The organism is Pseudonocardia sp. 73-21 (assembly GCF_001899645.1).
Lineage (GTDB): Bacteria > Actinomycetota > Actinomycetes > Mycobacteriales > Pseudonocardiaceae > Pseudonocardia.
The window spans coordinates 12,520-57,020 of record NZ_MKVV01000006.1 but is presented as its reverse complement, the minus strand read 5'-3'; the positions used below and the strand labels follow the sequence as shown (position 1 = coordinate 57,020).

Annotated in this window: 39 protein-coding genes; 21 read left to right on the top strand and 18 right to left on the bottom strand. The window is 75.5% G+C overall.

Going from position 1 to position 44,501, the window contains the following annotated elements; all coding sequences use genetic code 11:
• The first annotated feature begins 491 nt into the window (after window positions 1-491).
• The 6 genes from htpX to BGP03_RS01070 all read left to right on the top strand — a co-directional run bounded on the left by htpX (window position 492) and on the right by BGP03_RS01070 (window position 5,057).
• Complete coding sequence (htpX, locus tag BGP03_RS01095) at window positions 492-1,388, top strand: zinc metalloprotease HtpX (protein WP_296367012.1); 897 nt, start codon at window positions 492-494, stop codon at window positions 1,386-1,388.
• Between the two features lie 10 nt (window positions 1,389-1,398).
• Window positions 1,399-1,980 carry a hypothetical protein gene (locus BGP03_RS01090; protein ID WP_298799622.1) on the top strand — a complete coding sequence of 194 codons (582 nt, stop codon included), beginning with the start codon at window positions 1,399-1,401 and terminating at the stop codon, window positions 1,978-1,980.
• Window positions 1,981-2,134: 154 nt separating this feature from the next.
• Window positions 2,135-2,992 carry a CBS domain-containing protein gene (locus BGP03_RS01085; RefSeq protein WP_296367008.1) on the top strand — a complete coding sequence of 286 codons (858 nt, stop codon included), beginning with the start codon at window positions 2,135-2,137 and terminating at the stop codon, window positions 2,990-2,992.
• A 135-nt stretch (window positions 2,993-3,127) separates the two neighbouring features.
• On the top strand, window positions 3,128-3,334 hold the full coding sequence (locus BGP03_RS01080; RefSeq protein ID WP_296367004.1) for a hypothetical protein: 207 nt from the start codon (window positions 3,128-3,130) through the stop codon (window positions 3,332-3,334).
• Complete coding sequence (locus BGP03_RS01075) at window positions 3,331-3,654, top strand: NAD(P) transhydrogenase subunit alpha (RefSeq protein WP_296367003.1); 324 nt, start codon at window positions 3,331-3,333, stop codon at window positions 3,652-3,654. Before BGP03_RS01080 ends, BGP03_RS01075 begins: the two co-directional genes overlap by 4 nt.
• Window positions 3,651-5,057, top strand: a complete 1,407-nt coding sequence (locus BGP03_RS01070) for an NAD(P)(+) transhydrogenase (Re/Si-specific) subunit beta (protein ID WP_298799621.1) — start codon at window positions 3,651-3,653, stop codon at window positions 5,055-5,057. The genes BGP03_RS01075 and BGP03_RS01070 overlap by 4 nt, the downstream gene beginning before the upstream one ends.
• Before the next feature lie 25 nt (window positions 5,058-5,082).
• Here BGP03_RS01070 and BGP03_RS01065 read toward each other — a convergent pair whose 3' ends face one another.
• From BGP03_RS01065 to BGP03_RS01050, 4 genes are all read right to left on the bottom strand, one after another.
• A complete protein-coding gene (locus BGP03_RS01065; RefSeq protein ID WP_298799620.1) occupies window positions 5,083-5,460 on the bottom strand; it encodes a DUF779 domain-containing protein in 378 nt (125 codons plus the stop codon).
• A gap of 8 nt (window positions 5,461-5,468) precedes the next feature.
• Entirely contained in the window at window positions 5,469-6,989 is a 1,521-nt protein-coding gene (locus tag BGP03_RS01060) for an aldehyde dehydrogenase family protein (RefSeq protein ID WP_298799619.1), read from the bottom strand.
• Window positions 6,990-7,113: 124 nt separating this feature from the next.
• Window positions 7,114-8,985, bottom strand: coding sequence for a TIM-barrel domain-containing protein (locus BGP03_RS01055; protein WP_298799618.1), 1,872 nt, complete (start codon window positions 8,983-8,985; stop codon window positions 7,114-7,116).
• Window positions 8,986-9,013: 28 nt separating this feature from the next.
• Complete coding sequence (locus BGP03_RS01050) at window positions 9,014-9,682, bottom strand: BON domain-containing protein (RefSeq protein ID WP_298799617.1); 669 nt, start codon at window positions 9,680-9,682, stop codon at window positions 9,014-9,016.
• A 314-nt stretch (window positions 9,683-9,996) separates the two neighbouring features.
• Here BGP03_RS01050 and ftsH point away from each other — a divergent pair, with 314 nt between their 5' ends.
• Genes ftsH through BGP03_RS01035 form a run of 3 tightly spaced genes read left to right on the top strand, consistent with a single transcriptional unit; the run spans window position 9,997 to window position 13,819 of the window.
• Window positions 9,997-11,823, top strand: a complete 1,827-nt coding sequence (gene ftsH / locus BGP03_RS01045; protein ID WP_298799616.1) for an ATP-dependent zinc metalloprotease FtsH — start codon at window positions 9,997-9,999, stop codon at window positions 11,821-11,823.
• On the top strand, window positions 11,820-12,902 hold the full coding sequence (locus BGP03_RS01040) for a YbhN family protein (protein WP_298799615.1): 1,083 nt from the start codon (window positions 11,820-11,822) through the stop codon (window positions 12,900-12,902). The genes ftsH and BGP03_RS01040 overlap by 4 nt, the downstream gene beginning before the upstream one ends.
• A 5-nt stretch (window positions 12,903-12,907) precedes the next feature.
• Window positions 12,908-13,819 (top strand): hypothetical protein, encoded by a 912-nt coding sequence (locus BGP03_RS01035; RefSeq protein WP_298799614.1) that lies wholly within the window; start codon window positions 12,908-12,910, stop codon window positions 13,817-13,819.
• Here the strand turns inward: BGP03_RS01035 and BGP03_RS01030 are convergent, their stop codons facing one another.
• Window positions 13,820-14,344: a MarR family transcriptional regulator gene (locus tag BGP03_RS01030; protein ID WP_298799613.1), complete on the bottom strand. Its 525-nt coding sequence runs from the start codon at window positions 14,342-14,344 to the stop codon at window positions 13,820-13,822.
• A 132-nt stretch (window positions 14,345-14,476) separates the two neighbouring features.
• On the opposite strand from BGP03_RS01030, the gene BGP03_RS01025 reads away from it, so the two are divergent.
• From BGP03_RS01025 to BGP03_RS01015, 3 genes are all read left to right on the top strand, one after another.
• Complete coding sequence (locus tag BGP03_RS01025; RefSeq protein ID WP_298799612.1) at window positions 14,477-14,878, top strand: pyridoxamine 5'-phosphate oxidase family protein; 402 nt, start codon at window positions 14,477-14,479, stop codon at window positions 14,876-14,878.
• Between the two features lie 111 nt (window positions 14,879-14,989).
• On the top strand, window positions 14,990-15,529 hold the full coding sequence (locus BGP03_RS01020; RefSeq protein ID WP_296374294.1) for a flavodoxin domain-containing protein: 540 nt from the start codon (window positions 14,990-14,992) through the stop codon (window positions 15,527-15,529).
• A complete protein-coding gene (locus BGP03_RS01015; RefSeq protein WP_298799611.1) occupies window positions 15,526-16,578 on the top strand; it encodes an NAD-dependent epimerase/dehydratase family protein in 1,053 nt (350 codons plus the stop codon). Before BGP03_RS01020 ends, BGP03_RS01015 begins: the two co-directional genes overlap by 4 nt.
• A 7-nt stretch (window positions 16,579-16,585) precedes the next feature.
• On the opposite strand, the gene BGP03_RS01010 is transcribed toward BGP03_RS01015, so the two are convergent.
• Both BGP03_RS01010 and BGP03_RS01005 read right to left on the bottom strand, forming a co-directional pair.
• The gene (locus BGP03_RS01010) at window positions 16,586-18,979 is read right to left on the bottom strand and encodes a lysylphosphatidylglycerol synthase domain-containing protein (protein WP_296374289.1); all 2,394 of its coding nucleotides are present in this window, start codon (window positions 18,977-18,979) and stop codon (window positions 16,586-16,588) included.
• A gap of 249 nt (window positions 18,980-19,228) precedes the next feature.
• Window positions 19,229-20,992 (bottom strand): GAF domain-containing protein, encoded by a 1,764-nt coding sequence (locus tag BGP03_RS01005; RefSeq protein WP_298799610.1) that lies wholly within the window; start codon window positions 20,990-20,992, stop codon window positions 19,229-19,231.
• Between the two features lie 385 nt (window positions 20,993-21,377).
• Between BGP03_RS01005 and BGP03_RS01000 the strand changes: the two genes are divergently transcribed.
• Window positions 21,378-22,316 (top strand): MerR family transcriptional regulator, encoded by a 939-nt coding sequence (locus tag BGP03_RS01000; RefSeq protein ID WP_298799608.1) that lies wholly within the window; start codon window positions 21,378-21,380, stop codon window positions 22,314-22,316.
• On the opposite strand, the gene BGP03_RS00995 is transcribed toward BGP03_RS01000, so the two are convergent.
• Both BGP03_RS00995 and BGP03_RS00990 read right to left on the bottom strand, forming a co-directional pair.
• On the bottom strand, window positions 22,291-22,647 hold the full coding sequence (locus tag BGP03_RS00995) for a spore germination protein GerW family protein (RefSeq protein ID WP_298799607.1): 357 nt from the start codon (window positions 22,645-22,647) through the stop codon (window positions 22,291-22,293). The genes BGP03_RS01000 and BGP03_RS00995 overlap by 26 nt on opposite strands.
• 35 nt (window positions 22,648-22,682) lie before the next feature.
• Window positions 22,683-25,253, bottom strand: coding sequence for a cation-transporting P-type ATPase (locus BGP03_RS00990; RefSeq protein ID WP_298799606.1), 2,571 nt, complete (start codon window positions 25,251-25,253; stop codon window positions 22,683-22,685).
• A 186-nt stretch (window positions 25,254-25,439) separates the two neighbouring features.
• Here BGP03_RS00990 and BGP03_RS00985 point away from each other — a divergent pair, with 186 nt between their 5' ends.
• The 3 genes from BGP03_RS00985 to BGP03_RS00975 all read left to right on the top strand — a co-directional run bounded on the left by BGP03_RS00985 (window position 25,440) and on the right by BGP03_RS00975 (window position 27,813).
• Entirely contained in the window at window positions 25,440-26,093 is a 654-nt protein-coding gene (locus tag BGP03_RS00985; protein ID WP_296374279.1) for a LiaF domain-containing protein, read from the top strand.
• A 135-nt stretch (window positions 26,094-26,228) separates the two neighbouring features.
• Window positions 26,229-26,723: a universal stress protein gene (locus BGP03_RS00980; protein ID WP_296374277.1), complete on the top strand. Its 495-nt coding sequence runs from the start codon at window positions 26,229-26,231 to the stop codon at window positions 26,721-26,723.
• A 43-nt stretch (window positions 26,724-26,766) separates the two neighbouring features.
• Window positions 26,767-27,813 carry an NAD(P)-dependent alcohol dehydrogenase gene (locus BGP03_RS00975; protein ID WP_298799605.1) on the top strand — a complete coding sequence of 349 codons (1,047 nt, stop codon included), beginning with the start codon at window positions 26,767-26,769 and terminating at the stop codon, window positions 27,811-27,813.
• Between the two features lie 198 nt (window positions 27,814-28,011).
• On the opposite strand, the gene BGP03_RS00970 is transcribed toward BGP03_RS00975, so the two are convergent.
• From BGP03_RS00970 to BGP03_RS00940, 7 genes are all read right to left on the bottom strand, one after another.
• Window positions 28,012-28,521 carry a universal stress protein gene (locus BGP03_RS00970; protein WP_296374274.1) on the bottom strand — a complete coding sequence of 170 codons (510 nt, stop codon included), beginning with the start codon at window positions 28,519-28,521 and terminating at the stop codon, window positions 28,012-28,014.
• Window positions 28,522-28,632: 111 nt separating this feature from the next.
• On the bottom strand, window positions 28,633-29,565 hold the full coding sequence (locus BGP03_RS00965; protein WP_298799604.1) for an alpha/beta hydrolase: 933 nt from the start codon (window positions 29,563-29,565) through the stop codon (window positions 28,633-28,635).
• A complete protein-coding gene (locus tag BGP03_RS00960; protein WP_296374270.1) occupies window positions 29,562-30,950 on the bottom strand; it encodes a wax ester/triacylglycerol synthase family O-acyltransferase in 1,389 nt (462 codons plus the stop codon). Before BGP03_RS00960 ends, BGP03_RS00965 begins: the two co-directional genes overlap by 4 nt.
• Before the next feature lie 14 nt (window positions 30,951-30,964).
• A complete protein-coding gene (locus BGP03_RS00955; RefSeq protein ID WP_296374268.1) occupies window positions 30,965-32,479 on the bottom strand; it encodes a long-chain fatty acid--CoA ligase in 1,515 nt (504 codons plus the stop codon).
• Window positions 32,476-33,897, bottom strand: coding sequence for a WS/DGAT domain-containing protein (locus BGP03_RS00950; protein WP_298799603.1), 1,422 nt, complete (start codon window positions 33,895-33,897; stop codon window positions 32,476-32,478). The genes BGP03_RS00955 and BGP03_RS00950 overlap by 4 nt, the downstream gene beginning before the upstream one ends.
• Window positions 33,898-33,913: 16 nt before the next feature.
• Window positions 33,914-34,615, bottom strand: a complete 702-nt coding sequence (locus tag BGP03_RS00945; RefSeq protein ID WP_296374264.1) for a universal stress protein — start codon at window positions 34,613-34,615, stop codon at window positions 33,914-33,916.
• A gap of 15 nt (window positions 34,616-34,630) precedes the next feature.
• Window positions 34,631-35,302: a BON domain-containing protein gene (locus BGP03_RS00940; protein ID WP_298799602.1), complete on the bottom strand. Its 672-nt coding sequence runs from the start codon at window positions 35,300-35,302 to the stop codon at window positions 34,631-34,633.
• A 223-nt stretch (window positions 35,303-35,525) separates the two neighbouring features.
• Between BGP03_RS00940 and BGP03_RS00935 the strand changes: the two genes are divergently transcribed.
• The 5 genes from BGP03_RS00935 to BGP03_RS00915 all read left to right on the top strand — a co-directional run bounded on the left by BGP03_RS00935 (window position 35,526) and on the right by BGP03_RS00915 (window position 43,084).
• Entirely contained in the window at window positions 35,526-37,955 is a 2,430-nt protein-coding gene (locus BGP03_RS00935) for a glycosyl hydrolase family 65 protein (RefSeq protein ID WP_298799601.1), read from the top strand.
• 84 nt (window positions 37,956-38,039) lie between these two features.
• Window positions 38,040-38,480: a hypothetical protein gene (locus BGP03_RS00930; protein ID WP_298799600.1), complete on the top strand. Its 441-nt coding sequence runs from the start codon at window positions 38,040-38,042 to the stop codon at window positions 38,478-38,480.
• Window positions 38,477-39,481: a CPBP family intramembrane glutamic endopeptidase gene (locus tag BGP03_RS00925; protein WP_298799599.1), complete on the top strand. Its 1,005-nt coding sequence runs from the start codon at window positions 38,477-38,479 to the stop codon at window positions 39,479-39,481. The genes BGP03_RS00930 and BGP03_RS00925 overlap by 4 nt, the downstream gene beginning before the upstream one ends.
• A 31-nt stretch (window positions 39,482-39,512) precedes the next feature.
• A complete protein-coding gene (locus BGP03_RS00920) occupies window positions 39,513-40,403 on the top strand; it encodes a universal stress protein (protein ID WP_298799598.1) in 891 nt (296 codons plus the stop codon).
• Between the two features lie 41 nt (window positions 40,404-40,444).
• A complete protein-coding gene (locus tag BGP03_RS00915; RefSeq protein ID WP_298799597.1) occupies window positions 40,445-43,084 on the top strand; it encodes a GNAT family N-acetyltransferase in 2,640 nt (879 codons plus the stop codon).
• A gap of 30 nt (window positions 43,085-43,114) precedes the next feature.
• Here BGP03_RS00915 and BGP03_RS00910 read toward each other — a convergent pair whose 3' ends face one another.
• The gene (locus tag BGP03_RS00910) at window positions 43,115-43,675 is read right to left on the bottom strand and encodes a universal stress protein (protein WP_298799595.1); all 561 of its coding nucleotides are present in this window, start codon (window positions 43,673-43,675) and stop codon (window positions 43,115-43,117) included.
• A partial coding sequence (locus BGP03_RS00905; protein ID WP_299735059.1) for an alpha/beta hydrolase occupies window positions 43,672-44,501 on the bottom strand: 830 nt, incomplete at its 5' end. The genes BGP03_RS00910 and BGP03_RS00905, both read right to left, overlap by 4 nt.

Here is a 44,501-nt window from a genome sequence, read left to right as displayed (position 1 = left end):
ACCCTGACCGTCCCCAAGACTGCATACAGCGCTAATTCAGGAGCCTCCTAGGCCGGCCCGCGCCGATCGCCCCGGGTCGGCGCAGGGCGACCGCGGGGCGGTGGCGCGGCGCGCCCGATGGATGTGGGCCGCAACCCCGTCCACGACGTCCCGCCGGGGGTGTTGATCGTCTGCGGGCTGCTCGGCGGGGTGATCGGAACCGCCGCGTCCGGCGTCCTGGAGTCGGACTCGGCGCAGCGGTGGGGCGGCGTCCCCACGGTGCTGGTCGGGGTGATCGAGGAGTCGGTGAAGGTGTTGGTGCCGAACAACATGGGCACCCGTGCCAACCAGGAACGGATGACCTCACACGTGCCCGCGGTAGCCGCCGTGGGGACCTCTGCCGCGTGGACGACGACGAAAGACCCTGCGTCGCGGCCCCGCACGAGCGAAGCATCGGTCCGGGAGCGCTGCCGCGGACACGCCGCGACAGCGCACCGTCCAGGGTGGAGGCGATGACGGTGGCGACCCGGTTCCGGCCCGACCACGGGCTCACGGCGAGGATGCTGCTCACCGTCGTGCTGCTGGTCGTCGTCTATGCGGCGTTCGTCGTGGCCCTCGTCGTGCTGCTCCGGTCCGTCGTACTGGTGGCGGTCGTCGCCGGCGGGTTCCTGCTCGTGCAGTTCTGGTTCTCCGACCGCATCGCGCTGTACGCGATGCGGGCGACCCTCGTGACCCCCGAGCAGCAGCCGCGGCTGCACGGTGTGGTGGACCGGCTCTGCGCGACGGCGGGGATGGACAAGCCGGCGATCGCCGTCGCCGCCACCGACCTGCCGAACGCGTTCGCGACGGGACGCAGCTCCCGGCGTGCGGTGCTGTGCGTGACCGACGGGCTGCTGCGCCGGCTCGACACCGCGGAGCTCGAGGGTGTGCTCGCGCACGAGCTGTCCCACGTCGCCCACCGCGATGTCGCGGTGATGACGGTCGCGTCGTTCCTCGGCGTGCTGGCCGGGCTGCTGATGCGGCTGGGGTTCTACTCGTCGATGTTCGGTGGCCGCGGGCGCCGGGACAGCCTGGCGCTGGTGGTGCTGGGTGTGCTGGCCGTGTCCGGGGCGGTCTACGCGCTCAGCTTCCTGCTCACCCGGGCGTTGTCGCGCTACCGGGAGCTGGCGGCCGACCGGTCGGCGGCGGTGCTGACCGGGCAGCCGTCGGCGCTCGCGTCCGCGCTGGTGAAGGTGTCCGACGACATCGCCAGGATCCCCACCCGCGACCTGCGCACGGTGCAGCCGTTCAACGCGTTCCTGTTCGCGCCGGCCCTCGGTACCGGGATCGGGCTGGCGGGGCTGCTGTCGACCCACCCTCCGCTGCAGGAGCGGCTCGACCAGCTCGCGGCCCTCGCCGTGCAGATGTAGGCGGTCGGCGATGGGTTTCCTGGACGTGCTGCTGGGCCGGACCACACCACCGCAACCGCGCCTCGACGTCCTGTTCCGCATCCCCGGTGCGGCGCTGACCCTGCACGAGGCCACCGGGTTCGCGCCCACCGGCACCGGCGCGGTGTGCGTCCGGGCCGCCGAGGGTGGTGCGTCCGAGCGGGCCTGGACCGACATCCGCGACCTGCTGCGGCTCGACCCCGGCACCGCCGTGACGTTCGTGCCGGACGAGTTCGGCTGCACCTGGGTGACGTGTCACCGCGACGACGGTTACCTCACCACGCTCACCACCCAGCTGCACGGCGTGAACACGACGCTGGACGAGGCGGGGCTGGGCACGTCGTTGCTGTGCACGGTGACCGGGTTCGTCAGCAACCCGGTGGACGGGCCGGAGCGGCGCCTCGGCCTGGTCCACCTGTTCGCGCGCGGCACCGTCTACCCGTTCGCGCCCGCCGCCGACCGGACCCGGGACACCGCTCTGGAGCTGCAGGTGCGGGCCCTGCTCGACGGCGAGCTCCCGATGGAGCCCGACCTGGAGCGCTGGTTCCCGATCTGGGGCGCACCCGCCCCGTGACGGCGCGGGGGACCGAGGTCCCCGGAACCGGCGCACCGCGGCCCCCCGCAGGACCGCCCTTCGGCCCTGCCGGCCCGGCGGGCCCCCTCGTAGCGTCGGGTCGTGGGCGCGGGACGGTGGGATCCCCCGGCCCCGGATCGAGGGAGGACCGGTCATGGCCGTGCGGGCCCGGGACGTCATGACGCACCTGCTGGTGACGGTGCGACCGGAGGAACCGGTCGCCCGTGCACGACGGCTGCTGGCCGACCACGGGTTCGGTGCGCTGCCGGTCGTCGACCCGGACGGGCGCATCGTCGGCATCGTGGGCGCGGCCGACCTCCTCGACCTCCCCGAGCCGCAGGCCCGCACGGCCACCGTCGGGTCGGTGATGTGCACACCGGTCCTGACCGCCGGACCCGACACCGAGGTGCACGTCCTCGACCACCGGCTGGCCCGGTACGGGGGCCACCGCGTGATGCCGATCGTCGAGCGCGGCCGGCTCGTGGGGGTCGTCACCCGGGGCGACCTGCTGCGTCGGCGCGCGCACGGCGGGGTGATCGAACGTCTGGTGGGGCACCTCAGGGGCACGCACCGGAGGGTGCCGGCGTCGACCGGGCGGGTGCTGCGGGTGGTCGGGAGCCGGCCGGGCCCTGCGACGGGGGCGGACGAGCCGCCGCACACGCTCCTGTGTGCCCGCGACGTGATGAACGGGCACGGCCTGGTGACGGTGACCCCGGAGACACCGGTGGAACGGGCCGTCGAGCTGATGTCGGTCCACCACGTCAGCGAGATGCCCGTGGTCGACGGCCGCGGCGTCGTCGTCGGCGTCGTGGGCGAGACCGACATGCCCCCCGACCGGACCTGGCACGCCACGACGGTCGCCGCGGTGATGACCACCGACGTCGTCACCCTGGGGCCGGACGCGTCCTACGACGAGATGACCCGGGTGCTGGCCCCGGGTGGCCTGCGCTCGGTCCCGATCACCGAGGACGGTGTGCTGCGCGGGGTCGTGAGCCGCCGCGACCTGATCTGACCAGCCCGTACGGCCGCGACGGTCGGGCCCATCGGCTCTGTCGCCGGGCCTGCCGCGCTCCGAGACTTCCCTCGACGCACCCGCCGGTCGGCGGGCCGGCGTCGCGGGGCGACATTCCGACCTGAGGAGACACCGGTGCACATCGAACTGACCGAAGCGCAGGCCACGACCCTGCTGGACATGCTCGACCTCCACCTCGGGAACATGTCGACGGAGATCGCCGCGACCGACAACCCGGGGTACCGCAGGGGCCTGCGGGAGCGCCGCGACCACCTGCGGTTCGTCCGGACGGCGCTGGCCGGTGCCGGCACCGGTGATCGGGCGCCGACCACGTCGTCATGAGCGCGGACGTCCTGACCGGGCTGACGGTGTTCGTGCTGGCCCTCCTGGTCGGCGTCGAGGTGATCGGCAGGGTGCCCGCCACGCTGCACACCCCGCTGATGTCGGGCGCCAACGCCATCCACGGGATCGTGCTGGCCGGAGCCCTGACCGTCACCGCCACGGCGACGACGCCGTGGGGTGAGGTGATCGGGTTCGTCGCCACCGCGTTCGCCGCCATGAACGTGGTGGGCGGCTACCTGGTGACCGACCGGATGCTGGCGATGTTCCGCAGCCACCGCGCTCCCGGGCGGGACGTGCCTGCGGACCGCGCGGCACCATGACCGCGACCGACACCGCCGTCCACCTGGTGCAGCTCGCCGGTGCCGCCTGCTTCGTGATCGGGCTGCACCGGATGCGCTCACCGGCCACCGCGCGCGACGGCAACCTGCTCTCGGCCGGGGCGATGGCGGTGGTGCTGCTGGCCACCGGCGTGGCGCTGGTCGTGGACAACAGGGTCCCGGTGACCAGCTGGGTCGTCGGCCTGGCCGGGATCGCCACGGGCGGGCTCGTCGGGGCCTACGCGGCGCGGACGGTGGCCATGACCGCCATGCCGCAGCTGGTGAGCGTGTTCAACGCCATGGGGGGCGGCGCCGCGGCGCTGGTGGCGGTGCAGGACCTGTCCTCCGGCGGGAGTGCCGGTGGGTTCCCCGCCGCGACGGGCGGTCTGGGCGTTCTCATCGGCGGCGTGACGTTCACCGGGTCGCTGGTGGGCGCGGGCAAGCTGCAGGGCTGGGTGCCGGGACGGCCGCTGGTGTTCCGCGGGGCCCGGCCCGTCTCGGCGCTGCTGGTGCTGGGCGGGATCGCGGGTACCGGGTGGCTGGTCGCGTCACCGGGGTCCGCTGTCGCGCTGGCCGGCGTGGCGGTGGCCGGGCTGGGGTTCGGCGTCCTGCTGGTGCTGCCCATCGGCGGTGCCGACATGCCCGTGGTCATCTCGCTGCTCAACGCGTTCACCGGCACCGCGGTGGCCATGGCCGGGTTCGTCCTCGGTGACACCGCGCTGATCATCGCGGGCGCGCTGGTCGGCAGCTCGGGCGCGATCCTGACCCGGCTGATGGCCGCGGCGACGAACCGGTCGGTGCCGGCGATCGTCGCCGGCGGCTTCGGCACGGGTGACGCCCCGTCCGGGACGGCCGGCGCCCCGGGCGCGGGGCAGGTGCGACGCACCGACGTCGACGACGCGGCCCTGCAGCTCGGCTACGCGCAGAAGGTGGTCATCGTGCCGGGGTACGGGCTGGCCGCGGCGCAGGCCCAGCACGAGCTGAGCGAGCTGGCGACGCTGCTCGGCGAGCGCGGCGTGGACGTCCGCTTCGCGATCCACCCGGTCGCCGGGCGGATGCCGGGCCACATGAACGTGCTGCTCGCCGAGGCCGACGTGCCCTATCCGCAGCTCGAGGACCTCGACGAGGCCAACCCGCGCTTCCCGGCCACCGACGTCGCACTCGTCGTGGGGGCCAACGACGTCACGAACCCGGCCGCCCGCCGGCCCGGCAACGCCGTGTCGGGGATGCCGATCCTGGACGTCGACCGGGCGCGCGCGGTGATCGTCGTCAAGAGGTCGCTGGGACACGGCTACGCCGGCATCGACAACGAGCTCTACACGGCGCCGAACACACAGATGCTCTTCGGCGACGCGAAGGAGACCCTGAGCGCTCTGCTGGCGGCGCTCAAGGCACTGGTGTCCTGAACCCGGATGATGACCGCCGGGCCGGTCACGGCGTCGCGGCCGCGCACCCGGTGGACCGGGTGACGAAATGCCGGTCCTCGGCCCCCGCGGCCAGCGAGAACCCCTCCGGTGGTCCCGCCGCGACGTCGAGCAGGAGGTGGCCGCGGCCCCAGGCGTCGTCGAGCCGTGCGTCGATGTAGAAGGGGCAGCCGTCCAGGTCTCCGAGCAGCACGTCGACGTCCCCGACGAGGAACTCGCCGTCGCGGAAGCACATCGGCGTGCTGCCCGCGCAGCAGCCGCCGGACTGCACGAACATCACCGGCCCCCCGAGCTCGGCGCGCAGGGCCGCGATGGCCCGGCGCGCCGCCGGGGTGGCCGAGATCCGGGTCGTCCCGGGAGTGGACCCGGGCACCGTCTCGGTCATCGTGGTGCTCAGAACAGACCGAGTGGCTTGTCGCTGTAGCTGACCAGGAGGTTCTTGGTCTGGCTGTAGTGGTCGAGCATCATGCGGTGGTTCTCGCGGCCGATGCCGGAGATCTTGTACCCGCCGAACGCCGCTCCCGCCGGGTACTGGTGGTAGCAGTTCGTCCAGACCCGCCCGGCCTTGATCCTGCGTCCCATCCGGTAGGCGCGGGTGCCGTCACGGGTCCAGACCCCGGCGCCCAGGCCGTAGAGGGTGTCGTTGGCGATCGCGAGGGCGTCGTCGTCGTCGGTGAAGGTGGTGACGGCCAGCACCGGCCCGAAGATCTCCTCCTGGAACACGCGCATCCTGTTGTCGCCCTTGAGGACCGTCGGCTGGAAGTAGTAGCCCTCGGCGAACTCGCCGTCGATGTGGGCGCGCTGACCGCCGATGAGGACCTCGGCGCCCTCGGCACGGCCGATCGCGACGTAGGAGGTGATCTTCTCGAGCTGGGCCGCGGAGACCTGGGGTCCGAGCTGGGTCTCGGTGTCGAGCGGGTTGCCCTGGCGGATCGCCGCGATCCGGTCCAGGCAGCGGGCCATGAACTCGTCGTAGATGTCGGCCTGGATCAGCGCCCGCGACGGGCAGGTGCAGACCTCGCCCTTGTTGAACGCGTAGAGCACGAGGCCCTCGACGGCCTTGGCGAGGAAGTCGTCGTCGTGGGCCATGACGTCGGAGAAGAAGATGTTCGGCGACTTGCCGCCGAGCTCGACGGTGGACGGGATCAGGTTCTGCGCGGCGTACTGCATGATGAGCCGGCCGGTCACGGTCTCGCCGGTGAACCCGATCTTGGCGATGCGTGGGCTGGTGGCCAGGGCCTTGCCGATCTCGCCGCCGGGGCCGGTGACCACGTTGACGACGCCCGGCGGGACGACGTCCTCGATGACCTCCATCAGCTTGAGGATCGACCACGGGGTGGGGGAGGCCGGCTTCATCACCGAGCAGTTCCCGGCGGCGAGCGCGGGGGCGAGCTTCCACGCGGCCATCAGCAGCGGGAAGTTGAACGGGATGATCTGCCCGACCACCCCCAGCGGCTCGCGGAAGTGGTAGGCGACGAGGTCCTTGTCGATCTCGGTGGTGCGGCCCTCCTCCGACCGCGCGGCGGCGGCGAAGTAGCGGAAGTGGTCGACGACGAGTGGGATGTCGGCGGCGAGCGTCTCGCGGACGGGCTTGCCGTTCTCCCAGCTCTCGGCGACCGCGAGCATCTCGGCCTTCGCCTCGATGCGGTCGGCGATCGCGAGCAGCACCGCGGCGCGGTCGGCCGCCGACGCCTCGCCCCACGCGTCCTTCGCGGCGTGTGCGGCGTCGAGCGCCAGCTCCACGTCCTCCGGGGAGGAGTACGCGACCTCGGTGATGGGGTTGCCGGTGGCGGGGCTGACGTCGAACCGGTAGTGGCCCCGGGTCGGGGCCTGCCACTTGCCGCCGATGAAGTTCTCGTAGCGGGGCGCGACGGTCACGATGCTGCCGGCGCCACCCGGGGGGACGTACAACATGGGTTCTCCCTGGTCGATGAAGGTCCGGGTGACGTTACGAGCGGGGGCGCACGGTGGTGAGGGCCGAAGGTCCCCCCGCATCCCGGTGCCGGCCCCGGTCCCCGGGGGCCGGCCGCGCGGCCCGTCAACGGAGACCGCCGGGCAGGCCCAGGGACGCCGGCGGCGGGAGGTCGGGTGCGGCCGGCCCGCCGGTCCAGAGCGGGATGTGCCCGACGGGCGCGTCGGCGCGGATCCAGGCGGGCCCGGTGACCGTGGCGCCGGTCCAGTAGTCCCGCCAGGTCCCGGACGGCAGCCACACCGGACGGGAGCGGGTGGACGGTGTGGTGACGGGGGCGACGAGCACGGCGGGGCCGAGCGTGTACTCGTCGCTCACGGACCACGCGGTGCGCTCCGTCGGGTCGTCGAGCCACAGCGGCCGCATGAGCGGGGCCCCGGTGCCGTGGGCCTGGACGGCGAGCTCGTGCAGGTAGGGCTCGAGGGCGCGGTGCAGCAACGCGTAGCCGCGGAAGGTCGCGAGCGTGCGCACGTCGGTCTGGACACCGATGGGGTCGGTCTGGGCACCGAGCATGTCGCGCATGACGGGCGACAGGGCGCCGAGCTGCACCCAGCGCGTCCACAGGTCGCGGTCGCGCTCGCCGGTACCGGACAGGAAGCCACCGATGTCGGGGCCCCAGTAGGGCCACCCGGAGAGCGAGCCGTTGAGCATGCCGGCCAGCACCGAGCCGAGCCCGGTGCGGATGTCCCAGTCGCGGGTCTGGTCGCCGGTGAACCGGCCGGTCTGCGCGCTCTGGGCGCCGGTGTAGCCGGAGCGGGCGAAGAACACGGTGGTGTCGGGCTTGACCGACTGCGCGGCGGCGCGGACGGCGTCGGCGTAGAGCCGCGGGTAGGCGTTGTGGACGAGGGCACCGGGTTCGCCGTCGGCGTAGCGGCCCTCGGCCGGGGCGTCCTCGCCGTAGTCCTGCATGGCGCCGTCGAACCCGACGCCGGTGAGCCCGGCGCGGACCCGGTCCTGCCACCAGGCTGTCGCGGCGGGGTCGGTGAAGTCGACGTAGGCCCGCCGTGTGCCGGCCAGCCAGGGCTGGGTGTAGACCACGCCGTCGGCGGTCGTGACCAGGTAACCGCGGGCGGCGGCGCCGGCGTAGCCGGGAGCGCCGACCACGACGAACGGCGTGAGGTAGCCCAGCACGGCCAGCCCGTCGGCGTGCAGGCCCGCGATCAGCGCCGCCGGGTCGGGATAGGGACCGGGCGGCACGGGGCCGTAGACCTGCCACGGCCACCCGAACCCCGACGCCGGATCGGCGATGTCGTAGGTCCAGACCGCGTCCAGCGGGACCCCGGCGGCCAGGAGCGCGCCGGTGTCGGCGCGCACGCGTGCGGTGCCGCCGACGAGGCACTTCCAGACGCCCAGACCCCACGGCGTGGGGACCGGCGGCAGGCCGATCGACACGGCGTGGTCGCGGACGACCGTGGCCGGGTCCGGGCCGGTGAACACCTCGACGTCCACCTCGCGCGACGCGACGGTGATCGTGACCGCGTCCCGGCCGGACAGGTCCACGGTCGTCGACGCGGCGGTGTCGAGGTGGACGGCGTAGCCGCGTTCGGAGAGCAGGAACGGCATCGGCGAGTACGTGGTGACGACCCCCGGACGGCCCATGCCGTCGGCGGTCCAGTTCGCCAGGACCTGCCCGCGCAGGTCGAACCGGCCGAACCGCTCCCCGAGGCCGAAGTAGCGCTCGCCGGGGCGTGCCGCCAGCCGCAGCACCACGGCCGGGGCTCCCGCCGCGGCGCGGGCCCGCAGTACGGCCCGGTCGGCGTCGACGAGGGCGGGTCGCACGACGGTGCCCGCGGCGGCGGTGAGGACCCCGGGGAGCAGGGGGTCGAGGTCATCCCACGGCCCGGCCGCTGCCGGGGCGGCGACCGCGACGGACGCGAGCAGGAGCAGCGGCAGGAGCATCAGCACCGCGAGCGCGGCGCGGGCCGGGCGACGCCTGGTCACCCGGACCCCGTCCCGGCGCGGCCGGCCGTCAGTTCTCCACGCGGATCAGGTTCTCCACCGAGCTGACGCCGGGGGCGGCCCACGCGGACTGCTCCGCCTGCCGCCGCTCGGCGTGCGACCGGACCCGGCCGGTCAGGGTGATGACGCCGTCCGCGCCGACGGCGACGTCGACGTGGCTGCTGTCGATCTGGGCGCTGCGCACGAAGGCGGACCGGATCGACCTCCGGATGTCCGTCACGGCCGCGGCGGGCCGGATCATGATCCCGTTGTGGACGGCGGTCACGCCCCTGAGGTACTTGACCGCCTGCTCGGCCGCCCGGCGCTGGAACTGCCAGGTGACGGTCCCGGTGAGGGTGATCCGGCGGTCGTGGACCGACGCCGTGACCGCCCCGTTCGGCACGTCGACCGCGCGGCCGAGCGTCTCGCCGGCCTCCCGGGCGATGTCGGTGTCGTTGAGGGTCACCCAGGTGCTGCGCACGGCGATCTCCTCGGCGACCGCCCGCACGCCCCGCACCCGCTTCACCGCCTGCTCGGCGTGGTAGCGCTCCGGGTAGCTGGTGACCTCACCGGAGAGCGTCACCGCGCCGTCGGTGACGGCCACGCCGATGTGGGCGGCGTCCACCTCCGGCGTCCAGTACAGCTCGTCGATGATCGCCTGCTGGAGCTCGGCGTCGGTCGTGGTGTGCATCTGCGTCATGGGCCAAGGGTGTGACGGGTGCGGGGCCACCGGTAGGGGACAACGGCTCGCCCGCCGCGGCCCGTCGGCCCGGTGCCGACCGGACCTGCGATCAGGGGCCGACGGCCCTGGGGGGAGCGCCGCGGCGGCGAGACCATCGGGTCCGACCCAGCCGAACGATCCGAAGGGGCCGTCATGATGGTTCGACGTCCGGCCGACCGGGACCCCGGACACGGCGCCCGCCGGTGAGCAGCTGGCCCGGTCCGGACCCCGGTCCGGGCAGGACGTCCCCGGGGAGCCCGACCCCGCCGCCGCCGCGCTGGCAGCGGTGGATCATGCCGATCTGGCTCCTCGGGCTCGTCGCCCTGTACGCCGTCCCGGCCCTCCTGACGCCGTCGGCGCAGGTGCTCGGCTACAGCGACTTCGTGGCGCAGGTGACGGCGGACAAGGTGGCCACGGCCACGATCAGCGGCACCGGCGCGGTCAGCGGCACGCTCGTGGGCGGAGCCACCTACACCTCGCAGGTGCCCACCGCCCTGGCCGACCCGGGCCTCGCCCCGCTGCTGGCGGCCCACCGCGTCGCGGTCAGCGCGACCAACCCCGGCGCCACGTCGTGGGGTGCCGTCCTGCTGTCGTTCCTGCCCTACGTCCTGATCATCGGGCTCGGCCTGTGGTGGCTGCGTCGCAGCAGCCGGCGGCTCGGTGCGGGCGGCCTCGGCGGGATGATGGGCGTCGGGGCGTCGAAGGCCAAGGTCTACGACGAGTCGAAGCCCGGGGCCCGGTTCGCCGACATCGCCGGTTACGAGGGCTCGAAGACCGAGGTCATGGAGGTCGTCGACTTCCTGCGCAATCCCGAGCGGTACCGCCGGGCGGGGGCGAAGGGGCCCAAGGGCGTCCTCATGATCGGCCCACCGGGCACCGGGAAGACACTGTTCGCCCGGGCGGTGGCCGGCGAGGCGGGTGTGCCGTTCTTCTCGATCAGCGGCTCCGGTTTCGTCGAGATGTTCGTCGGGGTCGGGGCCTCGCGGGTGCGGTCGCTGTTCGAGGACGCCCGCGCGCAGGCGCCGTCGATCATCTTCATCGACGAGATCGACGCGATCGGCGGCCGCCGCGGGTCCGGCGGGGGCTTCGGGTCGAACGACGAGCGCGAGCAGACCCTCAACCAGCTGCTGTCGGAGATGGACGGGTTCGAGGCGGGCAGCGGGGTGGTCGTGATCGCCGCGACCAACCGGGCGGAGTCGCTGGACGCGGCGCTGCTGCGACCGGGCCGGTTCGACCGGACCGTCGAGATCCCGCTGCCCAACCAGGCGGAGCGGGCGGCGATCCTCGCCATCCACGCCCGCGGCAAGGACCTCGGCGCCGACGTCGATCTCGGCGCGGTGGCCCGCGGCACCCCGGGGTTCTCGGGCGCCGACCTGGCCAACCTCGTGAACGAGGCGGCGATCAACGCGGTGCGCGCCGACCGCGACGTCGTGACCGCCGCGGACATCGACGCCGCGCGGGACCGCCTGCTGCTGGGCCGCCGGGACTCCTCGAACGCGTTGCTGCCGGGGGAGAAGCGCGCCGTCGCCGTGCACGAGGCCGGGCACGCGCTGGTCGCCGCGCTGTCCCCGCACGCCGACCCGGTCGCGAAGATCACGATCCTGCCGCGGGGCGCCGCGCTCGGCGTCACCGAGCAGCTGCCGCTGTCGGAACGCCACCTGTACCCGCAGAGCTACCTCACCGACTCCCTCGCCGTGCGCATGGGCGGGCGCGCCGCCGAGGAGGCCGTGCTCGGCGAGGCGTCCACCGGCGCGGCCAACGACCTCGCCTCGGCCACCGAGCTGGCCACGCGGATGGTGCGGGAATGGGGGCTCTCACCGAGGCTCGGGCCCGTCGGGTACGGGCCGGACGGGGCCACGCACGACAACCCGCTCGGGGCCCGGCCCTACGCGGAGCAGACCCAGCGTGCCGTCGACGAGGAGGTGGCCCGGCTGCTGCGCGAGGCGGAGGAGGCGGCGGGCGCGATCCTGCGCGACCACCGCGACGTCCTCGACCGGCTCACCGCCGTCCTGCTGGAGCGCGAGACCATCGACGGTGCCACCCTCGAGGCGATCATCGCGGAGCGGCCGGCCGTGGTCCGGCCGGTCGGCAGCGCACCGCGTGGCGGGCTCCCGGTGTGACGGGCCGCAGGTGGGTGCGCCGCGGGGTCGCGCTCGCCGTGCTGGCCGTGGTGGTCGAGTACGGGGTGCTGCCGCTGGTCGGCGACGTGGACGGGGTGCTGACCGCGGCCCGCGGGGTGGCGCTGTGGTGGTTCGTCCCGGGGGTCGTGCTGGAGGCGGTCTCGATCGCCGCCTACGCCGCCTACACCCGGGCGCTGCTGCCGGTGGCCGTGCGGCCGCGGTTCTCCCGGCTGGTGCGCATCGACCTCGCCACCTGGGGCGCGGGCCACGTCATCCCCGGCGGGCCGGCCGGCACCGCGGCGCTCCGGTTCCGGCTGCTGAGCGCCGACGGCGTCGACGCCGCCGATGCCGCCCTGCTCGCGGGCGTGCAGGGCGTGCTCTCGGCGATGGTGCTGCACGTGATCCTGTGGGGCGCGCTGGTCGCCGCCATCGTCGTGCACGGTCCGGGCGGGCGGCTCGTCGCGCTGTGTGTGGTCCTCGGCGTGGTCGCCGTCGTGGACGTCGTGCTCGTGACGGTGGCGGCGGCCCGCGGGGGTGGGCGCGGCACCCGGCTGCTGCACCGGATCGCCGCGCGGGTCCCGGGCCTTGACGCCGAGCGGGTCGACCGCCGCACCCAGGAGATCGTGCGCCGCCTGCACCACATCACCCGCGACCGCAGGCAGCTCGGGGTGGCCGTCGGGTGGGCCGCCGCCAACTGGCTCCTCGACGCCGCGGCACTGGAGATGTTCCTGCTCGCCCTCGGCCACCCGGTGGGCGTCGCCGGCCTGCTCGTCGCGTACGGGCTGGCGAACACCCTCGGGGTCCTGCCGATCACGCCCGGCGGGATCGGCGTGGTGGAGGGGGTGCTGGTCCCGGCGCTGGTCGCGTTCGGCGGGCCGGCGGCACCCGCGCTGATCGCGGTGCTCGGCTGGCGGGTGGTCAGCTTCTGGCTGCCGATCCCGGCGGGCGGTCTGAGCTACCTCTCGCTGCGGGTCCCGCGCCGGACGACCGGGCCGGACGGCCCGCCGCCGGGGGGCCCTGGGCCCCGTCGCCGCGCCGGCCGGGGCGACCAGGGTCGCGACGTGCGGGCGGGGCGGTGACGGGAATGCCGACGGCGTGGGTCGTCGCGGTGGTCCTCGCGGTGGCCGCGGCCGGATGCTTCGCGGTGGCGGCGGCACTCCAGAACGGCGCCGTCGTCGCCGTGAGCGCCACCGCGGGGTCGGACCGTCTCGGGCGCGGCGAGCTGGGGTTGCTGGTCCGGCGGCCGCGGTGGCTGGTCGGCACGGGGCTCGCGGCCCTCGGGTCCGCGGTCCACGCGTTCGCGCTGGTGCTCGCGCCGCTGAGCCTGGTCCAGCCGCTGGGCGTGCTGGCCGTCCCGGTCGCGGTGCTGCTCGCCGCGGGTGCGGCCCGGCGCCGGCCGCGGCGCGCCGCGATCGTCGGGGTGGCGCTGAGCACGGCAGGGGTGGCGGCGTTCGTGGCCCTGGCGTCGGTGTCCGTGGTGAGCGGGCCCGCCACCGGGCAGGCGCTGGCGTGGGCCGGGTCCGCGGTCGCCGTCCTGGTCGTCGTGCTCGTCGGGGCCGCTCTGGCGGGCACCGGGCGGTGGCGCTGCCTGGCGTTCGCCTCGGCGGGTGCCGCGGCCTTCGGGCTCGTCTCGGTGCTGGTCCGGGCGGTCGGGCAGGCGGTGGTGTCGGGGACGTCGCCGCTGGACCCGATGGTCCTGCTGGGCGTCGCGGGCATCGGTGGGGCACTGGTGGCCGGGGGATGGGCCATCCAGCACGCTCACGCCGCCGGGCCCGCGGAGCTCGTGGTGGCGTGCATGACGGTGGTCGATCCGCTCGTCGCCGTGCTGGTGGGGGCGACCCTGCTCGGTGAGGCCACGCAGGTCTCCGGCCTCGTCGGGACCCTGCTCGTCGCCGCCGCGGCCACGGCCTTCGCGGGCGTGCTGGTGCTGGCCCGCTCGCACCCGGTCGCTGAGTGCCCGTCGCCCGCCGCACCCGCCGGCACGGGCCGCCGGTGATCAGGTGCCGGGGAACAGCGTCCCGGAGGCGCCGTCGAGCGCGGCACCGAGCTCGCCCAGGACCTGCGCCAGCTCGTCCCGGGTGCGGTCGTCGAGGTCGCGGGTCGCGCGGTCGATCATGTCGGCGTACCGGGCCAGCACGGTCCGGGCGTAGCGGCGCCCGTCCTGCGAGAGCCCGACGACGGTCTTGCGGCGGTCGTGCGGATGTGGCGTCCGTCCGGCCAACCCGGCTCGTTCCAGGCGGTCGATCAGCTCGCTGACCGACGGTGTGGTGATCTGGAGCCGGGCGGCGAGCTGGGACGGTGTCTGGGATCCCTCGGCGCCGAGCGTCGCGACGGCCATCATCTCCGTGGCGCCGACACCCAGCGACGTGCGGGCGACGCGCAGCCGCCAGCGCTCGCTGGCCAGCACGACGTGCCGCAGGGCCGCGGCGAGGGCGTGTGGCCGCTGGTCGGCCTCCACCGGGATCTCCACCGGGAGATCGACACGCGGGGTGCGCCGGGCGGCCGGCCTGCGATCGGGCATGACCAGACGCTAGATCACCGGCGTGGCGGGGCCGACCGCCGGGACCGGGGCCCGGTGACGACGTGCCGAATGCCCGCCCGGGGTGACTTCCGGCACCTGCCGCCCGGTCGCGCCCGGCATCAACCTGGTGCTGTGAACAGGGGACAGGTGATGCAGGTGGACCGCGAGAAGTGCCTCGCGTTGCTGGGTTCCGGCGGCATCGGTCGGGTCGTCTACACCGCGGGCGCACTCCCCGCCGCCCAGCCGGTGGCCTACGTCCTCGACGCCGGTGAGGTGCTGTTCGGCACGCCGGTGGCCGGTGAGCTCGCCGAGGCGACCCGGAACGCGGTGGTCGCGTTCGAGATCGACCAGATCGACTGCGGCAGCGGGGCGGGCTGGACGGTGCTGGGCATCGGCGAGACCTACGACGTGACCGACCCCGGCCGCGTCGGTGCGCTGGCCGAGCGCACGCCGGCCGGCTTCAGCGCGATCGGCGGCCGGGTGGTCGCGCTGCCGCTGGCGCGGTTGACGGGACGCTGGATCGAGGTCCGGTAACCCGCTCCCCGGAGGTGCGTTCGCCCGTTCCGGCGGGTCCAACGGCCCTGGCCCGGGGGAGCGGGAGCGGCGAGCCTCGGTCGGTACCGACGAGACGAGATGAGCAGGCCGATGACCGTTCCGAAGCCCACCGGTGCCCGTGGCCACGTCCTCGTGGCGTACGCCTCCAAGATGGGCGGCACGGCCGGCATCGCCGCCACCGTCGCCGAGGAGCTCCGCGCCCGGGGCGTCAGTGCGGACGTGATGTCGGCGGCCGACGTCCACGACGTCGAGGGCTACGGGACCGTGGTGCTCGGCAGCGCGCTCTACATCCGGCGCTGGCGCCCCGACGCCGTGCGTTTCCTCAAGCGGCACGCCCGCGCACTGCGGGACCGCGACGTGTGGTTGTTCCAGTCCGGGCCCTGCGGCCAGGACGCCGTGGACCCCGACCAGCCCGAGCCGGCCAACGTCGCACGCCTGCGGCGCTCGATCGACGCGCGGCCGCCCGTCACCTTCGGCGGGGTCCTCGACCCGGCCACGGCCCGCGGGTTCCTGGCCCGGCGGATGGCGAGCGGCGAGCTCGCGGGCGACTTCCGCGACCCCGAGCGGATCCGCCGGTGGGCGGCCGGGATCGGCGCGGCGGTGAACGCCGTGCATCCGTCCGGGCAGTGACCGGCGTGCGCGCGCGGGCCGCCGGGTTCACCGTCGCGGTCACCGGACCCACGGGCACGCTCGGTGCCGGGCTGATGCCGTTGCTGGAGGCCGACGAGCGGGTGGCGCGCGTCGTCGGCGTCGCGCGGCGGCCGTTCGACCCGGCGTCGCGCGGCTGGACGAAGACCGACTACCGGCAGGGCGACGTCCGGGACCCCGGCGTGCTCGCCACGGCCTTCCGGGGCGTCGACGTGGTCGTCCACCTGGCGTTCTCCGTCGCCGGCACCGCGCCGCGCGCGGACCTGCGCGCGGTCAACGTCGACGGCACGCTGACCGTGTTCCGGGCCGCGCGGTCCGCGGGCGTGGCGCGGTTCGTGTACGCGTCGTCGGTGGCCGCGTACGGCTTCCACGCCGACAACCCCCTCGCCATGACCGAGGACCAGCCGGTCAGGCCGGCGGCGCGGCTGTTCTATGCCCGGCAGAAGGCCGAGCTGGAGGTGCGGCTCCGCGAGGAGAACGGCGGCTGCACCGGGCCGCCCGCGCTCTACCTGCTCCGGCCGTCGATCGTGCTCGGCCCGCACACGGTGGGGGCCAAGACCCTGCCCGGACCGCTCGCCCCGCTGGCCCGCCTCCTCGCGGGCGGCGCCCGGCGGCTGCCCGTGCCCATGGCGGTCCCCGCGCTGCCGATGCAGTTCGTCCACGAGGACGACGTGGGCCGCGCCCTCCTGCTCTGCGTCCTCGGCGCCGGGCCGCCCGGGGCCTACAACATCGCGGGCGAGGGCGTCGTCACGGCCGTCGACGTCGCCCGCGAGCTCGGCGCGCTGGTCCTGCCGCTGCCCCCGGGGCCCGCGTGGGCGGTGGCGCGGGCCGTCGCGGCCCTGCCGTTCCTGCCGCCGTTCGCGGAGTGGGCCGAGGCGCTGGCCCATCCGGCGATCATGGACACCACCCGGGCCCGCACCGAGCTCGGCTGGCGCCCCGCCTTCACCGGGATCGGTGCCCTGCGGGCCGCCCTCGGCATCCGCGAGCCCCACCGGACGGCGCCGTCCCCGGTCCCGCCACCGCCGCGGTAGCGGCCCGTCAGATGACGCCGCGGTGCTGCAGGAACCGGAACGCCGCGATGCCGGGCAGGACAGGGAGCCAGTAGGTCAGCAGCCGGAAGGTCAGCACGGTGGCCACCGACGCCGTCGGCGCCACGCCCAGCGCGCTCAGGCCGCCGATCATGAGCGCCTCGACCGGGCCGAGACCGCCGGGCACGGGCACGAGATGGCCGATGGTCTGGCCGACCATGAACACCGCGAGCACCCCGAACACGGGGACCTGTTCGCCGAACGCCGCCAGGGTGGCCGCCAGCCCCAGGCCCGAGACCAGCATGTGCGCCGACGCCCCGCCGAACAGCTGGGTGGCCCGCACCGGCCGGCGCAGGGTGGCCAGCAGCTCGCGACCCACACGCAGTGCCGGGCGGAGCACCCGGCGCCGTCCGAAGGGCGAGGCGAGCACGGCGACGGCGGCGAGGAGCACTCCGGCGGCCGCCCCCACGACCGGCCAGCCGTGCGGGAGCGTGATGCGGCTGGTGGCCGTGGCGCCCGCACCGAGCAGGCCGACGACGCCCCAGACCGCCCCGGTCACGGTGTTCCCGGCCACGTTCAGCGCCGTCACGCCGAGGGCGTTCGCCCGGCGCAGGCCGCGGCGCTCCAGGAACGCGATGTTGACCCCGAAGAAGCCGACCCCGCCCGGGGTGGTGCGCCCGGTGAACGCCGCCGCGAGCTGTACCCAGGTGGTCGGCCAGAACGGCAGCGCCACCGTGGCCGAGCCCTGGATCGAGACCGCGGACGCCACGATCGCCACCAGCCCGGCCGCGAACGCGACGGCCAGCCAGGCCCAGTTCGCGTCGCGCAGCGACGCCAGCACCGCGCCCATGCTCGACAGCTGGGGCAGCAGCGTGTAGACGGCGGCGCCGAGCGCCAGCAGGCCGACCACGGTGGAGACCCGCACCGGGGACCGCAACGTCGGGATCGGCCGGTCGATCTGCTCGGCGAGGGTCTCCCGCAGGTCGGTGAGCAGGTAGCGCCCGCGGCCGGTCTGCCCGCGGATCCGGCGCGGCAGCGCGAGCGGTTGCAGGTAGACCAGGGCGGGCTCGAGCCGGTCGGGCGGCAGGACCCGGCACGCGGCGGCCACCGCGCGCTCGACCCCGACCAGCGACGCCAGCGACACCAGCGCCTCCGCCACGTCCTGGGCGATGCGGGCCGTCGACGCCCCGATCGTGCCGAACGTGAGGTTGAGCAGCCAGGGCTCGCCGCCGGTGTCGACGAGGACGTTCTTCACGCGCAGGTCGTGGTGGGCGATCCGGGCCTCGCCCAGCGTGGCGACCTGCCGCCAGACGGCGTCGAGCAACCGGTCGTCGACCTCGCCGGCGGACAGCTCGCCGAGCCGCCTGCCGTCGACCTCGCGGCGCACCAGCAGCGGGGTGCCGTGGCGGGTCTGGCAGGTGAGCACGAGCGGCGGGGTCCGCAGCCCGGCCCGTTGCGCGAACAGCGTGACCAGCGCCTCGTGCTCGGTCTCGTGACGGGTCCCCGACAGCGCCGGTTCGTCCTCGACCTCGACCGACGCCAGTATCCGGCGCAGCCGGTACCAGGGTCCGGCCCGGCGGTGCAGCCGCTGCACGACCTCGACGCGCAGCCGCCCGCCGTCCACGGTGGTGGCGCGGAACTCCCGCGGCCCGGTCAACCGGCCCCGGACGGGGACGAGCGTCACCGGGGCGAGCCCGGCCTGCTCCAGCGCCCGTCGGACGGCGGGCCCGGAGGTCGTCCGGCCCGGGGCTCCCCACAGCAGGTGGAACGCCGCGCCCACACCCCAGCCGAGGAACGCCCCGGCGACGGTGTCGAGCGGCAGGCCGGTCCCGAGGTACACGTCCGCCGCCGCGACCAGCACCACCAGGCCCCACGCCGCCGACCGGTAGCCGCGCCGCAGGTACGGCGCCGCGACCGCCGCCAGTGCCGCCGCGACCGCGGCGTGGGCCGACGGGAAGGCGAAGCCCGCGGCCTCGGGCAGCCGGACCCCGGCGATCTCGCGCAGTTCCGCGGGGACCGGGCGGAGACCGACCAGCACGCCCACGGCGAGGGCGAGCCCCCACGCGAGCACCCCGGCCCCGGCGCACAGCAGCCCGAGCCGGAAGCGCTTCAGGTACAGCGCGACCGCGGTGACCACCGCGATGCCGGCCCAGCCGCCGGCCACGGCCAGTGCCTGCCACCCGACGGTCGACGCCGCCGGGATCTGCTGGACCTGCTGGAAGAGCCCCACCTCGACGGGGTCGGCCGTCCACAGCCGCGCGGCGAGCGAGCACAGGGCGACGACCCCGGCGGCGACCAGGAGGACGACCAGGTCACGCGGATGCCGCCCGGTCGGGGCGGTGGGCGGGCGCCGGGGGGCGTCCGTGGTGGTCGTCGAGCCCGTGGCGATCACCGTGCCCGGCACGTCGGGGAGGACATCCCTCCACCCTGCGCTGTCGGTGGCCGCGACGGAAGGGACGAACGACCCCGGACCGGGACCCCGGGTCCCGCGTCGCGGTGTGGCCGGATGCCGGCCGGGCCCGTGGAGGTGGGCCCGGCCGGCGTGGTCGCGGCACCGCGAACCAGCTCCGTTGCTGTGTCGCGGCACCGCTGGTGCACCCGTTCCAGTACGGAAGCCACCCTCCAGGCTCCGTGTCCGGTCCGGGCGGGTGGGTCAGATCGGGACGGTCCAGCGCAGGTGGGTGCCGGTGGGCCGGGCGGCGGTGAGGGTGAGGGTGCCGCCGTGGTGCTCGGCGCGGTGGCGGAGGTTGTCCAGACCACTACGGCGCCCCGTCTCCGGGACACCGATCCCGTCGTCGGTCACCTGGAGGGTGACGGTGGTGGTGTCGGCGTCGATGTCGACCGTGGTGATGGAGGCGTGGGCGTGGCGGGCGACGTTGGTCAGCGACTCGCGCAGCACCGCGACGAGGTCCTCCGTGATCGGGTCGGGGAGCGCGTCGAGCAGGCCGGAGAACCGCAGGGCGGGCGGGGTGGGCAGACAGGCGGTGGTGTCGGTGACGACCTGCATGAGCCGGCCGCGGACGGTGTCGCGGGTCATCGGCGAGGTGTGCAGGCCGAAGATGGTGGTGCGGATCTGGCGGATGGTGTCGTCGAGATCGCGCACGGCGCCGGTGATGCGTGGTCCGGCGCTGTTGGCTGTGCCGAGTGCGCCCACGGCGCTCTGCAGGGACAGCCCGGTGGCGAACAGGCGTTGGATGACGTGGTCGTGCAGGTCCGCGGCGATCCGTTCGCGCTCGTCGGCCATCGCCACCCGGGCCTGCTGGGCGCGGGCGTCGGCGAGCTCGATCGCGACCGAGGCCTGGTTGGCGAAACCCGCCGCCATCGCCAGGTCGTCGGCGGTGAACTCCGGCCGCCCCGCGGTCCGGGCCGCGGTGAGCACGCCGTTGACCCCGCCCGCACCGGTCAGGGGCACGACCATCACCGCGCCCACGTCGAGCGCGGCCGAGACGACCGACTCCGGCCCCTGCGGGTCGCGGGAGTGGGCGACCCGGACCGGCTCGGCGGTGGTGAAGACCTGACCGGACAGCGTGCCCTCGACCGCGACCCGCCCGTCGAGCAGGTCGTCGGCGCCGGTCCCGACGGCCACGACCACCCGCAGGCCCGGGTCGGCACCACCGGCCGGGGCAGGGCCGTCGGCGGGCAGCACGACCGTCACCAGGTCGGCGTCGGCCAGGGCCCGGCTGCGCTCGGCGACGAACCGCAGCGGACCGAGCCGTCCCGCGTCGGTGTCGCCCGCGCCGCCGGGGGGCCCGGTCAACATGCGACGGGTGATCGCCGCGCTGGCCTCAAGCCACTGCTGTCGGGTGCGGGCGACCTCGTAGAGCCGGGCGTGGTCGATCGCCGACCCGGCCGCCGCGGCCAACGCCTTCGCCAGCTCCTCGTCCTCGGCGCTGAACTCCCCGCGGGTGCTCTCGGTGAGGTACAGGTTGCCGAACACCTTCCCGCGGACCCGGATCGGCACGCCCAGGAACGAGCCCATCGGCGGGTGGTCCGGCGGGAACCCCACCGAGCGGTCGTCGCCGCTCATCGCGAACAGCCGGATCGGGGTCGCGTCGTCGATCAACGCCCCCAGCAGCCCCTTGCCCTGGGGCAGGTGCCCGATCCGTTCCACCTGCCCGGCGTCCATGCCGGTGTGGATGAACTCGGCGAGATGCCCGTCGGCGGCGATCACCCCCAGCGCGGCGTAGCGGGCCCCGATCAGCTCCCGCGCCGCCTGCACGACCCGCCGCAGCACCACCGGCAACCCCAGATCCGCGCCGATCAGCTGCGTGGCCTGCAACAACCCCCGCAACCGGCCCTGCGCGCCCATCACCTCCTGCGCCCGGCCCACCAGCTGCCCCAACAACTCGTCGAGCTCCAGACGCGGCTGGTCCGGGAACGTCAACTGCGCCGCGGCGTCGGGCGCCGGGCTGCTCATCACGCCGCTCCGGACCCGGTCGCCAGTACGCGTTCAGCGACACCGGTGCTGCCGACCGCCGGAGCCGCGGCTGGCCCGGGAACGGGTACAGGAGCCGATGACGGTGTGGCGCTCGCCAGGCGGCTCTCGGGCGGCCCCTGGCCGCCGCTGCCAAGGCCTGTACACATTCGAATTCCTTCCCGAGCGCGGAACAACCCCTGGCAAGGGACAGGACACCGCTGGGGTCTGGAGCGGGCCTGCCGAGCAATGCGGCGATACTAAGGTTGCCTAGAGATCATTGTCGAGGTATTGTGCAGAAGTTCCGCCGAACGCGAGAACCGTACGCACGCAACCGGTGCAACCACCACCACAACAACCACGGCACCGGCGACGAGGGACGTGACCGATGACGGTCGAACGAGAGCCGGTCGCCGACGGGGTGGGTCCCGAATCCCGTCCGCTCCCGGGAGCGGACCTGGGCGTCGCGCTGCCGATCTCGGTCGTCGCGGAGCGGATGGGCCTCTCGCAGGCGACCCTGCGGATGTGGCAGCAGCGCTACGGCCTGGCCCCCACCCGCACCACCGCGGGCGGGCACCGCCGCTACAGCCGCGACGACGTCGATCGCCTCGCCGCCGTGCAACGGCTCATCGCCGACGGCGTCTCCACCAGTGACGCCGCCCGCGCGGTGCTCGCCGCCGCCCACCACGACATGCCCCTGCCCGCCGACGCCGACCCCATCGCCCACCGCGTCTGCGCCGCCGCGCTGGACCTCGACGGCCCCACCGTGCGCTGGCTGCTGCGTGACCACCTCGCCCGCACCGACGCGCCCACCATCTGGGAGACCGTCGTGCGGCCCGTCCTCGGCCCGATCGGCGACCGCTGGGACCAGCTCCCGCACGGCATCGCCGTGGGACACCTGCTCTCCCACATCGCCACCTCGGTCCTCGCCGAGGCCACCCCGTCGGTGTCCGCACTCCCCGACCCCGCGCCGGTACTGCTGGCCAGTGTCCCCGACGACCCCCACGACCTCCCCCTGGTCGCCCTCGCCGCCGCGCTCGGCCGGACCGGGATCACCGCCACCGTGCTCGGTGCCGCCACACCCGCCGCCACCCTCGCCCGCGCCGCCGAGCAACGCCGGCCCGCCGTCGTCGTGCTCTACGCCCAGATGAGCGAGCTCGCGGACGCCTCGGTGTTCGACCTGCTTCCCGGCACCACCGGCCGGATCGCCGCCGGACCGGGCTGGGACCGCGCCCACCTCGACACCGCGATCCCACACGTCAACGACCTCACCGCCGCTACCGCCGCCGTCATGACCCGGGTCAGCGCCGGTCGGAACGGCTCCTGAGGTAGCTGCGCAGGGTGAGCAGGGCGACGACCATCACCAGCTGCCCGCCGGCGACGATCCGGTTGACGTCGACCGCGGGGCGCCAGGTGACCCCGTCGTCGCGCAGGACGAACACACCGGCCGGTGCGACCCCGAGCCCGAACCCGCCGCCCGACCCGCTGCCGGCGGTGCCGTCCTCGGCCGCCGGGGACTCGCCGCCCCCGGCCCCGCCACCGCCCGAGACCCGCGCGACGGGGATGACCGTGACGCCGTCCCGCACGACGGGTTCGCCGAACACCCGGCCCGCCGTCATCGTCTCGCGCGTGCGCGCCACCATCTCCGTCACGTCCATGAGGTCCTCCAACGTCGTCGGGTGTGTTTCCCCCGTCAGCGTCGTGCGACCCCGCGGTGGGGGGCAGTGCTGAACGTCCCCGGTGGGTCGGCGGAGGTCCCGCGGTCGGGCACGGCCTTGGCGACCTCGGCGACGACGGCGGGGACCAGGGCCGCGACCAGCACCGCGGCCACGTCGGACGGCGACGGCAGCGTGGTGCCGAGCAGCCCGGCCAGCGGGGGCACGTAGACCGCGGCCAGCAGCGCGAGCACGCTCCCGGCCACCGCCAGGTACAGGAACGGGTTGCCCCGCGGCGACGTCCTCCAGAACGGCCGGTGGTCCGAGCGGGTGCTCAGCGCGATCCCGAGCTGACCCAGGGTCAGCGCGGCGAACAGCGGGGTCTGCCACGGCCGGCCCTGCGCGGCGGTCCAGAGGGCGACACCGAGGCTGCTGCCGGCGACGGCGGCCCCGAACACCCCGACCTCGACCCATCCGCGGCGGGTGAGGATGCCCTCCCGCGGCGACCGCGGTCCCCGGCGGAGGACGTCGGGTTCGGCCTGCTCCGACCCGATCGCGACACCGGGCAGGCCGTGGGTGAGCAGGTTGACCCACAGGATCTGGCCGGGCAGCAGCGGCAGTGGCAGCCCGAGGAACGGGCCGGCCAGCATGATCAGGATCTCGGCCAGTCCGCCGGACAGGCCGTAGCGGACGAAACGGCGCACGTTGTCGAAGACCCGGCGCCCCTCGCCGACGGCGGCCACCACGGTGGCGAGGCTGTCGTCGGTGAGCACGACATCGGCTGCGCTGCGGGCCACCTCGGTCCCGCGCAGGCCCATCGCCACGCCGACGTCGGCGGCGCGCAGCGCGGGGGCGTCGTTCACCCCGTCGCCGGTCATCGCGACGACGTGCCCGGCCGCCTGCCACGCGGCGATGATGTCGAGCTTTCCGGCCGGGTCGGTGCGCGCGTAGACCGGCCGCAGCGGCGCGCCGGGGTCGACCGTCGCGTCGTCGTCGATCACGCCGGTGGCCCGGGCGATCGCCGTCGCCGTGGCCGGGTGGTCACCGGTGATCATGATGGTGCGGATGCCGGCCGCGCGGGCGTCGAGCACCGCGGCACGGGCCTCCGGCCGCGGCGGGTCGGCCATCGCCACCAGCCCGAGCAGGTGCAGGTCCCCGGGCGCTCCCGACGCCACGGCCAGCACGCGGCGGGCCCCTGCGGTCCAGCGGTCCAGCACCTCGGCCGTGTCGGTGGCCCGGGCGACCCGGGCCAGCACCACTTCCGGCGCGCCCTTCACGATCTCCGTCCCACCCGGGGTGCCGCCGTGCCGGGTGACCATCTCGCGGCGCTGCGAGTCGAACGGCACCTCGGACGTGCGCGGCGAGTCCCGCCGCACCTGCGCCACGTCGATGCCGGCGGCGAGCGCGGCCGCGACCAGCGCACCCTCGGTGCCACCCGCTCCGGGCCCGGCGTCGTTGCACAGCACCGCCGCGACCAGCAGCGCCCGCGCCGCCGCGTCCGGCGGCGATGGTTCGCCGGTGAGCGCGATCTCGCCGCCACCCGGGGTCCAGAGCCCGACGCAGGACGTGCTGCCCACCGTCAGGGTCCCGGTCTTGTCCGACGCGAGCACCGTCACCGAACCGAGCGCCTCGACGGCCGGCAGGGACCGCACGATCGCGCCGCGGGCGGCCATCCGGCGCGTCGCACCCGCCAGCGCGAGGGCGACGACGGCGGGCAACGACTCGGGGATGGCGGCCACGGCCAGGCTGATGCCGGCCACGACCATCAGCTCCCACGGCTGACCCCGCAGGAGCCCGAGCAGCACGACGGCCGCGCAGCCGGCCACCGCGACGAGCGACAGCCGCCTTCCCAGCGCGGCGAGCCGGCGCTGCAGCGGGGTGTCCGGGGCGGCGTGCTCGTGCAGCAGCCGGGCGATCCGCCCCAGCTCCGACGCCGTGCCGGTGCGGACGACCACGGCGGTGCCGGTGCCGTGCACCACCAGCGTCCCGGCGTGCAGCATCGTGAGGCGGTCGCCCACCGGGGCCTCGACGGCACACAGCGCGTCGGGATCCCGGGCCGACGGGAGGGACTCGCCGGTGAGCATCGCTTCGTCGACCTGCAGGTCGTGTGCGGTCACCAGCCTCGCGTCGGCGCCGGCCACATCGCCCTCGGCGACGCTCAGGACGTCGCCGGGTACGAGGTCGCGGGTGTCGACCCGGCGCGCCGTGCCCCGGCGCAGCACCGTGCACCGCGGGGCGGCCAGCGACGTCAGTGCCGCCACCGCACCGACCGCGCGCCGCTCCTGCACCACGCCGACCACGGTGTTCACGGCGACGACGAGCAGGATCACGACGCAGTCCGCGAGGTCACCGGTCGCCGCGGTCAGCACGGCGGCGCCGAGGAGCACGAGGATCATCGTCTCGCGGAGCTGGGCCAGCACCGAGTGCAGCAGCGAGCGGGGCGGTTCGCGGGGGACCTCGTTGGGGCCGGTCGAGGCGAGCCGTGCGGCGGCGTCGGCGTCGTCGAGACCGCGGGCGGGGTCGGTGTCGACGGCCGCCGCGACCGCGGCGGACGCCGCCGCCCACGGGTGGGGGAGGACCGCCGCGGCGGCGACCGGGGCGGGAGTCATGGCCCGAGGATGCCGCCCGGTCGGGTCCGGCCGACACGGGCGAAGGTCCTCCGTGCGGGGGCCCGCGGGCCCGGTGCCGGGCACGTCGGCCACCGCGTCACCGGTCCTTCGGCCCTGACCGCCGGTCGCCGGTCGCCTCATCCTCGGATCGCACGGCGGAGGCCGTGCCGAGCAGAGGAGCCGGCGATGGTGGTTCGGGCGTGGATCGGGATCGTGCTGTTGGCGCTGGGGGTGTGCGGGCTCCTGGACGCGGCCGGCGTGGTGGACGCCGGCGTGACGATCGGGCGCTGGTGGCCGCTCGCGGTGATCGGGCTCGGCGTGGCGGCGATGGTCGCGCAACGGCGGTTGTCGGTCGGCCCGTCCGTGGTGACGGTCGTGGGCGTGCTGCTGCTGGCGTCGCGCCAGGGCTGGCTCGTGCCGGCGCTCATCGGGCCGCTGGTGCTGGTCGCCGTCGGGCTGGCGGTGATGGCCGGGGTCTTCCGCACCGGGGTGCGGCGCGGCGACGGTCCCGCGCTCGCTGTGCTCGGCGGGTCGACCACGGTCAACCGGGCCGAGCATCTGCGGCACGCCGACGTGTCGGCGGTGTTCGGCGGGGCCACGCTGGACCTGCGGCAGGCACACATCGACGACCGGGCGACCGTCGACGCGTTCGCGCTGTTCGGGGGCGTCGACGTGCTGGTGCCGAAGGGGTGGCGGGTGTCGTTGAGCGGGCTGCCGATCTTCGGCGGCTACGACGACAAGACCGCCGAGCAGACCGATCTGCCCGAGGACGCGCCCCTGCTGACGGTGAACGCGACCGCCGTGTTCGGCGGGGTCGGCGTCGCCAACGAGCCGCACTGACCCGACGCCACGACCCCGCGGGACCAACGGCCGGGCGGTCGGGCCTTCCGACCGTGGCCCCGCGCCCGAACGCCGACGACGGTGGGGCTGCCCGCGGCCGTCCGGTCGCGGCACCTACGGGGAGAGGAATGCGCCATGGTCGCCGGCGGCACCGTGATGGTCGGAGTGGACGGGTCCGCGGGCTCGGAGGTGGCGCTGCGGTACGCGGTGGAGGAGGCCGCGCGCCGCGGAGCCCGCCTCACCGTGGTGACGGTGGCCCGGTTCCCCGACTACTCCGCGACGCCGATCGGGCTCTCGCCCACGGCGATCGCCGACGTCGTCGACGCGGCCCGGGGCCGGGCCCGGACGCTGGTCGACGAGGCCATGGCCGACAGAGCCGTCCGGGTCGCCGCGGCCGCCCCGGTGGAGGTCACGATCGACGCGCTGGCCGGCGTACCCGTCGAGGTCCTGCTCGGCTGTGCGGCCGGGGCCGACCTCCTGGTGCTCGGCCACCGCGGACTCGGGGCCGTGCGCAGTGCCGTCCTGGGCTCGGTCGGGCTCGGCTGTGTGCTCCACGCCCCGTGCCCGGTGACGATCGTCCCGGCCACCGCGACGGCGCCGCGCGTCGAGCCGGCCGCCACCCGCGGCTGACGCACCCGGCGACATCTCCCCTGTGATCGGGAAAGGAACCCTCATGCGCGCACTGCGTCTGCTGGCCTGGAACTCCCCGCCCGAGCTGGTGGAGGTGCCGGTGCCGGAGGCAGGCCCCGGCCAGGCCGTCATCAGGATCGGCGGGGCCGGGGTGTGCCACTCCGACCTGCACCTGATGCACGACTTCGCGCCCGGGCTGCTGCCCTGGGGCCCTCCGTTCACCCTCGGCCACGAGAACGCCGGCTGGGTGCACGAGCTCGGCCCCGGGACCGGCGGGTTCGAGATCGGCCAGCCCGTCGCCGTCCACGGCCCGTGGGGCTGCGGGCACTGCGAGCGGTGCCTGGTCGGGATCGACCCCTACTGCGAGGACCCGGCCGCGGCTCCGGTGCCCGGCGGCGGGGGCGGCCTCGGCCTCGACGGCGGGATGGCCGAGTTCATGCTGGTCCCCGACGTCCGGCACCTCGTCGCACTGCCCGGCGGCCTGGACCCGGTGCTGGCGGCCCCGCTGACCGACGCGGGCCTGACGCCCTACCACGCGGTGCGCCGGTCGTGGCCGAAGCTGGCCCCGGGCACCACCGCGGTGGTCATCGGCGTCGGCGGGCTCGGGCACGTGGGGGTGCAGATCCTGAAGGCGACCACCGCGGCGCGGGTGATCGCGGTGGACAGCCGGGAACAGGCCCTGCTGCTGGCGAAGGACTGCGGGGCCGACCTGACCGTCGTCGCGGGCCCGGACGCCGCGGCGGAGATCCGGCGCGAGACGGGCGGGCGCGGGGCGGACGTCGTGCTCGACCTCGTCGGCGCGGACGCGACGCTCGCGCTCGGCGCCGCCGCCGTGCGCACCCTGGGCGACCTGACGATCGTCGGGATCGCCGGGGGGACACTGCCCGTGTCGTTCTTCGGCCTCCCCTACGAGGCGAGCGTGCAGACCACCTACTGGGGTTCGCGCACGGAGCTGGTGGAGGTGCTCGACCTCGGGGCGCGTGGGCTCGTGCGCCCGACCACGACCACCTTCCCGCTCGGCCAGGCCGTGCACGCCTACCAGGAGATGGCCGCGGGCCGGCTGGTCGGCCGGGCGGTCATCGTCCCGTGACGGGTCGGGGTCGTCGGATCCTGACCGCCGTCGGCGTCGACCACGACATCAGGACCTACCCCGACGCCGGGCACGGGTTCCTCAACGACCACGACCCCACCGACGGCCCCCACCGGTCGGTACGCCGTCGTGCCGTACCCGCTGTACGTGATCTGACCGGCCGCCACGGTGGTCGTCATGGCCCGGCGGCCCCGCCCCTCACCGTCCGCCCGCCGGGCCGCCGCCGACGCGGGAGCGGACCCGCTCCGGCGCTGACGGCGGCGCGTGCACCACGGTCACCGGGCAGGGGGAGTGCAGGACGCAGCACCGTCCGACCGAGCCGAGCAGCATGCCGGCCAGGTGCCCGTGCCGGTGGGTGCCGACGACCAGCAGGTCGGCCCCGGCGGCGGCGCGCAGCAGCACGTCCGCGGGGTCGCCCGCGCCGACGAACACGGTCAGCCGGGGCCGGGGGCCGGGCAGCTCGGTCAGCAGCGCCGCAGCCTCGGCCGAGGTGCGGTCGTGCAGCAGCTCGCGCAGGACTTGCGGCAACGCCCCCGGGAAGCCCTGCGGCACGCCGCCGAGGACACCCGGCCGGGGGTCCGGGTACGCGGTGACCACCTCGACGACGGCGCCGCGCCGTGCCCCCTCGGCGATCGCGTTCCGCAGCGCGGCGTGCCCGCCGGGCGAGCCGTCCACGCCGACGACGATGCGTCCGCTGATCCCGTCCATGCCCGCTCCTCGCGTCCCGCCCCTGCGGGTGACCCGCCGAGGATCCCGCCCGGCGCCCCCGCCGACGACCGGCCGGAAGTCCCGTGCCGGCGGCCGGTGGTCACACGGTGGTCACCCGGACCGAGCGGTCGCCGGGAGCCAGCCGAGCACGATGCCGGCCAGCCGGTCGGGTACCTGCAGCTGCGGCACGTGCCCGACGCCCGCCAGCTCCGCGTACCTCCACGACGGGTGGCGGCGGGCGGCGTCGCGGGCGGCGGCCACGGGCACCAGCCGGTCCCGTTCGCCGTGCACCAGCAGCACCGGGGTGGTGACCGCCGACATCGCGGACCGGTAGGACCGGGCGAACGTCAGCACCCACGCCAGTGACCGGGACGCCGAGAGGAACGCCCGGTCCATCCCCGCGACGTCGCCCCGCTGTGCGACGAGCGCGACCGACCGCGCGACGAGGTCCGGCGGCATCGCCGCCGGGTCGACACCGCACAGCACCAGCATCGCCCGCACCAGCTCCCGGGGGCCGACGCGCCGGCGCCGGGCGTGCATGAGGCGTTCGCCCACCCCCGGCAGCGCGTAGCCCAGGAAGGCCGCCCCGACCGCGGCGTTCCGTGGCCTCGCCGCTCGCAACGGCAGCGGCAGCGCCGGGTCGAGCAGGACCAGGCCGCGGACGAGCTCCGGCGCCCGGACGGCCAGCAGGATCGCGATCATGCCGCCCATCGAGTTGCCGACCAGCACCGCCGGTCCGTCGACGACACGCTGCAGGAAGCTCTCCAGCACGCGCACGTTGGCCGGCACGGTCGCCGGGCGCTCGCCGGGCTCGCTCAGCCCGAACCCGGGCAGGTCCAGCGCGACCACCCGGCCCGTCGGGGTCAGCAGCGGCGCGAACAGCTCCCAGTTGAGGTGCGAACCTCCGAGCCCGTGCACGAGCACGAACGTCGGCCCGTCGGCGCGGCCGCCGAAGTCGACGTAGTGCACGGGCCCGCCGAGATCGATGCGGCGGTCCCGCCCGTCGCGCAGGCGCCCGCCCTCGGCGTGCTCCGGGGTGCTCACCGGTGGGCCCCCGCGGTGGTCGCGGCCACGAGCTCGGCGAGGCCGTCGGCGATGCCGCGGGCCAGCACGTCGACGTCGGGCGCCGCGTCGCAGTCACCGGTGACGCCGAAGGCGATCCGGTCGAGGTAGCTGAAGATCGAGACCCCGATCCGCGCGGTGGAGGCGATCGGCACGTACGGGATGATCTCCACGACGGGCCTGCCGAGGGCGTAGAGCGGCTTCCGGGGGCCGGGGACGTTGGTCGTGACGGTGACGACGGAGCGCTGCGGCAGCGTCGCCAACCACCGGAACGAGCCCGCGACCAGCGGGAACGGTTCCAGTGCCGCGATCGAGGTCAGGGCGACTCCGGCTTCGGCCTCCCGGTCCTGCTTGAGTTCGTCGAGCCGGGCCCGGACGGCCGCGAGACGTTCCAGCGGGTCGGCGACCTCGACCGGGAGGTCGGCCAGCATGAGCGAGACCCGGTTGTCGCGGATGCTCTCCTGGCCGGGGGCACGCACGTTGACCGGGACGAGGCTGCGCACGGCCCGGACGTCGGGCTCCTCACCGCGCGCGAGCAGCAACGTGCGGAAGCCACTGGTCACGGCGGCGAGCACGACGTCGTTGAACGTGCCCCCGGCTCCGTGGCGCACGGTCCGGACGTCGTCGACGCTGCCGCGGGAGAACGCGTAGACGCGCTGCGCGGACAGCGGTCCCGACAGCGAGGTGGCGCGGGTCGGCACGAGCGCCGTGGACAGGGCGGCGGCGCCCCGCAGCGCGTCGCGGGCGGCGCCGGCGAGGCGCCGGGGATGGCGCAGCGCGGTGGTGAGCGCACGCATCTGCGTCACCGGGTTCATCGCCAGCGTGAGCAGGGCCGACGCCGTCAGCGCCACGGTCGTGGGCTCCGGCGCCGGGTGCCAGGCGTCTGGCGGGGACGGCCGCGGTTCGGGGGAGTCGTCGAGGACGACGTGGTAGAGGTCGGTGCCCGACACCCCGTCGACCATGCAGTGGTGCACCTTCGAGATGAGCGCCCACCGGCCGCCGGCCAGCCCCTCCACCACCCAGTACTCCCACAGGGGGTGACCGCGGTCCAGCCGCGCCGACATGACGCGGCCGACCAGGGCCGCCAGCTCGGTGTCGCCGCCCGGCGTGGGCAGCGCGGTGCGCCGCACATGGTGGCCCAGGTCGAAGTGCGGGTCGTCGACCCAGACGGGCGGGCCGAGGTCGAGCGGGACCATCCGCACTTTCTGCCGGTAGCGCGGCACCAGCGGCAGCCGCCCGGTCAGCATCTCCGTGAACTCCTCCTGTGCCGGTGCGGGGCCGCCGAACACGGCCACCGAGGAGATGGCCAGCGAGACCCCCTCCTCGGAGTCCTCGGCCTGCAGGAACGCGGCGTCCAGCGGGGTCATGCGGTCCACGGTGCTCACAGCTCCCGCTTCACGATCTTGCCGGCGGCGTTGATCGGCAGCGCGTCGCGGAACTCCACCGACCGCGGGTACTTGTAGGAGGCGATGCGCTCCTTGACGTGCTCGATCAGCTCGGCCTCGGTGGCGTGGCGGCCCGGCCGCAGCGCGACGTAGGCCTTCACCTCCTGGCCGAGCCGCGCGTCCGGGACCCCGACGACGGCGGCCTGCGCGACGGCCGGGTGGCCGTAGAGCACGTCCTCCACCTCGCGGGGGTAGACGTTGTAGCCGCCGCGGATGATGAGGTCCTTCGTGCGGCCGACGACGAAGAAGTAGCCGTCCTCGTCGACGTAGCCCAGGTCGCCGGTGTGGAACCAGCCGTCGGTGAACGCCTCGGCGGTGGCCGCGGGGTCGCCGTGGTAGCGGCGCATCACGTTCACCCCGCGCACCACCAGCTCGCCCACGTGCTCGCGGCCTGCGGGCAGCACGCGCCCCTCGGCGTCCCACACCTGCACCTCGACGCCCCAGATGGGCCGGCCCACGCTGTAGACGCGCCGGTCGGCCTCGCTGACGTTGAACGTGGTGGTCGACGCGGTCTCCGACAGGCCGTAGCCCTCGAGGATGACGATGCCGAAGCGCTCCTCGAACTCGTCGATCACCTCCGACGGGATCGGCGCCCCTCCCGAGATGCCCACCCGCAGCGACGACACGTCGTAGTCGCCCAGGGTCGGGTGGTTGAGCAGCGCGATGTACATCGTGGGCACGCCCTCGAAGATCGTGACGCGGTCGCGCTGGATCGCCGCCAGCGCCGCGTCCGGGTCGAACCGGGGAACCAGCGACATCGTGGCGGCGAAACGCACGCACAGGTTCAGGATGCTCGACAGCGCGAAGACGTGGAACAGCGGCAGCACGACCAGCACGATGTCGCTGTCGCGGACGTCGAACAGCCGCCCGGGGGTGTCGGCGTTCATGAACAGCTGGAAGTGGGTGAGCTCGGCGCCCTTGGGCCGTCCCGTCGTCCCCGAGGTGTAGATGATCACCGCCGTGTCCCCGGGGTCGGTCTGGTGCAGCGGGGCCGGGCCGGCCAGCGATGCCAGCAGCGACTCGAACGGGCGGCCGAACCCGGGCTGGGGGATGCCGGGCGTGGTGAGCACGACGATGTCGGTGAGCCCGGCGTCGGCCGCCCCCTTGGCCGCCTCCTCGGCGACCCCCGCCCACGTGATGAGCAGCCGCGCGCCGGAGTCGCGCAGGATGTAGCCGACCTCGCCCGCCTTGAGCAGCACGTTCATCGGCACCGCGACGGCACCGGCCTTGAGGATGCCGAAGTAGGCGATCACGAACTGCGGCACGTTGGGCAGCTGGAGGGCGACCGCGTCGCCGGGCGCGACGCCCCGGGCGAGCAGGCCCGCGGCGAACCGGTCCGACAGCGCGTCGAGCTCCGCGTAGGTGAGCCGGGCACCCTCGACGAGCACGGCGGGCTTGTCGGCGTGGGTCCGCGCGGACTCGCGCAGGATCGTGGCCAGGTTGAAGGTCATGACGGGGTCCTCTCCAGGGTGGCACGGGTGGCGGCGGCCACCTCGGCGTCGAAGGCGGCGACGAGCCGTTCGGGGTCGGGCACCACGGCCCGGTCGGTGCCGAAGCCGACCGAGACCCGTCCCGCGTAGCTGAAGATGCAGACCGTGACCGCCTGCTGTCCGCTGGTGGGGGCCCAGCCGACCATCCCTTCGACCCGGGCCCCGGCCAGCGCCATCGGGCCGCGCGGTCCGGGGACGTTGGTGAGCACGCCCACCGCCTTGGCGGCGAGGTAGTCGCTGACCGCGCTCGCCAGCGGGGCCGGGCTCATCGCGATGCCCACCTGGGTGAGCCAGACCAGTTGCGCCTCCCACGAGTCACGGATCAGCACCATCCGGCGGTGCACCTCGGCGAGCCGCTCGCGGAAGTCCGTGACGCCGTGCGGCAGCACCGCCAGCACGAGCGCGAAGTGGTTGCCCAGCTCGGGCGGCAGCGCGCGGTCCAGCGGCTCGAGGTTGACCGGCACCATCCAGGCGAGGTCGGGCGTCGGCCCCTCCTGCCCGCGTTCGACGAGGTAGCGGGCGACCGCGCCCGCCACCAGCGTCAGGCACACGTCGTTGACCGTCGTGCCGGTGGCGTGCGCGATGCCGGTGAGCAGGTCCAGCGCCACGGGTTCGCCCCAGGCCGCGGCCTTCGCCCCGTCGGGCTCGCCCGACAGCGCCGTCTCCGGGTTGGACCAGCCCAGTATCTTCACGACGCTCCCCGCGCTGTGCACGAGCGCTGTCGCGATGTCCTCCGCGACGTCCGCGAGATGGGCCGGGCGCACGGCCTCGGGCAGCAGCGCCGTCGCGGTCCCGGCGAGGTCCAGGGCGATCCCGGCCCCGAGCCTCCGCGCGAGACCCGCGGCCCGCGCGGTCAGGTGCTCGCCGTCGTGGCGCGCGGTCCCCGTCCCGGCCGGGACGCGGTCCGCCCCGTCGACCGGGTCGAGGATGCCCAGAGCGACCTGCGTCAGCCGGATCCCGTCGGCCATGGCGTGGTGGTAGCGCTGGACGACGGCGCTGCCGCCGCCGTAGCCCTGCAGCAGGTGCACCGACCACAGCGGGTGCCGAGGGTCGAACGGCTCGCTGCGCAGGGCGGCGACGTAGTCCTGCAGCGCGGCCTGGTCACCCGGCGCGGGCATCGGGCGCACGTGCAGGTGGCGGTCCAGGTGGAAGCACCGGTCGTCCACCCACACCGCGGAGCGCCGCATCCTCCCGAACGTCATCGCGCGCCGACGGAAGACCGGAAAACGGTCGACGAGCCGCTCCTGCACCAGAGCCCGCAGGCAAACCGGGTCGACGGGCTCCGCGGTCCACAACACGGCGGTGATCGTCAGCAGGTTCTCGGGCCGGTCGAGGACCAACCAGAGGTTGTCCTGGACCGGCATCGGCTGGTGGTCCACGGTGTCTCCATCGGGGTCATGGCGGGGAAGGGACGACGGCGACCGGGCACGGCAGGTCGCGCAGTGCGGCGAGGGCGGTGGAGCGGTGCGGGGCGCCGGCCGGTTGCCCCACGACCAGCAGCGGCGCCCCGACGGCGAACGCCGGCAACGCCTCGGCGCCGCTCTCGTGCACGACCAGGACGACCGTGTCGACGCCGGCGTGGGCCCGCACCGGACCGGCCAGGCGGTCGGCGACCTCGCGACGGCAGCGCTCGTCCGCCTCGTCCCAGCGGGCGAGGGCGGCCGGGAGCGGGCGGCCGAGGTCGACCGTCGGGTCGTCCCAGGTCCGGACGACGTGCAGCGCCACGCCGCGGGCCTCCGCCTCCCGGATCGCGAAGCCGATCACCTCCGGCCCCGTCCTGGGCCCGAGGGCGAGCACCACCGGCCGGCCGGGGACGGCCGTCGCGTCGGGAGGGACGGCCACCGTCGGGCAGCGGGCCGTCGTGACGAGGTCCTCGAGGCCGGGCGCCGTCGCGTCGACGACGACGACCGCCGTGTCGGCCGGCTCGGCCCGAGCCGCGCTCACCCGGGGCAGCACCAGCAGCGGCGCGTCCCGGCGGAGAGCCTCCGCCGCCGCCCACGCGACCACCGCCGTGCCCGGCCGGCCCGGCTCGGTGCCGACGAGCACCGGCCGGTGGTCGGTGGGTGTGCGAGCGTGGACCGCCTCCGTCGTCGTCACGGGGATCGACACCGCTCAGGAGCCGAGCACGAGCTCGTTGACGACGGTGACCACGCCGGGCGCGGCCCATGCGGCGCGCTCGGCCTGGCGGCGCTCCGCCCACGACTGCACGGTGCCCCGCAGCGTGATCACGCCGCCCGGGGCAGAGGTGACGGTGATGCGGTTGCTGTCGAGCTGGGCGTTGCGGACGAGGGCGGAGTTGATGAGCCGGTGCACGTTCTCCGCCTCGGCCTCCGGCTTGAGCGTGACCTTGTTGCGGACGGCGACGACGCCGCGCAGGTACTGGACGGCGCGTTCGGCCGCCACGCGCTGGAACTGCCATGTGACCTCGCCCGCGACGGTGACGACGCCGTCGCGCACCACGGCGGTGACCTCGGGCGGCACGTCGACGGCGCGGTCGAGCGCCTCGCCGGCCTCCCGGGCGACGTCGGAGTCGTCGGGCGCGGCCCCGGGCAGCCGCACCTCGATCTCGTCGGCCACCGCGATGACGCCCTGCACGCGCAACGCGGCCTTCTCGGCCCGGAGGCGTTCGGCGTAGGACGCCGCCTTGCCGGTGAGGGTCACGGCGCCGTGCTCGACGGCGACGCCGATTTCCGCGGCGTCGAGGCCGGGGGTCCACTCGAGCTCGGCGACCACGGAGCTGCGGACGTCGACGTCGTGGCGGGTGCTGCTTTGTGTGGGGGTCATGGCTCCACGGTGGCCGCGGTCCTGCGGTCGCAGCAGGGCCAAGGGTCCCGTCCTGCGGTGACGGTCGTCAGCCGACGACCCGGACGAGCTCGAGGGTCTGCTCGACGCCGGGGACGTGCGCGCCGCGGCCGATCGCCCCGATCCGGTGAGCGGCCCTTGGTCCTTCCGGTAGGGGGCACTCGACCCGTGTGCGGGCGGTGCGTCGTGACCGACGATCGTCACCGTGGGCGAACCGGACGACGACGCATGGGTGCTCGCCTTCGACGGCTGGGACGCGGGTGACGAGGGGCGCCGCGAGGCGTTGTGCACGCTCGGGAACGGCCGGTTCGCGACCCGCGGGGCCCACCCGGAGGCCCGCGCGGACGGGGTCCACTACCCGGGTACCTACGCCGCGGGGATCTACAACCGGCTGCGCGACGAGCTCGCCGGCCAGGCCGTGGAGACCGAGAGCGCGGTGAACCTGCCCAACTGGCTCGACCTGCGGTTCGCCGTCGGGGACGCCGACTGGGTCGGCCTCACCGAGGACGAGGACGAGGACGAGGCCGACGTCGAGGTCGAGCACCAGCGGGTGGAGCTGGACCTGCGCCGCGGCGTGCTGAGCCGCTGGCTGACCGTGCGGGACGCCGCGGGCCGCCGGACCTCGGTGCACCAGCGCCGCTTCGTCGACATGGCCCGGCCGTACCTGGCCGCGCTGCACACCGTCGTCACCGCCGAGAACTGGGGCGGGCGGCTGCGGGTGTCGTCGGGGATCGACGGCGCGGTCACCAACGCCGGCGTGGCCCGCTACCGGTCGATGGCCGGGGGGCACCTCGACGTGACCGAGGCCCGCGGGACGGCCGGCGACACGGTCCTGCTGGTGGCGCGCACGAACGGCTCCGGGGTGGAGGTGGCCGTCGCCGCGCGCACCCGGGTGGACGGCGCCACGGCCGGCGTCGGCGGCGGGCCCGGCCGGATCGCCCACGAGTTCTCCTGCGAGCTGGCCGCCGGCGGGTCCGTCGTGGTGGAGAAGGTCGTCGCGCTCGTCACCTCGCGGGACGTCGCGATCGCCCGACCGGCCGTCGCGGCGCTGGAGCAGCTGGCGTCGGCCCCGGGTTTCGACGAGCTGCGCGCCGCCCACGAGAAGGCCTGGACGCAGCTGTGGCGCCGGTTCCGCTTGGAGCTCACCGACGGCGTCGGCACGCTGCCCGCGCCGGAGGCGATGCTGGTGCTGCGCACGAGCGCGTTCCATCTGCTGCAGACGGTGTCGCCGCACAACGTGGACCTCGACGCGGGCGTGCCCGCCCGCGGCCTGCACGGCGAGGCCTACCGAGGCCACGTCTTCTGGGACGAGCTGTTCGTCCTCCCGGTGCTGACGCTGCGGCTGCCGGTCCTGGCGCGGTCCCTGCTGCGCTACCGCACCCGCCGGCTCGACGCCGCATGCCGGGCCGCCCGCGCCGCCGGGCACACCGGGGCCATGTTCCCGTGGCAGTCGGGCAGCGACGGGCGCGAGGAGAGCCAGCGGGTGCACCTCAACCCGCGGTCGGGCCGCTGGCTCGCCGACACCAGCTGCCTGCAGCGACACGTGGGGCTGGCCGTGGCGTACGAGATCTGGCAGTACCACCAGGCCACCGGGGACCGCGAGTTCCTCGCCGACCACGGGGCGGAGACGCTGCTGCAGATCGCCCGGTTCTTCGCGGGCCTCGCGAGCCGCGGCGCCGACGGCCGCCACCACATCCGCGGCGTGATGGGGCCTGACGAGTTCAGCACCCGGCTGCCCGGCCGCACCGACCCGGGCCTCGACGACAACGCCTACACCAACGTGCTGACCGTCTGGGTGCTGCAGCGCGCCGCCGACGCCCTCGACGCGCTGCCCGCCACCCGCCGCGCGGAGCTGCAGGAGAACCTCGGGCTGGGCGCCGACGAGCTGGCCCGGTGGGACGAGGTGAGCCGCACGATGTACGTGCCGTTCCACCCCGACGGCGTCATCAGCCAGTTCGAGGGCTACGCGGACCTGCTCGAGCTCGACTGGGAGGGCTACCGGCTCCGCTACGGCGACATCGGGCGCCTCGACCGGATCCTCGAGGCCGAGGGCCGCTCGGTGGACGACTACAAGGTCACCAAGCAGGCCGACGTGCTGATGCTGTTCTACCTGTTCTCCGCCGACGAGCTGCGGGCCCTGCTGGAACGCCTCGGCTACGCGCTGCCGCCCGCGGCCATCCCGCGCACCATCGAGTACTACGTCGCGCGCACCGCCCACGGCTCGACGCTCAGCGCGCTCGTCCACGCGTGGGTGCTGGCGCGGGCCAACCGGGAGAACGCGCTGGAGCACGTCGAGCGGACCCTGCTCGGCGACGTCGGCGACCTCCAGGGGGGCACCACGGCGGAGGGGGTGCACATCGGGTCGATGGCGGGGAGCGTCGACCTGATGCAGCGCTGCTTCGCGGGCCTGGAGACCCGCGAGAACATCCTCTGGCTCAACCCGCACTGGCCGCGGCGGTTCGGCCGGCTCACCGTCGCCGTGCAGTACCGGGGGCAGCCGCTGACGATCGAGGTGGCGGACCGCGAGGTCACGGTGTGCGCCGCACCGGGGCCGGGCCGGGCGGTCCGGGTGGGCTGCGGTGTCGACGTCCGTGACCTGGAGCCCGGGCAGACGGCTTGGTTCCGGGCCGGCTGACCGCCCGGCGCGGGCACTTCGGCCCTCCCGTCACCACCGGTGCCCCGGCACGCTTCTCCGACCGACCAGCGGAGGGAGTGCGTGATGGCGACGGCGACCGAGGTGTCTCGTCGGGCCGGGCGGCGGTACTGGCCCGTGATCGTCCTGGAGGTGCTGGTGGCGCTCGCCGCGCTCTACGGCGGCGTCGGGCTGATGTGGGGCAACGCGATCGGGATGCTCGACGAGTGGCTGGTGGGCACCCCGTTCACCTCGTGGGTGCTCCCCGGTGCGCTGCTGCTGCTCGTCGTCGCGGCGCCGATGACGACCGCCGCGGCCCTGGAGCTGCGGCGCTCGGTGTGGGCGGGCGTGGCGTCGGTGGTCGCGGGCGCGGCCCAGGTGGCCTGGATCGGCGCGCAGCTGGCGATCATGCAGCGCTACAACGTGCAGCAGCCGATCATGCTGGCCTGCGGTCTGGCCGTGCTGCTGCTGGCCGTCACCGTGCACCGGGGCCGGTCGCTCTGGCCGGCGGCGGGAGGCGGGCGATGAACCGTGCGGGGGCGCCCGAGGCGCCACCTGCGGCGCCGCCGCAGCGGGTCGACGTCGTCGCGGTCGCGGTCTACCTGCTCGTCGCGTTCGGGGCGGCGTGGCTGGTGACGCTCCCGCTCTGGACGAGCGGGCGCGGCCTGCAGACACCGGGCGCGGTGTTCCTGATGGCGGCCATGATGGCCGCGCCCACCCTCGGGGTGCTGGTGGTGGTCGGTGTCCTGCGCCGCCGCCCGGGCACCGCCCACGCCACGGGCCTGCGCTCACCGGGTGGGATCCGGTCGTGGTGGCGCTGGGGACTGCTGGCCTGGCTGGGACCGCTGGTGCTGGCGGCGGCCTCGGTGGCGCTGGCCGCGGCGGTCGGCGTCTACCAGCCGGACCTGGAGCATTTCTCGGGGCTGGCGGAGACCCTGCGGAACCAGGGGGCGGGGGCCCTGCCGGTGTCGTTGGGGGTCCTCGCGGCACTCCAGCTGGCCCAGGTGCTGGTCATCGGCTGGGTCAACGTGATCCCCGCGCTGGGCGAGGAGTGGGGGTGGCGGGGATGGCTGCTGCCCCAGCTGCTCCCGCTCGGCCGGTGGCCGGCAGTCCTGGCCGTCGGCGTGGTGTGGGGGCTGTGGCACGCGCCCGTGCTGCTGCTGGGCTACAACTACCCGCTGCACAGCGGCCCGGTGCGGGTGCTGCTCATGGTCGGGATGTGCGTGGTGCTCGGCAGCCTCCTGGGCTGGCTGCGCCTCCGGTCGGGCAGCGTGTGGCCGGCCGCGATCGGGCACGGCTTCGTCAACGCCGTCGCCGGTCTCCCGATCCTGTTCTCCACGGCAGGCGTGCCGGTCGACAACGCCACGACCGGGTTGCTGGGCTGGACCGGCTGGGTGGTCATGGCGCTGGGCCTGGCCGTCGCCGGGCTGGTCGTCGGCTGGAGAGCTGACCGCGGGCGGGGGACGAACGGCCCGGGCGGGCCGGGTCCTGCGCCGCTGCCGGCGGGCCCCGCCCGGCAGGCATCGTGAGGATGCCGAGACCCGAGGAGAGACGACCGAGATGAGCGCACACCCGATGAACACCCACCGCACGGTCGTCGTCGGCGTCGACGGCTCCGAGGACTCCCTGCGGGCCGTCCGCTGGGGCGCCGACGAGGCCGCCCGGCGGTCCGTCCCGCTGCGCCTGGTCCACGCGTTCGACCGGACCGCGGAGCACGTCGTCGGGCTGCCGGCGCTGGGCGAGCAGGACCGCGACATCCTGCTGGAGCAGGCCCGCCGGCTGCTCACCGAGGCCGCCGCCGTGGCGGAGACCGCCTTCCCCGGGCTGGAGGTGCAGGCGCAGCTGGTGGTCGGCTACCCGATCCCGGTGCTGGCCGACGAGTCCGGCCGGGCGCAGCTGGTGGTGCTCGGCTCGGCCGGCCGGGGCCGGTTCCTGGAGCTGCTGGCCGGGTCGGTCGCCTCCGGGCTGGCCGCGCACGGCCGGTGCCCGGTCGTGGTGGTCCGCGGCGCGGAGAAGGACCGGTCCGCGCCGGTGGTCGTCGGCATCGACGGCACGCCGGCGAGCGAGGCCGCGATCGCGTTCGCCTTCGAGACCGCCTCCGTCCGGCACGCCCCCCTCGTGGCGGTGCACGCCTGGCAGACGCCGCTGGTGGGCACCGTGCCGCCCGACCCGGCCGTCGTGACCGCGGCGGAGGGCGTGGCGCACGAGATCCTCGCCGAGCGCCTGGCGGGCTGGACCGAGAAGTACCCCGACGTCCACGTGCGCCGCGCCGTGGTGGACGACCGGCCGGCGCCGCTGCTGGTCCGCGAGGCCCGGGGCGCCCAGCTGCTGGTGGTCGGCTCGCGCGCCCACGGCCGGCTCGCCGGGGCGTTCCTCGGGTCCGTCGGGCACGCGCTCGTGCACCGCGCGCCCTGCCCGGTCGCCGTGGTCCGGCCCGAGTCCGGGGCGTGATCACCCCGGTCCGGGTCCGTCCGGTTCCCTCCGGACGGCGGGTGGTCCTCACCGACGGCTCGTCCGCGCTCGTCCGGCTCCTCGACGCGGACGACCGGGCGGCGGTCGACGAGCTGCACCGGTCCCTGCCGCCCGACGACCGCTACCGGCGGTTCTTCAGCGTCTCGGCGACCGGTCCGCGAATGATCGCCGACGTCGTCGTCGCGGACGACGTGACGGCGGTCGGCGCGTTCGCGGGCGGGCGGCTGCTCGGCGTCGCGCACTTCCGCCGCGAGCCGCCCGGCACCGACCCGGAGGTGGCGATGGCCGTCGCGCACCCGGCCCAGCACCGCGGGGTCGGGTCGCTGCTGCTGGAGCACCTCGTCGCGGCGGCCGTCGAGCAGGGCGTGACGCGGCTGACCGCGACCGTGCTCGCCGCCAACCACGACATGCTGCGCGTGTTCCACGACAGCGGCATCCCGCTGCGCACGGTGCCCGACGGCACGGAGATCGGCGTCGAGCTGCTGCTGGACCGGCCGGATGAGGACTACCCGCAGGCCGTGCTGGAACGCGGCGCGCTCGCCGACGTCGCGAGCCTGTCGCCGGTGCTCGCGCCGCGGTCGGTCGTGGTGGTCGGGGCGGGGCGGCGGCCGGACTCGGTGGGCCGCATCGTGCTGCGCAGCATCGGTGCCGGCGGGTTCACCGGCCCGGTGCACGTCGTCAGCCGGCACGCGGCGACGGTGGAGGGCCACCCGGCCGTGCCGACGGTGGCCGGGCTGCCCGAGGGCGTGGATCTCGCCGTGCTGTGCGTGCCCGCGGCGGCCGTGCCGGAGGTGGCCGAGGAGTGCGGGCGTCGAGGGGTGCGCGCACTGCTGGTCATCACGGCGGGGATCACGAGCGACCCCGGGCACGCCGCCGCGCTGGCGTCCGCGGTCGAGCGGTACGGCATGCGGATGGTCGGGCCGAACTGCCTCGGGCTGGTCGACACCGATCCCGCCGTCGCGCTGCAGGCCACGTTCGGGCGGCCCGTGACGGCGGGGGAGGTGGGGGTCGCGGCGCAGTCCGGCGGCGTCGTCATCGCCGTCACCGCGGAGCTCGACCGGCTCGGCCTCGGGGCCTCCACCGTCGTCTCGACCGGCGACTCCGTCGACGTCAACGCCGACGACATGCTGCTGTGGTGGGCGCAGGACGGCCGCACGAGCGCCGCGGTGCTGTACGTGGAGTCGCTGCGCCGGCCGCGGATGTTCGCCGCGCTGGCGCGCAGGCTGGCCCGGAGGATGCCCGTGCTGACGGTGCGTTCGGGCAGCTCCGAGGCCGGCCGGCTCGCGGCCGCCTCGCACAGCGCCGGCAGCGCCACCCCCCGCGTGGTCCGCGACGCGTTGTTCGCGCAGGCGGGCGTCGTGGCGGTCGACGAGCTGACCGAGCTGCCGGGCCTGCTCGCCCTGCTGTGCCGCCAGCCCCTGCCCGCCGGGCCGCGGGTCGCGGTGCTGAGCAACGCGGGCGGTGCCGGGGTGCTCGCCGCGGACGCGTGCGTACGGGCCGGACTGGACATCGCGAACCCCGGGCCCGCCACCCGCGCCGAACTCACCGCGCTGCTCCCGGCGACCGCCGCCGTGGGCGACCCGGTCGACACCACCGCGACGGTGCCCGCCGCCGTGTTCGCCCGCGCGCTGGAACTGCTGCTGGCCGACCCCGGCGTCGACGCCGTGCTGGCCCTCGGTGCCTCGACCGGGGCGGGTGATCCTCTCGGCGAGGTCGCCCCGGTCGTCGCGGCCGGACCCGGCAAGCCCGTCGTGCTGGTCCGGCTCGGGCAGCCCGAGGCCGTGACGCTGCCGCCCGGTCTCCACGCGGGGGACCTGGCCGCACCGGCGTTCGCCGAACCCGCTGCGGCCGCCCGCGCGCTCGCCGCCGCCGTACGTCGGGAGTCCTGGCTGCGCCGCCCGTCTGTGGCCGCTCCCGCACCGCAGGGGGTCGACCCGGCCGGCGCGCGGGCCGTCGTGGCCCGGGCGCTCGCCGAGCGGGACGAGGGGGGCTGGCTCGACCCGACGGCCACGGGTGAGCTCGCCGCCGCGGCCGGGCTCCCGGCCGTCGCGACGACCGTCGTGCACAGCGCCGAGGCCGCGGTGCGCCGGTGGCGCGCGATCGGCGGGCCCGTCGCGGTCAAGGCCGACGTGCCGGGCGTGCTGCACAAACGCCGCGCCGGCGGGGTGGCGACCGGGCTCGACTCGCGCCGCGAGGTCGGACGGGCCGTGCGGGAGTTCCGCGAGCGCTTCGGGCGGGGGCTGCGCGGTGTGGTCGTCCAGCCGATGGTGGCGGACGGGGTGGAGCTGCTGCTCGGCGTGACCGTCGACCCGCTGTGCGGACCGCTGCTGACGCTCGGGCTGGGCGGCTCGAGCACCGACCTCGTGGACGACCGCACGCACTGCCTCGTGCCCGCCACCCTGGCCGACCTCGACGACCTCCTCGACGGGCTGCACGCCGCACCGGGCCTGCTCGACGGCGGCGGGCCGGGCCTGCGCACCGCCGTGCGGGACGTCGCCTGCCGGCTCGCGTGGCTCGCCCAGGAGCTGCCCGAGATCGCGGAGGCCGAGATCAACCCCCTGACCGTGGGCGACGGGGGCGCGGTCGCGGTGGACGTGCGGATCCGGGTCGCCCACGCGGCCCCGGCCCAGGACCCGTGGCTGCGCCGCCTGCCGCTGTGACGCCCGCCGCTGTGACGCCCGCCCCGGCGGTCAGCCGGTGGCCGCCGGTAGGGCGGCCGCCCGCACGACCGTCACCGGGCACGGGGCGTGCAGCACCGCCTGCAGGCTCACCGAACCGAGCAGCATGCTGGTGAGCCCACCGCGCCCGCGGTGACCGACGACGAGCAGGTCCGCGTCCGCGGCCGCCCGCAACAGCACGTCACCGGCCGGGCCGGCCGCCGCCGTGATCGTCAACGACGGCACCTCGGCGAGGATGTCGACGAGCTCGGCCTCCACCTCGTCGGCGATACGGACGGTGTCGGACCACACCGCCTGCCGCAGCTCCGCGACCGTCCAGGCGGCGTCGCCCGGGGTCGGCCCGCCGTACACGGCCGGCCAGCGGTCCGGGGGATCGAACGCCGCGACCACCTCCACGTCGGCGCCGCGACGGGCCGCGTCGAGCAGCGCGAAACGCAGCGCGGCCCGGCCCCCCGACGAGTCGTCCAGGCCGACGACGATCCGGGCTCGTGCGCGGCCGTTCTGCGGCGTCCTGTTCTGCGACGTCCTGTTCTGCGACGTCCTGTTCTGGGGCGTCCTGTTCTGGGGGGTCATGTCGTGTCCTTCCGGTCGGTGCCGAACAGCCAGTCGAGGATGCACGCCGCCACCTGCGCCGGCATCTGCATCTGTGGGAGGTGGCCGGCCCCGGCCAGCTCGACGTAGGTCCAGTCCGGGTGGTGCCGCGCCGTCGCCCGCGCCGCGCCGACCGGGACCAGCCGGTCCTTCTCGCCGTGCAGGAGCAGCACCGGCGCCGTGATCGACGCCATCGCGCGGTGGTAGGCGCGGGGCCGGGCGAGGGTCCACGCCAGCGACCGCGACGCCGAGAGGAAGGCCCGGTCCATGCCCGTGACGTCGGACTGGCGGTCGACCATCGCCACCGAGCGCTCGACGAGCCCGGCGGGCAGTGCGTCGCGGTCCACCCCGCACAGGGCGAGGGTCTCGTCGACGGTGGCGCGCGGGCCGATGCGCCGCCGCCGGTCCCGGCGCAGCCGTTCCCCGACGCCGGGCAGCGCGTACAGGGCGAGCATCGCCGCGTCGCCCGGTGACCGCAGGACCCGGGCCGGGGCCGGCAGGGCCGGGTCCAGCAGCACGAGGCCCCGCACGAGCTCGGGCATCCGCGCGGCGAGCAGGACGCAGACCAGCCCGCCCATCGAGTTGCCCACCAGCACCGCGGGCCCGGCGCCGTGCTCGCGCAGGAACCCCGCGAGCACTGCGACGTTGCTGCGGACCGTCGCGGGCCGCCCGGTGGGCTCGCTCAGCCCGAAGCCGGGCAGGTCGATCGCCAGGACCCGGGCGTGCGGGGTGAGGTGGGGGGCGAGCAGGTCCCAGTTGAGGTGCGACCCGCCGAGCCCGTGCACGAGCACGAGCGTCGGCCCGTCGG

What these genes read in the sequence shown, in the direction of transcription:
- BGP03_RS01000 (WP_298799608.1), top strand. Translation starts at nt 21,378, where the DNA reads ATGACGGTCGAACGAGAGCCGGTCGCCGACGGGGTGGGTCCCGAATCC.
- BGP03_RS00990 (WP_298799606.1), bottom strand. Translation starts at nt 25,253, where the DNA reads ATGACTCCCGCCCCGGTCGCCGCCGCGGCGGTCCTCCCCCACCCGTGG.
- BGP03_RS01065 (WP_298799620.1), bottom strand. Translation starts at nt 5,460, where the DNA reads ATGACCGAGACGGTGCCCGGGTCCACTCCCGGGACGACCCGGATCTCG.
- BGP03_RS00985 (WP_296374279.1), top strand. Translation starts at nt 25,440, where the DNA reads ATGGTGGTTCGGGCGTGGATCGGGATCGTGCTGTTGGCGCTGGGGGTG.
- BGP03_RS00925 (WP_298799599.1), top strand. Translation starts at nt 38,477, where the DNA reads ATGAACCGTGCGGGGGCGCCCGAGGCGCCACCTGCGGCGCCGCCGCAG.
- BGP03_RS01050 (WP_298799617.1), bottom strand. Translation starts at nt 9,682, where the DNA reads ATGACGCAGATGCACACCACGACCGACGCCGAGCTCCAGCAGGCGATC.
- BGP03_RS00920 (WP_298799598.1), top strand. Translation starts at nt 39,513, where the DNA reads ATGAGCGCACACCCGATGAACACCCACCGCACGGTCGTCGTCGGCGTC.
- BGP03_RS00930 (WP_298799600.1), top strand. Translation starts at nt 38,040, where the DNA reads ATGGCGACGGCGACCGAGGTGTCTCGTCGGGCCGGGCGGCGGTACTGG.
- BGP03_RS01030 (WP_298799613.1), bottom strand. Translation starts at nt 14,344, where the DNA reads ATGCCCGATCGCAGGCCGGCCGCCCGGCGCACCCCGCGTGTCGATCTC.
- BGP03_RS00940 (WP_298799602.1), bottom strand. Translation starts at nt 35,302, where the DNA reads ATGACCCCCACACAAAGCAGCACCCGCCACGACGTCGACGTCCGCAGC.
- BGP03_RS01075 (WP_296367003.1), top strand. Translation starts at nt 3,331, where the DNA reads ATGAGCGCGGACGTCCTGACCGGGCTGACGGTGTTCGTGCTGGCCCTC.
- BGP03_RS00970 (WP_296374274.1), bottom strand. Translation starts at nt 28,521, where the DNA reads ATGGACGGGATCAGCGGACGCATCGTCGTCGGCGTGGACGGCTCGCCC.
- BGP03_RS00910 (WP_298799595.1), bottom strand. Translation starts at nt 43,675, where the DNA reads ATGACCCCCCAGAACAGGACGCCCCAGAACAGGACGTCGCAGAACAGG.
- BGP03_RS01090 (WP_298799622.1), top strand. Translation starts at nt 1,399, where the DNA reads ATGGGTTTCCTGGACGTGCTGCTGGGCCGGACCACACCACCGCAACCG.
- htpX (WP_296367012.1), top strand. Translation starts at nt 492, where the DNA reads ATGACGGTGGCGACCCGGTTCCGGCCCGACCACGGGCTCACGGCGAGG.
- BGP03_RS00955 (WP_296374268.1), bottom strand. Translation starts at nt 32,479, where the DNA reads ATGACCTTCAACCTGGCCACGATCCTGCGCGAGTCCGCGCGGACCCAC.
- BGP03_RS00980 (WP_296374277.1), top strand. Translation starts at nt 26,229, where the DNA reads ATGGTCGCCGGCGGCACCGTGATGGTCGGAGTGGACGGGTCCGCGGGC.
- BGP03_RS00975 (WP_298799605.1), top strand. Translation starts at nt 26,767, where the DNA reads ATGCGCGCACTGCGTCTGCTGGCCTGGAACTCCCCGCCCGAGCTGGTG.
- BGP03_RS00960 (WP_296374270.1), bottom strand. Translation starts at nt 30,950, where the DNA reads ATGACCCCGCTGGACGCCGCGTTCCTGCAGGCCGAGGACTCCGAGGAG.
- BGP03_RS01085 (WP_296367008.1), top strand. Translation starts at nt 2,135, where the DNA reads ATGGCCGTGCGGGCCCGGGACGTCATGACGCACCTGCTGGTGACGGTG.
- BGP03_RS01035 (WP_298799614.1), top strand. Translation starts at nt 12,908, where the DNA reads ATGCCGACGGCGTGGGTCGTCGCGGTGGTCCTCGCGGTGGCCGCGGCC.
- BGP03_RS01005 (WP_298799610.1), bottom strand. Translation starts at nt 20,992, where the DNA reads ATGAGCAGCCCGGCGCCCGACGCCGCGGCGCAGTTGACGTTCCCGGAC.
- BGP03_RS01020 (WP_296374294.1), top strand. Translation starts at nt 14,990, where the DNA reads ATGACCGTTCCGAAGCCCACCGGTGCCCGTGGCCACGTCCTCGTGGCG.
- BGP03_RS01070 (WP_298799621.1), top strand. Translation starts at nt 3,651, where the DNA reads ATGACCGCGACCGACACCGCCGTCCACCTGGTGCAGCTCGCCGGTGCC.
- BGP03_RS01060 (WP_298799619.1), bottom strand. Translation starts at nt 6,989, where the DNA reads ATGTTGTACGTCCCCCCGGGTGGCGCCGGCAGCATCGTGACCGTCGCG.
- ftsH (WP_298799616.1), top strand. Translation starts at nt 9,997, where the DNA reads ATGCCGATCTGGCTCCTCGGGCTCGTCGCCCTGTACGCCGTCCCGGCC.
- BGP03_RS00995 (WP_298799607.1), bottom strand. Translation starts at nt 22,647, where the DNA reads ATGGACGTGACGGAGATGGTGGCGCGCACGCGCGAGACGATGACGGCG.